Annotated in this window: 53 protein-coding genes and 1 other annotated feature (2 of these 54 only partly in view); of the genes, 13 read left to right on the forward strand and 40 right to left on the reverse strand. The window is 38.2% G+C overall.

The window, feature by feature from the left end; genetic code table 11:
- The 5 genes from ACO1DI_RS16055 to ACO1DI_RS16075 form a co-directional block, all read left to right on the forward strand.
- Window positions 1-390, forward strand: the 3' portion of a protein-coding gene (locus ACO1DI_RS16055; protein ID WP_182421376.1) for a CYTH domain-containing protein. It extends 201 nt beyond the left edge of the window; only the last 390 of its 591 coding nucleotides appear in the window; its start codon lies off the left edge, out of view; it ends in the stop codon at window positions 388-390.
- Between the two features lie 4 nt (window positions 391-394).
- Window positions 395-1,084 carry a lytic transglycosylase domain-containing protein gene (locus ACO1DI_RS16060; RefSeq protein WP_014461569.1) on the forward strand — a complete coding sequence of 230 codons (690 nt, stop codon included), beginning with the start codon at window positions 395-397 and terminating at the stop codon, window positions 1,082-1,084.
- A gap of 286 nt (window positions 1,085-1,370) precedes the next feature.
- Window positions 1,371-1,781: a hypothetical protein gene (locus ACO1DI_RS16065; RefSeq protein WP_014461570.1), complete on the forward strand. Its 411-nt coding sequence runs from the start codon at window positions 1,371-1,373 to the stop codon at window positions 1,779-1,781.
- 26 nt (window positions 1,782-1,807) lie between these two features.
- On the forward strand, window positions 1,808-2,659 hold the full coding sequence (locus ACO1DI_RS16070) for a ClpXP adapter SpxH family protein (protein ID WP_013055432.1): 852 nt from the start codon (window positions 1,808-1,810) through the stop codon (window positions 2,657-2,659).
- A gap of 294 nt (window positions 2,660-2,953) precedes the next feature.
- Window positions 2,954-3,133, forward strand: coding sequence for a hypothetical protein (locus tag ACO1DI_RS16075; protein ID WP_014461572.1), 180 nt, complete (start codon window positions 2,954-2,956; stop codon window positions 3,131-3,133).
- A 31-nt stretch (window positions 3,134-3,164) separates the two neighbouring features.
- Here the strand turns inward: ACO1DI_RS16075 and pepF are convergent, their stop codons facing one another.
- From pepF to mecA, 4 genes are all read right to left on the reverse strand, one after another.
- A complete protein-coding gene (pepF, locus tag ACO1DI_RS16080) occupies window positions 3,165-4,982 on the reverse strand; it encodes an oligoendopeptidase F (protein WP_423145466.1) in 1,818 nt (605 codons plus the stop codon).
- A gap of 163 nt (window positions 4,983-5,145) precedes the next feature.
- On the reverse strand, window positions 5,146-6,327 hold the full coding sequence (locus ACO1DI_RS16085) for a competence protein CoiA (protein WP_042992327.1): 1,182 nt from the start codon (window positions 6,325-6,327) through the stop codon (window positions 5,146-5,148).
- A gap of 119 nt (window positions 6,328-6,446) precedes the next feature.
- Window positions 6,447-7,964 carry a cardiolipin synthase gene (gene cls / locus ACO1DI_RS16090; RefSeq protein WP_423145468.1) on the reverse strand — a complete coding sequence of 506 codons (1,518 nt, stop codon included), beginning with the start codon at window positions 7,962-7,964 and terminating at the stop codon, window positions 6,447-6,449.
- A 214-nt stretch (window positions 7,965-8,178) separates the two neighbouring features.
- On the reverse strand, window positions 8,179-8,859 hold the full coding sequence (mecA, locus tag ACO1DI_RS16095; protein WP_013055427.1) for an adaptor protein MecA: 681 nt from the start codon (window positions 8,857-8,859) through the stop codon (window positions 8,179-8,181).
- A 360-nt stretch (window positions 8,860-9,219) separates the two neighbouring features.
- On the opposite strand from mecA, the gene ACO1DI_RS16100 reads away from it, so the two are divergent.
- Complete coding sequence (locus ACO1DI_RS16100; protein WP_221780425.1) at window positions 9,220-9,888, forward strand: TerC family protein; 669 nt, start codon at window positions 9,220-9,222, stop codon at window positions 9,886-9,888.
- Between the two features lie 93 nt (window positions 9,889-9,981).
- Here the strand turns inward: ACO1DI_RS16100 and madM are convergent, their stop codons facing one another.
- From madM to ACO1DI_RS16130, 6 genes are all read right to left on the reverse strand, one after another.
- Window positions 9,982-10,743, reverse strand: a complete 762-nt coding sequence (gene madM, locus ACO1DI_RS16105) for a malonate transporter subunit MadM (RefSeq protein WP_423145469.1) — start codon at window positions 10,741-10,743, stop codon at window positions 9,982-9,984.
- A complete protein-coding gene (gene madL, locus ACO1DI_RS16110) occupies window positions 10,740-11,153 on the reverse strand; it encodes a malonate transporter subunit MadL (protein ID WP_013055424.1) in 414 nt (137 codons plus the stop codon). The genes madM and madL overlap by 4 nt, the downstream gene beginning before the upstream one ends.
- Window positions 11,154-11,348: 195 nt before the next feature.
- Window positions 11,349-12,245, reverse strand: coding sequence for a LysR family transcriptional regulator (locus tag ACO1DI_RS16115; RefSeq protein WP_208732732.1), 897 nt, complete (start codon window positions 12,243-12,245; stop codon window positions 11,349-11,351).
- 201 nt (window positions 12,246-12,446) lie between these two features.
- Window positions 12,447-12,845 carry a transcriptional regulator SpxA gene (spxA, locus tag ACO1DI_RS16120; RefSeq protein WP_013055422.1) on the reverse strand — a complete coding sequence of 133 codons (399 nt, stop codon included), beginning with the start codon at window positions 12,843-12,845 and terminating at the stop codon, window positions 12,447-12,449.
- Window positions 12,846-13,262: 417 nt separating this feature from the next.
- Entirely contained in the window at window positions 13,263-14,666 is a 1,404-nt protein-coding gene (locus tag ACO1DI_RS16125) for an amino acid permease (protein ID WP_014461580.1), read from the reverse strand.
- A 511-nt stretch (window positions 14,667-15,177) separates the two neighbouring features.
- Window positions 15,178-16,542 (reverse strand): amino acid permease, encoded by a 1,365-nt coding sequence (locus ACO1DI_RS16130; RefSeq protein ID WP_014461581.1) that lies wholly within the window; start codon window positions 16,540-16,542, stop codon window positions 15,178-15,180.
- A 444-nt stretch (window positions 16,543-16,986) separates the two neighbouring features.
- On the opposite strand from ACO1DI_RS16130, the gene ACO1DI_RS16135 reads away from it, so the two are divergent.
- Window positions 16,987-17,562, forward strand: a complete 576-nt coding sequence (locus ACO1DI_RS16135; protein ID WP_013055419.1) for a GNAT family N-acetyltransferase — start codon at window positions 16,987-16,989, stop codon at window positions 17,560-17,562.
- 284 nt (window positions 17,563-17,846) lie between these two features.
- Here the strand turns inward: ACO1DI_RS16135 and ACO1DI_RS16140 are convergent, their stop codons facing one another.
- The 5 genes from ACO1DI_RS16140 to ACO1DI_RS16160 form a co-directional block, all read right to left on the reverse strand.
- Complete coding sequence (locus ACO1DI_RS16140) at window positions 17,847-18,764, reverse strand: ABC transporter ATP-binding protein (RefSeq protein ID WP_042992328.1); 918 nt, start codon at window positions 18,762-18,764, stop codon at window positions 17,847-17,849.
- Window position 18,765: 1 nt separating this feature from the next.
- Window positions 18,766-19,836, reverse strand: a complete 1,071-nt coding sequence (locus tag ACO1DI_RS16145) for an ABC transporter ATP-binding protein (RefSeq protein WP_014461584.1) — start codon at window positions 19,834-19,836, stop codon at window positions 18,766-18,768.
- Between the two features lie 14 nt (window positions 19,837-19,850).
- Window positions 19,851-20,777: an ABC transporter permease gene (locus tag ACO1DI_RS16150; RefSeq protein ID WP_014461585.1), complete on the reverse strand. Its 927-nt coding sequence runs from the start codon at window positions 20,775-20,777 to the stop codon at window positions 19,851-19,853.
- Between the two features lie 2 nt (window positions 20,778-20,779).
- On the reverse strand, window positions 20,780-21,715 hold the full coding sequence (locus ACO1DI_RS16155; protein ID WP_014461586.1) for an ABC transporter permease: 936 nt from the start codon (window positions 21,713-21,715) through the stop codon (window positions 20,780-20,782).
- A gap of 97 nt (window positions 21,716-21,812) precedes the next feature.
- Window positions 21,813-23,459: a peptide ABC transporter substrate-binding protein gene (locus tag ACO1DI_RS16160; protein ID WP_014461587.1), complete on the reverse strand. Its 1,647-nt coding sequence runs from the start codon at window positions 23,457-23,459 to the stop codon at window positions 21,813-21,815.
- 668 nt (window positions 23,460-24,127) lie between these two features.
- Window positions 24,128-24,332 (forward strand) — a binding site (T-box leader).
- A gap of 79 nt (window positions 24,333-24,411) precedes the next feature.
- Between ACO1DI_RS16160 and trpS the strand changes: the two genes are divergently transcribed.
- Window positions 24,412-25,398 (forward strand): tryptophan--tRNA ligase, encoded by a 987-nt coding sequence (trpS, locus tag ACO1DI_RS16165; RefSeq protein WP_042992329.1) that lies wholly within the window; start codon window positions 24,412-24,414, stop codon window positions 25,396-25,398.
- A 27-nt stretch (window positions 25,399-25,425) separates the two neighbouring features.
- Here trpS and ACO1DI_RS16170 read toward each other — a convergent pair whose 3' ends face one another.
- The 9 genes from ACO1DI_RS16170 to ACO1DI_RS16210 all read right to left on the reverse strand — a co-directional run bounded on the left by ACO1DI_RS16170 (window position 25,426) and on the right by ACO1DI_RS16210 (window position 35,510).
- Complete coding sequence (locus tag ACO1DI_RS16170) at window positions 25,426-26,175, reverse strand: YjbA family protein (RefSeq protein WP_014461589.1); 750 nt, start codon at window positions 26,173-26,175, stop codon at window positions 25,426-25,428.
- Window positions 26,176-26,475: 300 nt separating this feature from the next.
- Window positions 26,476-27,390 (reverse strand): oligopeptide ABC transporter permease, encoded by a 915-nt coding sequence (gene opp4C / locus ACO1DI_RS16175; protein ID WP_208732733.1) that lies wholly within the window; start codon window positions 27,388-27,390, stop codon window positions 26,476-26,478.
- Window positions 27,391-27,401: 11 nt separating this feature from the next.
- Entirely contained in the window at window positions 27,402-28,367 is a 966-nt protein-coding gene (opp4B, locus tag ACO1DI_RS16180; protein WP_014461590.1) for an oligopeptide ABC transporter permease, read from the reverse strand.
- A 28-nt stretch (window positions 28,368-28,395) separates the two neighbouring features.
- Window positions 28,396-30,135 carry an oligopeptide ABC transporter substrate-binding protein gene (gene opp4A / locus ACO1DI_RS16185; RefSeq protein WP_423145470.1) on the reverse strand — a complete coding sequence of 580 codons (1,740 nt, stop codon included), beginning with the start codon at window positions 30,133-30,135 and terminating at the stop codon, window positions 28,396-28,398.
- Between the two features lie 43 nt (window positions 30,136-30,178).
- Window positions 30,179-31,162: an ABC transporter ATP-binding protein gene (locus ACO1DI_RS16190; RefSeq protein WP_423145471.1), complete on the reverse strand. Its 984-nt coding sequence runs from the start codon at window positions 31,160-31,162 to the stop codon at window positions 30,179-30,181.
- Window positions 31,162-32,184 (reverse strand): ABC transporter ATP-binding protein, encoded by a 1,023-nt coding sequence (locus ACO1DI_RS16195; protein ID WP_208732735.1) that lies wholly within the window; start codon window positions 32,182-32,184, stop codon window positions 31,162-31,164. The genes ACO1DI_RS16190 and ACO1DI_RS16195 overlap by 1 nt, the downstream gene beginning before the upstream one ends.
- Window positions 32,185-32,410: 226 nt before the next feature.
- Complete coding sequence (locus tag ACO1DI_RS16200) at window positions 32,411-33,184, reverse strand: DUF2268 domain-containing protein (RefSeq protein ID WP_115653063.1); 774 nt, start codon at window positions 33,182-33,184, stop codon at window positions 32,411-32,413.
- Window positions 33,185-33,290: 106 nt separating this feature from the next.
- Complete coding sequence (gene fabF / locus ACO1DI_RS16205; protein ID WP_115653062.1) at window positions 33,291-34,532, reverse strand: beta-ketoacyl-ACP synthase II; 1,242 nt, start codon at window positions 34,530-34,532, stop codon at window positions 33,291-33,293.
- Between the two features lie 39 nt (window positions 34,533-34,571).
- The gene (locus ACO1DI_RS16210) at window positions 34,572-35,510 is read right to left on the reverse strand and encodes a beta-ketoacyl-ACP synthase III (RefSeq protein WP_028407464.1); all 939 of its coding nucleotides are present in this window, start codon (window positions 35,508-35,510) and stop codon (window positions 34,572-34,574) included.
- A 256-nt stretch (window positions 35,511-35,766) separates the two neighbouring features.
- Between ACO1DI_RS16210 and ACO1DI_RS16215 the strand changes: the two genes are divergently transcribed.
- Window positions 35,767-35,967, forward strand: coding sequence for a hypothetical protein (locus tag ACO1DI_RS16215; protein WP_045291919.1), 201 nt, complete (start codon window positions 35,767-35,769; stop codon window positions 35,965-35,967).
- Between the two features lie 28 nt (window positions 35,968-35,995).
- Here the strand turns inward: ACO1DI_RS16215 and ACO1DI_RS16220 are convergent, their stop codons facing one another.
- The 3 genes from ACO1DI_RS16220 to ACO1DI_RS16230 form a co-directional block, all read right to left on the reverse strand.
- The gene (locus tag ACO1DI_RS16220) at window positions 35,996-36,190 is read right to left on the reverse strand and encodes a ComZ family protein (RefSeq protein ID WP_013081746.1); all 195 of its coding nucleotides are present in this window, start codon (window positions 36,188-36,190) and stop codon (window positions 35,996-35,998) included.
- A 77-nt stretch (window positions 36,191-36,267) separates the two neighbouring features.
- The gene (locus ACO1DI_RS16225; RefSeq protein WP_014461596.1) at window positions 36,268-37,152 is read right to left on the reverse strand and encodes an NAD-dependent epimerase/dehydratase family protein; all 885 of its coding nucleotides are present in this window, start codon (window positions 37,150-37,152) and stop codon (window positions 36,268-36,270) included.
- Window positions 37,153-37,334: 182 nt separating this feature from the next.
- Window positions 37,335-38,075: a hypothetical protein gene (locus ACO1DI_RS16230; RefSeq protein ID WP_013055401.1), complete on the reverse strand. Its 741-nt coding sequence runs from the start codon at window positions 38,073-38,075 to the stop codon at window positions 37,335-37,337.
- 209 nt (window positions 38,076-38,284) lie between these two features.
- Here ACO1DI_RS16230 and ACO1DI_RS16235 point away from each other — a divergent pair, with 209 nt between their 5' ends.
- Together ACO1DI_RS16235 and ACO1DI_RS16240 are read left to right on the forward strand one after the other, a co-directional pair.
- Complete coding sequence (locus ACO1DI_RS16235; RefSeq protein WP_013055400.1) at window positions 38,285-38,473, forward strand: YjzD family protein; 189 nt, start codon at window positions 38,285-38,287, stop codon at window positions 38,471-38,473.
- A 203-nt stretch (window positions 38,474-38,676) separates the two neighbouring features.
- The gene (locus ACO1DI_RS16240) at window positions 38,677-39,561 is read left to right on the forward strand and encodes an NAD(P)-dependent oxidoreductase (protein WP_014461597.1); all 885 of its coding nucleotides are present in this window, start codon (window positions 38,677-38,679) and stop codon (window positions 39,559-39,561) included.
- 42 nt (window positions 39,562-39,603) lie between these two features.
- Here the strand turns inward: ACO1DI_RS16240 and galT are convergent, their stop codons facing one another.
- Window positions 39,604-41,127, reverse strand: coding sequence for a UDP-glucose--hexose-1-phosphate uridylyltransferase (gene galT, locus ACO1DI_RS16245; RefSeq protein WP_014461598.1), 1,524 nt, complete (start codon window positions 41,125-41,127; stop codon window positions 39,604-39,606).
- Between the two features lie 30 nt (window positions 41,128-41,157).
- Window positions 41,158-42,336 carry a galactokinase gene (locus tag ACO1DI_RS16250; protein ID WP_014461599.1) on the reverse strand — a complete coding sequence of 393 codons (1,179 nt, stop codon included), beginning with the start codon at window positions 42,334-42,336 and terminating at the stop codon, window positions 41,158-41,160.
- Window positions 42,337-42,674: 338 nt separating this feature from the next.
- Between ACO1DI_RS16250 and ACO1DI_RS16255 the strand changes: the two genes are divergently transcribed.
- Window positions 42,675-43,568 (forward strand): helix-turn-helix domain-containing protein, encoded by an 894-nt coding sequence (locus ACO1DI_RS16255; RefSeq protein ID WP_013081740.1) that lies wholly within the window; start codon window positions 42,675-42,677, stop codon window positions 43,566-43,568.
- 28 nt (window positions 43,569-43,596) lie between these two features.
- On the opposite strand, the gene ACO1DI_RS16260 is transcribed toward ACO1DI_RS16255, so the two are convergent.
- From ACO1DI_RS16260 to argC, 11 genes are all read right to left on the reverse strand, one after another.
- Window positions 43,597-43,848 (reverse strand): hypothetical protein, encoded by a 252-nt coding sequence (locus ACO1DI_RS16260; RefSeq protein WP_014461601.1) that lies wholly within the window; start codon window positions 43,846-43,848, stop codon window positions 43,597-43,599.
- Between the two features lie 199 nt (window positions 43,849-44,047).
- Complete coding sequence (gene clpB, locus ACO1DI_RS16265) at window positions 44,048-46,651, reverse strand: ATP-dependent chaperone ClpB (RefSeq protein ID WP_115653057.1); 2,604 nt, start codon at window positions 46,649-46,651, stop codon at window positions 44,048-44,050.
- A 114-nt stretch (window positions 46,652-46,765) separates the two neighbouring features.
- Complete coding sequence (locus ACO1DI_RS16270) at window positions 46,766-46,945, reverse strand: YjzC family protein (protein WP_013055394.1); 180 nt, start codon at window positions 46,943-46,945, stop codon at window positions 46,766-46,768.
- A gap of 129 nt (window positions 46,946-47,074) precedes the next feature.
- Entirely contained in the window at window positions 47,075-47,719 is a 645-nt protein-coding gene (locus ACO1DI_RS16275; RefSeq protein ID WP_014461603.1) for an SDR family oxidoreductase, read from the reverse strand.
- Between the two features lie 102 nt (window positions 47,720-47,821).
- Window positions 47,822-48,772, reverse strand: coding sequence for an ornithine carbamoyltransferase (argF, locus tag ACO1DI_RS16280; protein ID WP_014461604.1), 951 nt, complete (start codon window positions 48,770-48,772; stop codon window positions 47,822-47,824).
- Window positions 48,769-51,879, reverse strand: coding sequence for a carbamoyl phosphate synthase large subunit (locus tag ACO1DI_RS16285; protein WP_014461605.1), 3,111 nt, complete (start codon window positions 51,877-51,879; stop codon window positions 48,769-48,771). Before ACO1DI_RS16285 ends, argF begins: the two co-directional genes overlap by 4 nt.
- The gene (locus tag ACO1DI_RS16290) at window positions 51,872-52,945 is read right to left on the reverse strand and encodes a carbamoyl phosphate synthase small subunit (protein ID WP_014461606.1); all 1,074 of its coding nucleotides are present in this window, start codon (window positions 52,943-52,945) and stop codon (window positions 51,872-51,874) included. Before ACO1DI_RS16290 ends, ACO1DI_RS16285 begins: the two co-directional genes overlap by 8 nt.
- Window positions 52,946-53,015: 70 nt before the next feature.
- A complete protein-coding gene (locus tag ACO1DI_RS16295) occupies window positions 53,016-54,170 on the reverse strand; it encodes an acetylornithine transaminase (RefSeq protein WP_014461607.1) in 1,155 nt (384 codons plus the stop codon).
- Entirely contained in the window at window positions 54,136-54,960 is an 825-nt protein-coding gene (gene argB, locus ACO1DI_RS16300; protein ID WP_014461608.1) for an acetylglutamate kinase, read from the reverse strand. The genes ACO1DI_RS16295 and argB overlap by 35 nt, the downstream gene beginning before the upstream one ends.
- A 12-nt stretch (window positions 54,961-54,972) precedes the next feature.
- Window positions 54,973-56,205 (reverse strand): bifunctional ornithine acetyltransferase/N-acetylglutamate synthase, encoded by a 1,233-nt coding sequence (gene argJ, locus ACO1DI_RS16305; protein ID WP_371906089.1) that lies wholly within the window; start codon window positions 56,203-56,205, stop codon window positions 54,973-54,975.
- 48 nt (window positions 56,206-56,253) lie between these two features.
- Complete coding sequence (argC, locus tag ACO1DI_RS16310; protein WP_014461610.1) at window positions 56,254-57,297, reverse strand: N-acetyl-gamma-glutamyl-phosphate reductase; 1,044 nt, start codon at window positions 57,295-57,297, stop codon at window positions 56,254-56,256.
- 352 nt (window positions 57,298-57,649) lie between these two features.
- On the opposite strand from argC, the gene ACO1DI_RS16315 reads away from it, so the two are divergent.
- On the forward strand, window positions 57,650-57,671 hold the 5' end (the start) of the coding sequence (locus ACO1DI_RS16315) for a Crp/Fnr family transcriptional regulator (protein WP_014461611.1). It continues 677 nt past the right edge of the window; only the first 22 of its 699 coding nucleotides appear in the window; it begins with the start codon at window positions 57,650-57,652; the stop codon falls past the right edge of the window.

A 57,671-nucleotide genomic window follows, 5' to 3' on the forward strand; every position in this document is an offset into this window, starting at 1 on the left:
AAACAGCCTCATCAAGAGGGTCTTTTAGAAACACATGAAGCATTAACAAATGAACAAGCTAAAGAATTGCTAGATGGCAGCGCCAAGATTCCGCCAACAATTCAACAGCTTATTAATGATTTACAAGTCAAGAGCCATGCGCTAACTTATTTTGGCACTTTGCGTACAAGTCGAGCAGAAATTCCATATAAAAACGGGTTACTTGTACTCGATCATAGCTTTTATCTAGGTGCTGAGGATTATGAACTTGAATACGAAGTAACCGATGCCAATGAAGGAGCCAAATATTTTGAGCAATTACTTGCGGAGCTTGATATTAAAAAGAAACCAACGGAAAACAAAATTCGCCGGTTTTACAAGCGAAAGTATACGTTAATGGATGGAGAATAAATTCATGAGCATGAATATTAACAATTACATGTCTTCCGTTCAAATTCCTGGCACTCAGCCATTTTCAGTTAACAACCAGCTGCCAACAGCTAACGTGATGCTTGGTACAACTTTACTCTCTGTATTTGCTCAGCTTTTTCAAGACTACGTCAATCAAGAGCCTCAAATGAGTACTAATCTTTACTTGAAGGCAGCGCAGATGTTTCCATCTACGGCGGTTCAAATCCAGTCCGAGCCATCTGTTTCTTCCTCAGGTAAGACAGCGGCTTCAAATGCTGCTTTACCAGCACAAAAAAACGAAACCGCAAAGTCCAGTTCTCAGGATGTACAAACAATAATCACAGAAGCAGCTGCACGCTACCAGCTGGATCCTAAACTTATTCGTTCTGTTATTAAACAAGAATCAAACTTTAATCCATCTGCCAAAAGTTCTGTAGGAGCGGCTGGGCTTATGCAGCTAATGCCAGCAACGGCTAAAGCTCTTGGTGTAGGAGATCCGTACGACTCCAAGCAAAATGTATTTGGCGGAGCCAAATATCTTCGGCAAATGTTAGATAAATACAACGGAAATGTGAAATTAGCGTTGGCGGCCTATAATGCTGGACCAGGTAATGTCGATAAATACGGCGGAGTACCTCCTTTTCAAGAAACGCAAAAATATGTAAATAAAATTATGTCTTCTTATCTTGTGTAAAAGAGCCAAAGCATTGGCCACTCGAACGTGGAATGGCTATAGTTTGTCGAGGTTACACTATATAAATAGAAGGAAACGTTTGTGAAAGTATTCCTTTGTTTCTCATAATTAGTGATTCGCCACAGCAACATAGACTTTTCTTATGTAAAATTCCACTTTATCTCTTTTCCAGTAGAAGAAGTAAGCGGATAGTTTGAGTTAACGAAATGACACTGCTAAAATTAAGGAAAGTAAAAAACACCAAAGAGTTAAGACGTATATTTCTTATAACAAAGGAGTTATCAACATGAGAGAAAAAATCCACTCCCCTTACGAATTATTAGGCGGTGAACATACGATTTCAAAACTTGTTGATGCTTTTTATACACGCGTTGGACAACATCCTGAGCTCGCGCCAATTTTTCCTGATAATTTAACAGAAACAGCACGAAAGCAAAAGCAATTTCTGACACAATATTTAGGAGGGCCTTCGTTATACACTGAAGAGCATGGTCACCCTATGCTGAGAGCTAGGCATCTTCCTTTTGAAATTACACCGTCAAGAGCCAAAGCCTGGCTGACGTGCATGCATGAAGCAATGGACGAAATTAATTTAGAAGGCCCTGAGAGAGATGAACTTTATCATCGTCTTATTTTAACTGCCCAACACATGATTAATTCACCGGAACAGACAGATGAGAAAGGATTTTCACATTGAGTAATCTAAATAGCCAATACCCATCCTTGCATCAGCTTTGTCAAGGTTCAAATAAAAAGCCGCTTGAAATCTATGTATTTGTTGACCCTCTTTGCCCCGAATGCTGGGCACTCGAGCCTATTCTAAAGAAGTTACAAATAGAATATGGTCAGCTGTTATCCCTCAAGCATGTGCTTGGCGGAAACTTACAGCAATTAAATATTGGAGCACAGCAGAAATTTGAACATATTGCAAAATCGTGGGAGAAAACTGGAAGCCGCTCCGGTATGTCATGTGACGGCAATCTGTGGCTTGAAAACCCAATCGATACTCCCTACGCTGCATCAATTGCGATTAAAGCGGCCGGTCTGCAAGGAAAGAAACAGGGCATTCGCTTTTTGAGAAGACTTCAAGAAGTAGTATTTTTAGAAAAACAAAATGTTACAGAAGAATCTGTCTTAATACAATGTGCAAAACATGTGGGGCTAGATGTTAATGAATTTGTAAAAGATTTGCATTCAGATTACGCTGCGAAGGCCTTTCAATGTGATTTAAAAATCACGTCGGAAATGGATGTCGATGAGATTCCAACTCTTGTGTTCTTCAACGAAAAAGTTGAAGAAGAAGGCATTAAGATATCAGGATACTATTCGTACGAAACATATGTACACATCATTAAAGAGATGTTAGAAATTGACCCAGATCCAGCTTGTCTTCCGCCTCTTCGTTCATTTTTAAGCTATTTTCAATTTGTTGCTTCAAAAGAAGTTGCAGTTGTGTATGGTTTGTCATTAGAAGAGGCTGAAAAAGAATTGAAAAAACTTCAGCTTCAGCAAGTTGTTGAAAGAGTTCCTGTCAAATACGGAACCTTTTGGAGAAGTACTGAAAAGAGCTGTTAATCATTACATGTTGATGCTTCTCCTAAGCATCAACTAAACAAAAAAGACTTGGCTTTCGCCAAGTCTTTTCGTTTGTCTTAAGACAACAAGGGGATGGGAGAAATTTTTCACGGTCAAACAAAGGGGTATATGTTTGTTTTGTGATAAACTTCACGATTAATACTATAGCAAATTATGTCGACTTTTGGCAACCCCTTTTTTCAATTTTATTCACTTTTTTATAAAAAAACTTCATAAACAGCCAGATTCACTCATATAGTACAACCAATTATGCTTTTAATAGAGGTGTTAACTATGAAAATTGCTGGAATTACTCTAGGGGTTGTTATTCTTTTGTTTTCTTTTTTATTCTATATTTTATCTCTTATGCAGCTTGTTCCTCTCATTATCGCAGGCCCTCTCTTATTTTTAGCTATTCTTATTATTTTTACATTGCTTAACAATCACAACAAATTTCGAGGATTTAAAAAATGAAGCAGGATACAGCTCCTGCTTCATTTTAATTTTATTGATTTAATAAACGTTCCATTTCCGTTAATTTCTCTTCAAATACGGCTAGCGCTTCTTCAATAGGCTGAGATGTTGTCATATCCACTCCTGCCTTTTTCAACACTTCAATTGGATAATCAGAGCTTCCTGACTTTAAGAAACCTACATAGCGCTCAACAGCTGCATCTCCTTCTTCAAGGATTTGCTTACTTAATGCTGCTGCTGCACTGAATCCTGTAGCATATTGATAAACGTAGTAATTGTAGTAGAAATGCGGAATACGAGCCCATTCTAATCCAATCTCTTCGTCAATTACTAAATTGTCTCCAAAATACTTTTTATTTAAGTCATAATACAATTTTGTTAATAATTCAGGTGTAAGCGGCTCTCCGTTTTGAGCACGTACGTGCACATCGTGCTCAAATTCAGCAAACATCGTTTGACGGAATACAGTACCGCGGAACCCTTCTAAATAATGGTTAAGCAAGTACAAGCGCTGCTTTTCATCATCGATTGTTTTTAGTAAATAATTGTTTAGAAGCGCTTCATTACACGTGGAAGCTACTTCTGCAACGAAGATTGAATAATCTCCGTAAGGATATGGCTGCGTTTTTCTTGTGTAATAACTGTGTACAGAATGGCCAAATTCATGGGCTAGTGTAAACAAGTTATTTACGTTATCCTGCCAGTTCATTAAGATATAAGGATTGGTACCGTACGTTCCTGAAGAATAAGCACCGCTTCGCTTGCCTTTGTTCTCATGAACGTCTACCCAACGATTTTCAAATCCTTCTTTTAACACATTAAGGTAGTCTTCACCTAGTGGTTTCAGACCTTTTAAAATATAATCTTTAGCTTCTTCATAGGTTACTTCCATTTTTACGTCTTTTACTAAAGGCGTATAGAGATCATACATATGAAGCTCTTCAATTCCCAATACTTTCTTACGTAAATCAATATATCGATGCAGTAAATGCAAATTATCGTTCACTGTTTTAACTAAGTTATCGTATACTTCTTCTGGAATATTATTTGTGCTAAGAGCTGAGTGACGAGCTGAATTATAGTGACGAACGCGAGCGCTAAAATTATCTTTCTTCACGGTGCCGCTTAATGTACTTGCAAACGTATTTTTAAATTTACCGTACGTTTCGTAAACCGCTTTAAACGCTTCTTCTCGTACGCGGCGATCGCTGCTTTCTAGGAAACGAATATAGCGCCCGTGCGTAATTTCTACTTCTTCTCCATTTTCGTCTTTAATGGAAGGGAATTCTAAATCTGCGTTGTTTAGCATTCCAAACGTGTTACTTGAAGATCCTAGCACTTCAGAAGCCTGAGCAAGAAGCGCTTCTTCGCTTTCTGATAAAATGTGCGGACGCTCGCGAGTAATTTCATCTAACGCATGAGCATATAACTTTAGCTCTTTATGTTCCGCCATGTATTGTTTAATTTTTGATTCTTCAATAGACAAAATTTCTGGTGTTACATACGATAGTGCACTTGCAATTTGGGTATAAAGTGTTTTGATACGATCATTTAACCCTTGATAAAAAGAGTTAGTGGTATCTTGATCGTAGCGCATATGAGCATATGTATAAAGTTTACTAACGCGCATTGTGAGCTCGTCTTGCTCTTGAAGAGCGTCGTATAAAGTTTGAGCGGACTCTCCAAGTTTCCCTTTGAATTTCTCCATTTGCGGAATAAGAGCTTTTACTTCTTCAAATTCTTTTTCCCATGCGTCATCTGAAGCAAAAATATCTTCTAGTTTCCACGTATCTTCTACTTTTATCTCGCTTCTACTTGGTAACTTTTTTACTTTTGATTGTTCACTCATGGTCATCCCTCCATCTTTTTCTACCTGTCTATAACTGTTCGCTTTTTCTAAGGCGAATCCTTTTTATTTCTTTCGTTATTGTATGTTGTTTTAAAAGAATTAATCAAAAGTCAGTACGCTTTTGAAAAAAGGATTCTTTCTTAAGCGTACTGATTTTCAGTGATTATGTCACTTCTTTTGCTTGATTTAACCACCTTTTCATCATTTGTCCATCTTCTAAAAAAGCATCAGATGTTTGCTTTGGAATCGTGTAGTGCCTTCTGATTTTGTATACCCCAGAAGTTACATACGTTAGCATCCCTAACCGGCATAATACCTCTATATACTCAAACAGGGGCTGTTCCACAGCAACAGGGGCCATCGGCAAAGACCGAAATACAATGTGCCGCTTATGAATTCTGTAGAGCCATAGCCGGCATAACTCTTTTTCTGTAACTAAATCCCCTACTTGCTTCTGCTGCATTAAATCAAGAAGCAGCCACGTTTGCCATATAGTAGCAGACGTTTCAACCATGTATAAAGAAGGCAGCGGTATGCCTGCTTCTGCTGGAATATGGGAGGGAGGAATATTATTTTCATAAAGAGCTTGTAAAAAAGGCTGAAGCTTCTGATTAGGATAGAGGATATAATGCGTTCTCCATGCCTTCTTTTTCTTTATCCATGAAGAGAAAAATTGAGGTTGTGTATGTGTAGAAAAAAGATCATGAAAGGTATGCTCATGAGGAGAGAGCACGACAAGCTGTGCATAACAAATCTGAGACGAAAAAGGAATAAGATGTTCAAGTTTCAACAGTTGATTAGTAGAAGGTGAAAAATAAAGAAGTGTGGGCGTATAATCGTAAAGAGTAAGAAACTGCCACTCTTGAAAAGAAAGTTGATACATATAAGTGGATAAGCGCTTCATTCTTTTTGCCCCCATAATCCAAAGGGGCATATAATTTCCTTTCTCATAATGAATAGAACGTTTGGTTAGCACTGAGGAAGATAAGGAAGCACATTGAAATTCGATTGCATATTTTTGCGAGGGCGTATCTACAAGAAGATCTGGACGTTGCATAATGTCAGGAAGATAACTTTCTAACTCGACTTCAAGATGAGAACTAAACCAGTGAAACAGCTTTCGTTTTCCGTCGAGGTGATAATCTGTTTCACCTTCATGCTGAGCGACGCACGTTTTTTTCAGGTGAGCAAAATGAGGGATTTTTTTTGTACCTACCTTTAACTGTACAGGGGCTTGACAAGAGGGACAGTAGAACTGCTTTTCTTTTTTCCACAGCTTAAGCTGTTCAAGCGAAAAGCGCTGAGCTAGTGAAATGAGGCCTTCTTCTGTTCGGGCAACTAACAATCGTACATTTCTCCTTCCTATAGTAGCGAGCTATATCCTTGTATTCGACGCCTTTCTACTAAACCCTTTTCTTTCAAGAAAAAACCACATTGCAGCATACGCAATGTGGTTTTCAGGGATTATAATAGCGGTGAAAGCAAACGGGCCGTTGATTCAAATAGCCGCTGTATAAATGGCCGCTTTTCAAAGTCTTTAAAGTGAAGCTCACTCGTTTCTTCTAAATCTTGCATATATTCATATACGAGCTTTTGGGTACTAGCTGTGCGATATAAAAAAGCATTTACTTCAAAATTCAAATGAAAGCTTCTCATGTCCATGTTAGCTGTTCCAATAGAGGCAATTTCTCTATCAACAATCACAATCTTGCTGTGCATAAATCCTTTTTTATACTCGTAAATTTTCACACCTGCTTCTAGCAGCTCCGGAAAATAAGAGCGTGATGCATGAAAAACAATTTTTTTATCAGGCTTCTGAGGTACAAGAAGCCTTACATCTATACCGCTTAGAGCAGCTACTTTGAGGGAAGTAAAAATATCTTCATCAGGTATGAAGTAAGGAGAAGCAATCCAAATGGACTCTTTCGCAGACGTAATCATCGAAAAAAATAAGTGTTTGATAATTTCCCATTCACGGTCTGGTCCGCCAGCAATCATTTGAACACCGCCGCACTTTTCCATATCAATGTCAATTAAATCCGGCGATAGATACGTTTGAGTAAGCATCGTCTGACCTGTCATATAATACCAGTCTTGCAAGAAAATAAGCTGCAATGAACGGACTGCCTCACCCTTCACCATCAAATGTGTATCTCTCCAAAAGCCGAAATGCCGACTTTTCCCGAGATATTCATCACCGATGTTCAAACCTCCTACAAATCCAATTGTTCCATCAATGACTACAATTTTACGATGATTACGGAAGTTGATTTTATTATTAAGAAAGGGAAGTCTGACCGGCAAGAATGGAATCATTTCTACGCCCGCGTTTCTTAACTCGTGAATATAATGCGGTGAAAGCTGAAAACTGCCCACGGCATCATACAAGAAACGTACATAAACTCCTTCTTGTACTTTCTGAATTAAAATATCTTTAATTTGTTCTCCTAAGTGATCATGTCGTACGATGTAATACTTTAAGTGAATATGGTGCCTTGCATGCTTTAATGATTCCATAATTTCGTGAAACGTCTCTTTTCCATTCGTCAATGCGCGCGTATCTGATGAAAAAGAAATTGGACTCTTGCCAAGCCTGACGGCTAGCTTCAGCATTTGCTTTCTACTGGTACCCAACTGTTCAAAGTGATTTTCTAATATACCGGAATCTCTTTCCATCTTTAAAAGCACCTGTTCATCCAGCTTTGCTTTTTTAGCAAATAAACGCCGTTTTCGCGTATTGCGTCCAAATAACAAATAAAAAAAGAACCCTATTACCGGGAAACCGCCTAATACTACGAGCCACGTTAGCGTTTGAGTTGGATGCCGGTTTTCTAATGAAATAACAAGACCGATGAAAACAACACTAATCGTAATTAAGATACTTAGCACGCCAATAAATTTACCGTCCCAATACCCTTTTGTAAAATAAAGCAAAGCAATAATACCAACAACAAAAATTAAAAGCTGTAATCTATTTTTCAACTTGTTTTCACCTATCCTAAAACCAATCTTTCATCATTAATAACAGGTCTCTATACCGTTATTATCCTCAAACTTGTTATTTTAACACTACACTTTCCCGTGTAGGAACCAGCCGTCTGCTTTTTCCACCTATATTGTTCGACATGAGCGGAGAGCTTTTCCAAAAAAGAGGGCAAAACAAAGACCGATTTCATATACATGAAATCGGCTGCTATTATCGTAAAGGAAAATACTGCTTTACTTGTTCAAGTGCATTTTCACTGATTAATTCTTTTCCATATTCCATTAAACGATGAACTGTTACATTTGATTCATTTGCATATTCTAAAATGATACTTAAAATGTTATCAATTTCAGCTACAAAATCTTCATCATCTGTAAACTCAACGTATAAATAATATTTCCCTTCAAACACGTACATGCTGTTAATGATATCATCTAACTCTAAATGGTGACTTAAGGAAATTAAATGTTCTAAGTCTTGAAAGCGTGCGACGAACTGTAGCCCTTCGTCTTCTATAATTTCTTCTTCAAAATCAGCTTTTTTATTTTGATTTGCTTGATGATCAAGCAACGCTTCAATTTTTCCATCTACAGGGATATCGATTTTATCATTTTCACCAACAGGTACTTCGAACTTTTGACCGTCTTTTGAAACTTGTGCTCTTGTTACAATAACCTCTAGCCCCTTCTCAAGCGCATGTACTTGAATCCAAAGAGGACCTTCTGCTACAAACTCTTCTTCTTGATGAATTTCGTCCATCATCTCCCAGAATAGCTCTTCACTGCGCTCTCGGCTAAACCAAATTTCATTGCGATCAAATCCACGTTCTTCAATATCTACGTAAGTGACAAAGAATTTTACTGTGTTTTCATTAATGCGTTCGATTTCCATTATCATCTCTCCCTTCGGAAAAATCAGTGAAGGTAATCCGGCCATTTCGAACATTACCCCTAAACGATGAAGGGACTATTTTACCCCCGTGTTAAAGCAATATTACATGTACTTTCTCACTTTGTAAAGCATTCTAACTTGGGATATACAAGCATACACTATTTGAGTGAACCTTGTATATCTATTTTATGACAAAATGCGAAAGAAAGGAAATAAAAAATACTCTGACAACTCATAGCCACCTTACACCTTACTTTGTTATATACATAATCTCTTTACCCTATGAACGCTTTTTGTTAAAAATGAACACAGATAAAGCAATATGAGCTACTTATCCTTACATATTGGGAGGGAAGACTATTGGATTTAGAATTAATAACCTCCATTCTTCTTATTATCGGTATCGATATTGTATTAGGTGGAGACAACGCTATTGTTATTGCCTTAGCAAGCCGCAACTTACCTGAATATCAGCGAAATAAAGCTATTTTTTTAGGGACTGGCTTAGCTGTGATAGTTCGCATTGTACTTACTATTTTAGCTGTTTATTTACTAACTATTCCTTACTTGCAGCTCATCGGCGGTTTTTTATTAGTGATCATTGCCTTTAAGCTTCTTGTATCAGACGGTGATGATGCATCTTCAATCCGTGCAGGTGTGACATTAGGGGCCGCTGTAAGAACGATTGTATTTGCTGATATTGTAATGGGACTAGATAATGTAATAGCTGTAGCAGGCGCAGCTCATGGAAATATTATCTTGGTTGTTACCGGATTACTCGTATCCGTCCCCATTATTGTTTGGGGAAGCAAGCTCATTTTGTATTTGATGGAACGATTTCCCCTGCTTGTTTATGGTGGAGCAGCTATTTTAGCTTATACTGCTGGAAATATGATTGGTCATGAAAAGAACTTACATTCATTCTTTGCAGAGCATACATCTCTAGGAACATTTATTCCGTTTATAACAATTGCTGTTGTGCTGATAAGCGGCATGGTTGTTAATACCTTTCGTTCAACTAAACGATAAAGAAAAGGCCATACTAAACATTTTTATTTAGTATGGCCTTTTCTTTAGTTTAATGAGCACAGCAGTCTTTTATTCATAAAACACTTTGTACACTTAAAAAATAATCTCTGTGAGTAAAAAAAGAATAGATGGTACGAGTAAGCAACCCAGACCTGTATAAAATGTAGCTGTCATGGCTCCATAAGGTACAAGTTTTACATCTGTCGCGGCTAAACCAGCTGCTACACCGCTCGTCGTCCCCATAACTCCTCCATAGATCATTGCTGTACGAGGGTTGTTTAGTTTGATTTTCTTAGCAAATATCGGTGTCAAAATCATAACTGAAATGGATTTAATTAAACCTACAGCTATACTTAACGCGATAATATCAGAAGAGGCTCCAATCGCAGTTCCAGAAACCGGCCCCACAATATAGGTCACGGCTCCTCCTCCGATTGTGGTCAGAGCAATGGGATCTCTATATCCAAAACAAAGAGCAACAATTACACCTATTACAAAGGAATAGAAAACCCCAAAAAACAAGGCCGTAATCCCGCTGATTCCCGTTTTTTTGACTTCGCTAAAATTGGCGCCGAACGCCGTAGCAATAATGGCAAAATCTCGCAGCATCCCTCCGCCCATTAAACCAATTCCTGAAAATAACTGTACATCAGAAATTCCTTTCTCTCCTCCTGTGTTCACTCCACCGATATAAGCAAGGATCAATCCAAACATAATAGCAATAGCAGATCCGTGAACTCTTCCTTTTGTTAGTTTATCTGATAAAAAATAAGCAAGATACATGACAATCCCAATAATAGCAAATGCCGTAATCAGTCCGTTATTTTCTAATCCTTCTTTGATCATATTCATCATTTTATCTGCTCCTTAGGTAAAATAGAAAGCTCTATTTCTTGTTCTTTCACCTTCGCTTTCTCTCCTATTCTGCTGATAAATGGTATGGATAAAAAGCCTACAACGACTACTACCACCCCTGCAAGAAGGGCCATGCCTCCTCCATCAAGAGCAGCTACAACATTTTGCTGTGCAGACATTGCTACCACGATAGGAATATAAATACCTCCCCAAAAAGCAATGCCTTCTTCGGATTTTACTTGGAGCTTATTTTTCTTCTTTAAATAATCCACCGCTAGTACAAGAAGAAGCATGGATACCCCTACTCCTCCAACGTTGGCTTCTACTCCCATCAGCCCTCCTAATGCGTCCCCTACAATTACCCCTATCAACATGCAAATAGACAGCAGCGCTACACCGAAGATTATCATATTACTTCCTCCCCACTCCATCATTGAAAGCGTTTACTTTACAGTTTAAAAATAGTGTAAAGGAAAAAAGTTGAATAACCTATGCATTTTTAGTTATATACTTATATCAAAAATGACATAATGCAGCTTTTCTCTACGGTGCACTTTAGCTTTATTCGAAAAAGGAATAAAAATCATGACATTTAGTCATGATTTTTATATGTATTCATGAGTCGTACCAGAGGGCAAATGTTTAAAATAATCAATCACAAACTGCCTGAAGATTTGTTGTAAATCTGTCACGTAGCCTCCATTGTTCCAGGCTAAAAAGATAGTACGTTCAAATGTTTCCTCTTCCATCTTCAGCAGCTTTACATCTTTTCCTGTAGAACCTCCCCAAGTTACTTCAGGAATAAAGCCTATTCCTTGCTTCGCTCTAATCAACCCCCTCACTGTTGCTGGATCATCGCTTTCAAACGTAATTTGAGGTACAAAATTCTGTTCCTTACAAATTACATCCGTTATTTTCCTTAGCTCTTTCCCTTTCTTTAGCACAATGAATTTCTCATTTTTGAGTTCACTTAACTTTACACGTGATTGCTTGGCTAAAGGATGATCAAGAGGCACTGCAAGCAAAATCGATTCACGAAGCAAATGGGTATGTTCGATCTGACGGGTTATTAATGGAAAAGCTGAAATACATAAATCAAAATCAGGCTGTGAATTAGAATTAGTCAAATGCTGCATCAGTCGAAAACGCACCTGAGGATATTGCTCACGAAACCTGCTTAATAGCTCTGGGAGTAAATGTGAACTAGCTAATACAACAAGGCGAATTTCTTCACATGGATCGTTCGACATATCCTTTAGCTCGTGCTTTGCATCTTCCAATGTTTTTAAAGCAAGTTCTACTTTGGCACAGAATGCTTTACCATACCGATTTAATTTAATGTATTTACCGTTTCGATCAAACAAACGAATGCCTAGCTCTTTTTCTAACTGTGAAATTGTTTTGCTGAGCGCAGGCTGAGATACGTATAGTTCTTCGGCCGCTTTACTGATATGTTCTAGTCTAGCAACTACTTGGAAATATTTTAGCTGTAAAAGCTCCAATCCGTTCACCACCACTTTTATATGTTTAGTTACTCTCTTTCTTTACTAATTACATATATACTTCATTTTCCCTGCTATTTCGACAAAAAATAAGCAGCAGGGGGCCACTGGCTCCCTGCTGCTTATTTTTTATATACCAACTTCAAGCAAACGTTACTTGGTTGGTTTCTTATTTAAATCTTAAACAGACAAATATAAAAATTAACCATTCACAAGTCTTTGAGCTTCGCGAAGTTGGAAAGTACGCACTTTACGTGGTAAGAAACGACGGATCTCGTCTTCATTATAACCAACTTGTAGACGTTTTTCATCAATGATAATCGGACGGCGCAATAAGCCAGGATTTTGCTGAATTAATTCATACAAATCTTGCAAAGGCATAGCGTCTACCTGAACGTCTAGTTTTTGGAAAGTTTTCGAACGTGTTGAAATGATTTCATCTGTTCCATCTTCTGTCATACGTAAAATTTCTTTAATCTCGTCGATTGATAACGGCTCTGAAAAGATATTACGCTCTGTATATCCAATATCATTTTCCTCTAACCAAGCTTTCGCTTTACGACAAGATGTACAACTTGGTGATGTATATAATGTAACCATTTACTCCTTCACTCCTTCTATCATAATCGGTCATAACATTTAAAACATGAACTGTAAATCATGTTGTTTTATACAAACTTCAACGAGTGTAAATATTTAATGACTGATAATGAAAATCGATACTACTTTATAATTACTTTTAAAAAATAATATCTATTTGCATTATACTATAAACTTCATCGGAATGATATACTTTTTGAAGTGAACTAGTACATTAGTTCGTTCCTTCACTGTCATTATTTTCATTGCCGATTTTCTTCATTATTTATTTACCACACTACTATTACGAATAAACCTGTAGATTAGTTTCATTTTTTTATTATTTTTTCTTTCACAAATTCCTCAACTTTTTCAGTCACTAAAAAAGCCTTGCAGAAGAACTGACTTTTCTGCAAAGCTTTTGAGATAACCTCTTATTTATTTCATAGCTGATGTGCTTTTTCCTCGTCTCATTAAGATAGGATACAGTAACAGTCCGATTACAAATAAGCCAATACCTAAGAAAAATGTTTTTAAATCAGCTGTACCTGTCTTAATCACCCAAAGCGAATAAATAAGTGCTAACGAGGCAATGATTCCGTCTTTTACTCGCGATCCTTTAATCGTGTCGTACGTCTCCCCCGTCACAATAAGCTTTAATTGATAAACTGTCGTCACGAAATAAGGAACTAAATAAGCGAGAGTAGCTACAACGATAGCGAAATTATAGGCTTGCGAAACTGTACCTGAAATAGTCGCGAACAAAAACAACTGTGTTAAGCCATTTGTTAATGTTAGTGAGCGGGCTGGACTATTATTCTGATTCGTTTTAGCAAACCACTGTGGAAACAACCCTGATTTTGCTGCTTGATAAGGAACTTCTGCACTAACAACAATCCATCCAACAGTAGAACCTAATAAAGAAATAAGTGCTAAAATGGCCATTACGTAAGCACCTTTATGTCCAATCACCATTTCTAACGTATCTACCAAAGGTTTTTGAGACTGCTGAAGCTGAGCTGTTGAAAGAATCCCCATAGCTAAAAGCGTAATCCCCACATAGATAACCATTGAGATCAATAATCCAAGCAGCGTTGCTTTCTTCACTACTTTTTGTGATTTTGCACGGTTAGATAACAGTACAGCCGATTCAATTCCGATAAACGCCCACAGCGTAGCAATGGCTGCCCCATTGACCTGACTTCCCAATCCTACATTTATACCCTTTGAATTAACAAATTCTGTACTGACCAGATTGGATGCGCTAAATAGCGATAGCGCCACAACAATAAATAAACCGAATCCAATAATTTTAGCTGCCGTTGTGATAAAGTTAATATTACCGGCGCTATTAATATCTCGCTGCAAAATAGCTTGAATTCCCCATAGGACAATAGAACATACTAAAAACGTAATGAATTTTCCAGCTTCTAATTGAAAATTTCCGACTGAAAATAAAATATCCTTACTCTCCATTACTGGAAAGAACGTTGTTAAATATCCCGCAAACGATATGATGACAGATGCTGTTGCAGCCCAGTTAGCTGCCCAATAGCCCCAAGCCATGCTATACCCTGCTACTTTACCCGCTTTAGGTGATGAAAAAAGATTCGCTGCATAACTTTGAGGCCCTCCTTTTAATTCGGGCTTTCTCATGACTAAATTCCCGAATACAAGAGCAATCATGAACACGCCAAGACCTGTTGCAATCCAAGCAAGTGTTGAACCGATTGGACTTGATACGTTTGCTAAATTAGAAGGAAGCATAAATACTCCGCCGCCTACCATGTTACCAACTACAAAGGCTGTTAAAAACCAAAGGCCCCATTTTTTATCTTTCATTTGCTGTGTCTCCTTTTGCTTTCTAAGAGCTTAAACTTTTGACATAGAAAGCGCGATGCTAATCTATTAACACGTAAAAATTATTTGTTTTTTCATTCATCTCTTCATTTGTTTAACAATATAATATATTAGCACACTAAAGCAAAAAGTGAAATAATAAATCCTTCATTTTCTTTTGGAAAAAAATGCGGCTGAGACATAACTACATTAATCTATAGATGAACAAACGGGATATATGAGCTCGTATGGATTGCGCTTGTTACACCGCTGTTGATTTCCGTGCAAGACTTCGCTCTCCGAGGGCGGTGAGCTTCCTCGTTGCTTCCGCTCCTGCAGGGTCTCACTTTTCCCCAGGAGTCTTCGCCTTACCCTCCAATCAATAGCTAGAAGCCCTACATACAGTAACCCTATGTTCACCATAAAAAAATGCGAACGAGTTGGATTCTTAATCAAGAATTCAACTCGTTCGCATTTTCCTTCAACGAAACTACTTTTGTCTCAGCTTCATTTTTTATCTTTTATGAAAACCTTTTGAGTAGTAGACAACAACCAATAAAACAAACCATACCGGACCTACAATAAGGGCTATTCTTGTATCAGAGGAAAAACTCATCACCACTACTACTCCCGCTAAGAAAGCAAGAGCGAGATACGACGTATACGGGAAAAACGGAAGCTTATATTTTAAATCACTTACCTGCTGATCGCTTAATCCCTTGCGGAAGCGAATTTGGGAAAGTAAAATAATTCCCCATGTCCAAATCGCTCCAATAGTAGCAATACTTGTTACCCACGTGAACACCTTATCAGGAACAACATAGTTTAAGCCAACTCCGAGTAGCAGTACAACAGCTGAAGCAATAACTGCTGCACCAGGCACGCCGCCTTTTGTTAAGTTGGCATAGCGTTTTGGAGCTTCCCCGTGCTGAGCTAAATTAAATAACATACGGCCTGTACTAAAAATTCCACTGTTACAAGAAGATAAAGCCGCTGTTAACACTACAAAGTTTATAATCCCTGCTGCAGCGGGAATTCCAGCTTTATCAAAGGTTAAAACAAATGGGCTTCCTTGTGTTCCGATCTCTGGCCAAGGATAAATAGACATAATAACAAACAAAGCTCCGATGTAAAAAATCAAAATTCTCCACAGTACATTATCAATTGCTTTTGTTAATGTCTTTTCTGGATTTTTCACCTCTCCTGCGGTTACCCCAATCATTTCAATACCAAGGTAAGCAAACATAACCATTTGAAGTGATAAAAGAACACCTTTCATACCATTCGGGAAAAAGCCCCCGTGATTCCATAAATTACTGATCCCTGTTGCTATACCGCCATTTCCAATTCCAAAGATAATCATGCCTAGTCCAAGCACAATCATAAGGATAATCGTTACTACTTTAATAAGAGAAAACCAAAACTCTAGTTCGCCATATGCTTTTACAGCTAAAAAGTTAACCCCTGTCATGATAACGAGCGCTGCAAGTGCCCATATCCACTGAGGTACACCCGGGAACCAAAACTCCATATATACTCCAACAGCTGTAATTTCAGCCATACATGTAATAATCCACATAAACCAGTAGTTCCAGCCTGTTAAATAACCAGCAAGTGGCCCTAAATAGTCGTTAGCATACTTACTAAAAGAACCGGCAACTGGATTTTGTACTGCCATTTCACCTAGCGCTCTCATAATAAAAAACATAATAAGACCACTGATTCCATACATGATAAGAATACCAGGACCCGCTAACCGAATAGCGGATGCAGAACCTAGAAACAGTCCAACTCCGATAGCTGCACCTAAAGACATTAAGCTAATATGTCTTTCCTCAAGTCCACGGCTTAATTCTTTTTCTTGCGTGTTCCCTTGCATAATTCTCTCTCCTAACATGTCCATTTCATTTAATAGCGGCTAATTGTGTAGCATTACGTTATTTTTCAGCTAAATAATTCCAGAGATTGTATGTACTAAAAATCTGATGCTGCAAGTTCCAAACCTGCACTTTTACCGCTATTACATCTATAAAATACAATATTAAAAAAACTTCACTTTGTTCATTTTATCAAAAATCACAAAAAATGCGATAGTTTTTTGTGATTTTCACAAATAAACTTACGATTTAAATATAATTAAACTCATTTTTACCATTATATGTTCTTATACCACTATAATTATTTAATTATTTTGAATAATCTATCTTTTTTGGTCTATATTTTCAATTATAGATGCTTACTTTTCCCTAAAAAGGGTAAAGATAAGATAACTGTTTAAACACTATTATGAACATCATCATGAAAAGATCAGTAGGAGGGTGCTATGAATTGGTACGAAAAACTCAGTCAATATTTTCCCATTGAAGAAATGAAATCAAAGAAGCATATCGAAACGCTTTTACAAGAACGCAGCGATATTTATCATAAAAATGAAGGACCTCATCACGTATTAATGTACGTGGAAACAGACCAATTTATCTTTATTGATTACCTCTTTGTTTCAAAAGACGCTCGAGGTCAAGGGCTTGGCGGTAAATTAATTGATGAGTTAAAACAGCATAACAAACCAATTATCTTAGAAGTAGAGCCTGTAGACTATAAAGATTCAGACTCAGCAAAACGACTGCATTTTTATAAACGTGCAGACTTTAAGCATGCTCAAACAATTGGCTATAACCGCCGCTCATTAGCTACAAATGAAATTAACCAGATGGAAATTCTATATTGGTCTCCTACCTCTGAAACAGAGGAAAGCATTTTAAATAAAATGAAAAAAACGTACGAGTTGATTCATACGTACAAAGACAAAGAAATATACGGTGCGTCTTATCAGCCGGCAGATCAAGTGTTAAAAATTGACAAAAACCGTAAAGACGGCGACATTTTAGCAGATTTATAAAAAAAGAAGGTAGACAGATGTCTACCTTCTTTTTTTATTTTTTGAATTATTATTCAATATAAAACATTATTAATCACTTATATTCCTTTAGTTATAAGGTTTGTATATAGATATTTTGTCTTAAATATAAAATTCTGAAAATTTTTAATAGTATTTTTCAACCCTTTACTGTATAATACCTGTAAAGCGCTAATGTTACTTGTTCTTACATGTTTTTTGCAACTTGAAGCTTAGTGTTCTTTGATAACTAAATAAAAAACGACCTCGTTGTGAGATCGTTTTTGTTATGTTGTATATGTGGCAAACTCTGCTTGAGAACAAGACACATAGTGACCTGGAGATACTTCTCTAAGCTCTGGTTCTTCACCGTTATAGTCGTGAATACTTGGATCATAAATTTTGCGCTGACGCGTTTTTTCACTATCAGGATCGGGAAGCGGGATAGCTGAAAGCAACGCTTTTGTATATGGATGAAGAGGGTTACGATAAAGTTCATCACTTGGTGCAAGCTCTACAATTTTCCCTCTATACATAACGCCGATGCGATCGCTGATGTATTTCACCATTGACAAATCATGGGCGATAAACAAATATGTTAGTCCACGTTCACGCTGTAACTTCTTCATTAAGTTAACAACCTGAGCTTGTATAGATACGTCCAAAGCTGAAATTGGCTCATCTGCGATGATAAAATCAGGTTCTACTGCAAGTGCTCTTGCGATACCGATACGTTGACGCTGTCCGCCACTAAACTCATGTGGGTAGCGATTTGCATGTTCTTTGTTAAGACCTACTGTTTCAAGAAGCTCATGAACCTTTGCCATACGCTCCTTTTTGGTTTTGGCTAAGCCGTGAATATCAATGCCTTCTGCAATGATATCTGCTACGGTCATACGAGGATTAAGCGACGCATATGGATCTTGGAAAATCATTTGCATTTTACGATTGAATTTTTTAAGCTCTGAGCGAGATTTACGACCATGTACATTTTCGCCATTGAACAGCACCTCACCGCTAGTAGCATTGTATAAACGAATAATCGTTCTGCCTGTTGTTGACTTTCCGCAACCAGATTCACCTACAAGCCCTAATGTCTCTCCGCGGAAGATGTCAAACGTCAGACCATCAACTGCTTTAATTGTCCCTTTGTTTGTGAAAAAATGTTGCTTTAATCCTTTAATCTCTAATAATTTATCTGTCATGTTATTCACCATCCTTCGCTACAAGTACGGGTGTGCTGTATACATTATCAACTTTACGCATGCGGCGTTGAACTGAAGCAGGCGGCTCTACTTTTGGTGCATCCGGATGTAACAGCCATGTTTTCGCATAGTGCGTATCAGATATTTTGAACATTGGAGGTTCTTGCTCAAAATCAATTTTCATTGCGTATGGATTTCGCGCTGCAAATGCATCTCCCTTTGGAGGATTCGTTAAGTCAGGCGGCGTTCCAGGAATAGCAGCCAGTTCTTCTTCTGCCTCGTTATCTAAACTCGGCATAGAGGCTAACAGTCCCCACGTATACGGATGTTTTGGATCGTAAAATACTTCATCCACTGTGCCCATTTCAACAATTTGACCAGCGTACATAACGGCTACTCGATCGGCTACGTTCGCTACTACACCAAGATCATGGGTAATAAAGATAATAGACGTATCCGTTTTTTTCTGAATGTCTTTCATCAACTCTAAAATTTGAGCTTGAATTGTCACATCAAGCGCCGTTGTTGGTTCATCAGCGATTAGTAACTTCGGATTAGAAGCAAGAGCCATCGCAATGACAACACGCTGTCTCATCCCGCCGCTGAATTCATGGGGATATTGATTCACACGCTGTTCTGGAAAAGGAATCCCTACAAGCGTTAATAACTCGACTGCACGTTTTTTCGCTTCCGCTTTAGATACTTTAGAATGCTTGATTACGACTTCACCAATTTGAGCCCCAACTTTCATCGTTGGATTTAAAGAAGTCATTGGATCTTGGAAGATCATACCGATATCTTTACCGCGAATAGCTTCCATTTCTTTATCCGTTTTCTTTGCTAAATCAATGCCGTCAAACAGCATTTCACCACTTTTAATTTGGCCAGGAGGCATCGGAATAAGGCGCATGATCGTTTGTGAAGTTACACTTTTACCAGATCCTGATTCACCAACAATTGCTAGTGTTTCACCTTTATTTAAGTGGAAGTTAACGCCGCGAACAGCCTGAACTTCTCCGCCATATGTTTTAAAGGATACAGCTAAATTCTTTACTTCTAATAAACGTGACATATGAGTTCACTTCCTTACTTACGTAGTTTTGGATCTAACGCATCTCGTAATCCATCACCAATTACGTTGAACGCTAAGATTGTTAAACAGATAAACAAACCTGGGAAAAATAAGCGCCAAGGATAGTATTCCAAAGCAGGTAAGCCCTCTGAAGCCATTGTTCCCCAGCTTGCAAGCGGCGCTGGAACACCTAGTCCCAAGTAGCTTAAAAACGCTTCTGTAAAGATTGCTGAAGGAATCGTTAGTGTCATTGTTACTAAAATTGGACCTGTTGCATTAGGAATAAGATGTTTAAATAAAATACGTTTTGTTGTTGCTCCTAATGTTTGTGAAGCCATTACGTATTCTTGGTTTTTCAATTGTAAAACTTGTCCACGCACAATACGTGCCATGTTAATCCAGCCGGTAATGGTCATTGCCAAAATCATTGTACCCAATCCCTGGCCAAGCATAACCATTAAAATGATAACAAGTAAAAGGTAAGGAACACCGTATAAGATATCCGCAACACGCATCATTGTTTCATCTGTACGTCCACCGCGGTATCCAGAGATGCTTCCCCAAACTACGCCGATGAATAAATCAATTAAAGCTGCTGCTAACCCGATAAATAATGAAATACGAGCGCCTTCCCACGTACGAGCAAACACATCGCGCCCTAATTCATCTGTGCCGAACCAGTGCTCAGAAGATGGTGCCTGATTAGCATTCAATAAATCATTGGTTGCATAATCGTATTTCACCATCAATGGACCAAATATAGCCATAAAAACAAGGAGAACCATTAGTACTACCCCAAACATAGCAAGCTTATTTTTGCGAAAACGAATAAAAACATCTTGCCAGAACGAAAGACTCGGTTTTTCAATCTTTTCTGCTTGAGCATGGTCAATCCCTGCTGTTTCAAACATTTCTTTAGGAATTTTCGGAAGTTGCTGCATAGTTACTCTCCTTTCTTAGCACCTGTAAGTTTAATTCGAGGATCAATAAAGCCGTATGCAATATCTACAAGCAGGATACATACAAGTAGTAAAATACTGTAGAACACTGTTACGCCCATAATCGTTGTATAATCTCGGTTTGAGATACTGAGTACGAAGTGTGAGCCTAATCCAGGGATACCAAATATTTTTTCAATAACAAAGCTTCCTGTTAAAATCCCTGCTACTAAAGGTCCCATATAGGATACGACTGGAAGCATCGCATTTCGCATGGCGTGCTTAACTGTAATAACGCCTCTGCTTAAACCTTTTGCTTTCGCCGTACGAATATAATCATTACTTAATACTTCAAGCATACTTGAACGAGTTAATCGTGCGATAAACGCCATAGGGGTCGAAGCAAGTGCAAGAGCCGGCAACACCGTATGCGCCCATGATTCCCAGCGCGCAACAGGAAAAATTTGCAGCTTCATAGCCAGAACGTATTGTAATACCGCTGCCATGATAAAACTCGGTACTGAAATTCCTAGAACCGCAATAACCATCGCCGTGTAATCTTGCCACTTATTATGCTTTAAAGCTGCAATAACACCTAGCAGTACACCAATAGCAATCGCTATTAAAATAGCTTCCATCCCTAACATGAATGAAACAGGGAATCCGCCGTTGATCAAATCATTTACCGTTTGGCCTTTATATTTGAAAGATGGACCAAAATCCCACTTTAAAATTGATGTTAAATAATCAAAGTATTGATGGTACCAAGGCTGGTCTAAACCGTAATACTGATTTAGATTTTTTTGAATTTCAGGGGGAAGCTGCTTTTCTGATGTGAATGGACCTCCCGGAACAGCACGCATTAAGAAAAAGGTCGCTGTTACGATCAGCCATAATGATAGAAACATATAAACAAGTCGTTTTCCTATATATTTGAACACCCTGACACACCTCCATATTTTTACAAAATTCGCGCACAAGAAAGAAAAGTATATGGAGCACCAGGCCCCATATACCCTTTGTCATAATTGATGTTACTTACTCAAAATGAGCCCATTTAATCTGAATGTCTCCAAGACCAGACATCACAACATCTTTCAGCTGCTTGTCTTGTACCCAAGCATTTGTGTAGAAGTAGATTGGTGCCACTGGCATTTCATCCATGAAGATACCTTCTGCTTTTTTCAACATTGCCTGACGTTTTTTAGGATCTGTTTCTTTTTGAGAGTCAATTAATAACTTTTTATATTCTGGATTTTCCCAGTTTGTATCATTGTTTCCGCCTTTTTTGTCACGGAATAATTCTAGGAAGTTGATTGGATCGTTAAAGTCTCCTAACCAGCCCATACGCCCAACTTGATAATCTCCTTGGTGTAACTTTTCAATGTAAACAGCCCACTCAGAGTTGTCTAACTGTACTTTAATACCAAGGTTTTTCTTCCACATATCTTGAACAGCTTGTGCAATTTTTGCATGTTTTTCATCGGTGTTGTATGAAACCTTAATTGCTGGTAGTTCTGAAGCATCTTTAAGGCCCATTTCTTTCAAGCCTTTTTCTAAATATTCTTTTGCTTTTTTCACATCATTGTCTTTGAAGTAGCCTTTTTTGTTATCTTCAAACATTGTTGGTGGTACAGCCGCCATCGCTGGAACTGAACCGTCTTTTGTAATTTGCTCTGTAATACCTTTACGATCAATTGCATAAGCTAATGCTTTACGAATGTTCACGTTGTCTAAAGGTTTTTGTTCTGTATTAAACTTGTACCAGTAAGTACCTGCAATCTCTTGAATGTTTAATGAACCGTCTTTCTTTAATTCAGGAAGTGCATCAGCTGGTAATTGACCAGTAGGCATACCCGCCCAGTCTAATTCACCGTTTTTGAACATTGAAAGTTCAGTGTTGTTATCATTGATCATGTACATTTCAACTTTTTTAAGTTTTACAGCATCTTTATCCCAATAGTTTTCATTAGGAACTAACTCGATTTTGTCATTATGTTTCCAAGTTTTTAGCTTGAAAGGACCGTTTGACGTATAGTTTTCGCCTGCATTTGTGTACCATTTTTCATTTGATTCAGCAATTTTCGTATTCACTGGGAAGTACGTATAGAAAGCTGTTAATTCTAAGAAATATGGCGTTGGGTTTTCTAATGTTACTTCAAGCGTTTTATCATCTGTTGCTTTAACTGCAACATCATCTAATGAACCTTTTCCTTCATTAGCAGCTTGTGCATTTTTAACATAGTATAATTGATATGCATATTGAGATTCGTTTTTAGGATCTAACGCCCATTTCCATGCATATTCGAAATCTTTTGCTGTTACAGGGTCACCATTTGACCATTTTGCATCGTCGCGAATAGTAAACGTATATTTAGTTTGATCATCGCTGACCTTCACATCTTTCGCCATTGCATTTTCAGGTTTTCCATCTTTACCGATACGAGTTAAACCCTCAAATGTTTGTAATAATACGTTTGATGACGTTGAATCATTAGCTAAGCCTGGGTTCAGTGAAAAAGGCTCAGTTTTAATGTTTACGCGAAGCTCTTGCTCTTTCTTCTTGTCGCCGCCATCACTGCTAGCATTTTCACTGCCACCAGATTCTTTGTTAAATCCACATGCAGCTAAAAACAAGCTCATGACAAGCAGCAAACTGAAAAGAATCGACAACCTTTTCTTCATTGCGTGTTACCCCCTATTAAATTTTGTTTGTGTGGCAACCATATTTTTTTGATATGCACTAATTTCTTAATCCTCTTTCAATACAAAATAATCAGTTATTTTTTCACATAGTAGAGTGCTAAAGACCTCACTGCAAAATTATTCTTCTACCCTATGAAACTGTCATCAATTGTTTACATGCTGTAAATCCAATGTATGCGCTTAATATGTAGAAGACTCATTCATTACAAAATTCGCTAATTGAAACAAAACATTGTCTATTTTGTGTTTTCTGAAAAATTAAGAAATTGTAATACCTTTGTAAAAAATATGTTTGTTACGCCTATTATAAATATTTTAAAAATTTATTGCAATACTATTATTTAATGGTATTTTTTTGTCATAAGGGAAAAAACCTTATCTTATAAGGATTGTGCCTACTTGTCAGACGTCTAAAATCTTTTTTGTAGTATAGGTATTACAATAGTATTACAAAGTCATTAGAAATACTAAACGAGCGATTTTTACCAAATCCTCCACCAAATTTTCATCAAGAAATGCTTTAATTAAAAGGTTCTTGTCTTTTTTTGCCGCAGAAAAATTCCAGTAAATTGTCTTATAAAACTTTTTAGTGATAAGATGTTTAAATTCCTGCTTTTTCGCGTTATAATAACGAATAACTATATATGATTAAAGCTGTGAAAAAGAGTAGTATGCAGAATTTTCATTTTTAGAGAGTTTGTGGCTGGTGGGAACAAACATTGAAACCTGCAGAATGGACTTTGGAGCTTTCAAGTGCAAAGCTTGAACGTTGACCTCAACGTTACATGAATAAAGATAGTTCACAGTTATGTGTGCTAATTAGGGTGGCAACGCGGTTCATTCGCCCCTAGCTTATGCTAGGAGCGGATGGGCCTTTTTATGTTGTATCCGTAAATTAGCATCATATATGTGCAGATGAAAGGAAGATTTGATGAAAACAATTTTTTCAGGTATTCAACCAAGCGGTACCATTACTTTAGGTAACTACATTGGAGCGATGAAGCAATTTGTTGAACTTCAAAATGACTATAACTGTCATTTTTGTATTGTAGATCAGCATGCGATTACAACGCCTCAAGATCGTTTAGCACTTCGTAAAAACATTCGCAGCCTTGCTGCTCTGTATGTAGCAGTAGGAATTGATCCAGCAAAATCGACTTTATTTATTCAATCAGAAGTGCCCGCCCACACAGAAGCGGGATGGATGTTACAGTGTGTAGCGTATATCGGTGAACTTGAACGTATGACTCAGTTTAAAGATAAGTCCGCTGGAAAAGAAGCAGTATCAGCAGGATTACTAACTTATCCTCCATTAATGGCAGCTGATATTCTTTTATACAACACCGATTTGGTTCCAGTTGGTGAAGATCAAAAGCAGCATTTAGAATTAACGCGTGACTTAGCTGAGCGCTTTAACAAAAAATACAATGATATTTTCACTATTCCTGAAGTACGTATTCCAAAAGTGGGCGCACGCGTCATGTCTCTTCAAGATCCTACGAAAAAAATGAGCAAGTCCGATCCAAACCAAAAAGCTTTTATTACGCTCTTGGATGACGCTAAAACAATTGAAAAGAAAATCAAAAGTGCCGTAACGGATTCAGAAGGTATTGTTCGCTACGATAAAGAAAATAAGCCAGGTATTTCAAACTTATTAAGTATTTATTCAATCCTAGCAAATAAATCAATCGAAGACATTGAAGCAATGTACGAAGGCAAAGGTTATGGTGACTTTAAAGCTGACACAGCTAAAGTAGTAGCTGAAGCACTTGCTCCAATTCAAGAAAGATATTATGAATTAGTTGATTCTAGCGAGCTAGATGATATTTTAGATCAAGGTGCCGATAAAGCAAATGCAACGGCTAATAAAATGCTTCGCAAAATGCGAAACGCAATGGGAATTGGCCGTAAACGTTAAAAAAACGACTGCTATGCAGTCGTTTTTTTAATTCACTTTTGGCTCTTGTTCAATTTCCCAAAGTTTTTCAAAGAAAGGTTGTCCTTTTACCAAGCGTTCGCATAATAATTTATGTTTCGGTGACCACCCTGACTTCGTTTCATCGTATAGCTGATTCCATACGTCTTGAAACGGCATCTCTTGAATGTCTTCGTATTTCGTTGGATTCCACTCTGTGTACCAGTAGCGGATTTGAGCTGTATTTTTTGTTGTATGTAGCTGATCAAGTGCCATAAATAACAGCTGTTTTAGCTGACGTTCTTTACGTGTTAGCCCTCTCATCGTTTCAGGAGACGGCGAAAGAATATGATGCTCTTTTTTATTTAGCTCGTCTTCACTGAACTTATATTCTAGCTCTTCTTGATCCGCAATCATCTCATAGACTAACTGTTCTTGTCTTGGAATTAAGCGGCTTTTTCGAATCGGAATATGATATCCCATCGTATCAATTGCTAAAATATTCGTTCCATCTGTAACGATAAAACAATATTCAACCTGCGTGCGTTCATGATTTTTCCGAATGTATGCTTTCTGATAGACATCTTGTAGTAGTTGTTGAGGTAGCTCGGAAAGATCATTTTCAATGTAATGAAATAAAAGCGGATTTACTTTTAATAACGGTGCTTGATCGAGCAGTTCTACACAATCGTCTTTTCTCCACTCATGGAAATGACACACATTATAACCGTTTTCTTCGCCTTCAAACCAATTAACCCATACATCATGAAGATATAGCATAATTTACCCCTCACTTACTATCTGTTTGTTATCCATCAGTATAGGCAGAGAAAGGAATTTTTATTCCAAATCATGTTATTTTTCTAAAAATTAATTGTAAAATACCTTCGTTTTTGGCTATTATTCAAATGTACTTATTTCGAAGCCCAGACATAACGCCAGTGCTAATGATTATTAAACGCTTTATGAGCTATATCCACCCCTATAAGCAACAAAAAAGCCGAGTTTCTTCTATAGTAATAGGTTTGTCAGGAGGTCTGACAAACCTAGAAAAATCTATCACACTTTTGTGATAGATTTTTAACGAAGAGATTTTGGATTCAACGCATCTTTTAATCCTTCACCAATGAAGTTGATAGCTAGGATCGTAAATGTAATAGCTAAACCTGGCGGAACCCACATCCAAGGCTTATTCTGCAGCACATCTGATTCCCTTGCTTCTGTCAGCATATTCCCCCAGCTTGGCGTATCAGCCGGCACGCCAAAACCGATAAAGCTAATCGCTGACTCAAACACAATAAGGATGGCCATCTGCAAACTGGCTTGAACCACAATCGTTGAAAACACATTTGGCAGCAAATGTTTAAAGATGATTTTAAACGGGCTGCACCCAATGGAAACAGCTGAAAGCACATATTCGTTTTCTTTTTCAGCCAAGACTTTACTTCGAACCAGCCGGGCCGTACTTCCCCAGCTTAAGAAACTAACAACTAGAATTAAGGTCCAAACGCCTGAAATTTTTCCAATTAGGATTGTATTTAACACTACAACAAAAACAATGAGCGGAAAGTTTAACACAAAGTCTGTAAAACGCATTAAGAATTGATCTATCTTTCCTCCGTAATAACCAGCAATTGAACCGATAAGAGTTCCGATTAAAATAACGAGTGTTGTACAAGCAATCCCAATCAGTAACGAAGTCCTTCCTCCATACAGCGTACGTGCAAATACGTCTCGCCCATTAGTATCCGTTCCAAACCAATGCTCACTAGAAGGCGCTGCATTCATCGCCATATAGTCGATACGCGTAATATCTGCTTTTGTAAGCAGCGGTGCAAAAATAGCCAGAAGCGTAATCACAATCATGAAAGCTAAACTGATCATGGCTAGTTTATTTTTAACAAACTTCTTTCGCGCAATCGCCCATGGAGAAAGGTTTTTAGGAGCTTTCATATTCACTTCTGGCTGCACATCTTTTTTCGTTACAATTTCCATACTTTCTCCTCCTAATCCAAACGAATACGCGGATCTGCTACGCCGTATAACAAATCAGCAACCAGATTCCCAACCAGTGTTAAAATTGAAAACAACATTGTAAGCGACATCATAACTGAGTAGTCACGAGTTGCTACAGAGTCAACAAACAACTTTCCGATTCCTGGATACGTAAAGATCGTTTCTGTAATGATAGAACCGCTAATGATTGTTACAAGATCAAACCCTAAAAACGTAATAAGCGGAATCATTGAGTTGCGTAAGATATGAACATTATAAATTTTAGATTCTTTTGTTCCTTTTGCTCTAGCTGTGCGTACAAAATCTTTGCGACTGTTTTCAATAATATCATTGCGCAAAAATTGGGTATACTGCGCGGTCGACATCAAGCCAAGAATCAGCGCGGGTAATATAACGTGATGAATTCTACTTTGAATAAAGTCCCATGATCCCTCTTTCAATCCTACTTCAACAGAACCGCTAAATGGAAACCAACCTAACTGAAAGGAAAATAAATAAATGCCTACGATTCCTGCGATAAACGATGGAACCGCTAATGCAAAGTAATTATATCCTGCAATAAAGTTATCTGCTAAGGTATACGGTTTTCTTCCTGCATACATACCTAAAATAAATGCAAACACATACGTAATCAAAAGCGAAGTCAAAGCTAAAAAGATAGTATTAGGCATACGCTCTAAAATAATATCTAATGTCGGTAGCTTATGAGTTGTTGACTTTCCTAAATCTCCTTGTGCCACTCCCTTTACCCAGTTCCAATATTGAACGTAGATAGGATCGTTATATCCTAGCTTATCACGCATTTCCTCAATGTATTTTGGATCTGTATTACTAGGGTTGATTTCTCCCCCAAAAGGGTCCCCTGGCATCATTTTTGCCAGGGAAAACACAACAAAGGAGATCAGAATCAACATTGGAATCATCCCTAAAATACGTCTTAGTGAGTACTGCAGCATCGTTGACTCTCCTTTACATGTAAAATACTTATTCCGTTACAGACCATTTCTCAGGATCTACAACTACCGTTGATGGATCTAAAGTTACATTTTTCACACGCTTATTCACAGCATAAATATTGATATTTTCCCATAAAGGAAGTGCTGGCAGCTGCTCATTAAAGAATTTTTGCCATTTTACATATACATCTTTACGGTATTTATCATCAAATGATTTTTCACTCAAACCGTCTTTAAGCATTTCATCAGATTCCTTATTTACCCAACGGCCATAGTTCCATTCAGCATCAGAGCTCCATAATCCTGTAGGATCTGGATCTGAACCAGTGTCCCAAGAACCAAAGAACGCTTCTAACGCCTTATCGTCGTTATCTTTCATTTCATTGTACAAGTTAAATTCAACAAGTGAACCCGTTGCTAATTTTGTTTTAATACCAATATCATTCCATGCTTGCATAATAGCCTTCGCACGACCCTCGAAGTTGGCTGGACCAGCATAGTGACCGAATGAGATCGTAAATGGTTTTCCGTTTGGATCTTCTACAAAACCGTCATTATTCTTGTCTTTATAACCAGCTTCAGCTAATAATTTTTTAGCTTTTTCAGGACTATACTTGTACTTTGTTAAATCTTTTTGGTCAGCAGCAATCCAGAATACAGACGGAATAACTGTGTTAGAAACAACCGCTTTGTCGTTCATAAATGCTTTTACCATTGCTTTTCTATCTATTGCATAAAGCAATGCTTGACGAAGTTTTAGATCTTTGAACTTTTCGTAATCATCTACGTTTTTACCAGCTTTTTGATCACGATGTCCAAATCGTAGACCAATATACGAATAACTAGTTGATTTCCCTTCCAAAAAGTCTAAGTTTTCTGCTTTTTCAACTTGCCCTAGATCAGCTGGGCGAACATCCATAATGTCGACATCACCTTTTTTCAATGCTCCAGCGGAAACAGATGGATCCAGTACTTTTACAACAACGCCATCAAGATGAGGCTTACCTTTCCAATAGTCATCATTGCGTTCCATCTGAACATATTCACTTGCTACCACTTTTTTCACTTTAAATGGCCCAACGCCGATTGGCTCTTTACGAACTTGTTTGGATTCTGCAAGATCTTTTACAGCAATTCCTTCATAGTACTTTTTCGGCATCGGATACGGCCATAGATTGTCTAAGTTATTTACACGAACTTCTTTAAACGTTACTTTAAATGTTTGCGGATCTACCACTTCAACTCCGGAAATAGAATCCGCTTTGCCATCGTGATATTCTTGAACGCCTTTAATATGCTCAACGTTTACATAGCGTGGACCTGTATAGTCTTTATCGGCAATCGTTTCATACGTATATTTAAAATCATCTGCAGTTAATGGATTTCCGTTATGCCACTTAATGCCCTTCTTTAATTTAAACGTGTAAGTTAGTTTATCTCCACTCACGTCCCAAGTAGCTAAGTCAGATTTAATCTTTAATTTCTTATCATAAGTAAAGAGACCTTCATTGATAAATTCTAAGATTTGGCTATCATATGCACTACCATACAACGCATACTCAAAAAGGCCTTCTGGCGCTCCGTCAATTCCATACGTAATCGTTCCGCCATCTTTTGGCTTGTCTGTTTTTGCACCTTCAGTTTTTGTTTCTCCGCCTTCTTTATTACTAGAAGATGAAGAACTGCTTCCACCGCTGCATGCCGCTAGAAAAAGCGATAGCACAAGCAAAATGGAAACAAGTGATAAAAACGATTTCTTTTTCATCATGACGTTCCCCCTATTTAACTAATAATCTGTTCGTATGTAGCTTTTACGAGTTATATAAATGACAAGCTACTTGATGGCCAGGTTTCACCTCCTTTAAGGCAGGTTTTGTTTGGCTGCACTCTGCCATTGCATGTATACAGCGAGGATGAAACGCACAGCCTTTTGGCGGATCAATTGGGCTTGGCACATCTCCCTGTAAAATAATACGCTGTTTTTTCTTTCGGGGATCGGGTTCAGGTATAGCCGATACCAGCGCTTGCGTATAAGGGTGCAGCGGCTCTGCATATAGACTTTTCTTGTCAGCAATTTCTACTAAACCGCCTAGATACATAACACCGATACGGTCACTCATATGTTTAACAACACTCAAATCATGGGCAATAAATAAAAAGGTTAGGTCGAATTCTTGTTGAAGTTCTTTAAGAAGGTTTAAAACTTGTGATTGGACAGAAACGTCAAGTGCTGACACCGGTTCATCAGCGATGATAAGTTTTGGACGAAGTGCAAGTGCACGTGCAATTCCAATACGCTGTCGCTGTCCACCAGAAAATTCGTGAGGATATTTATAGTATGCATCTTCTGGTAACCCTACTTTTGTAAGTAGATTCATAACTTCTGATTTTAATTCATTAGTTGATTTTCCTGTAAAATTCCGAATTGGTTCAGAAATAACATCTCCAACCATTTGCATTGGATTAAGGGAAGCATAGGGGTCTTGAAAAACCATTTGGAAATCTTGTCTGATTTTACGGAGAGAAGTCCCTTTTACTTCTGTGATATCTTTACCATCAAAAATAATTTTGCCACTAGTTGGTTCCAACAGCCTTAGAATCGTTCTTCCAGCTGTGGATTTTCCACATCCAGATTCTCCTACCAGACCGAGCGTTTCTCCTTTTCGAATCGCAAAGGAAATACCGTCAACTGCTTTTACATCACCAATTTTCTTTCGGAAAAATCCGCCGTGAATAGGATAGTAGGTTTTTAAATGTTGAACTTCTAGCAATACATCTTTCACCGCTTTAGTCATTAGCTTGACTTCACTCCTTTTGACGGATAGCTATTTTCATACAGCAGACATGCGACATCATGCCCCTGTGAATCGGGGTGAAGAACAGGTGTAACGGAACTGCAGTCTTCCATTGCATGAGGACATCGGTTAACGAAACGACAGCCTGTCCGCGGCATGTTTACAAGAGAAGGCACAATTCCTTTAATCGTATTTAATACTTCTACATCATCTTCCATGCGTGGAATTGAGTGAAGAAGCGCTTTCGTGTACGGATGTTTTGGGGCATAAAATAACGTATCAACATCTGTATGCTCAACAATTTTCCCGCCATACATGACGATCACTTCATCACACATCTCAGCAACTACTCCCAAATCATGTGTAATCATAATAATAGACATGTCATTGCTTTCTTGAATTTCTTTTAACAACTCTAAAATTTGAGCTTGAACCGTAACGTCTAAGGCGGTTGTCGGCTCATCAGCAATTAAAAGCTTAGGCTGACAAGCTACCGCCATGGCAATCATGACACGCTGCCTCATTCCTCCAGACAGCTGATGCGGATATTCATCGATGAGCTTTTCGGATCTCGAAATACCAACGCTTTTTAAAAGCGCAATGCTTTTTTCACGCGCTTCCGCTTTCGATATATTCATGTGGTTAAACAGTACTTCCTGCAGCTGATATCCAATGGTTAACACAGGATTGAGAGAGGTCATCGGTTCTTGGAAAATCATTGAAATGTCTTTTCCACGAACGTCATTCATCTCATCTTCTGATAAGTGTGTAAGATTCTTTCCGTTAAATACAACGCTTCCGCTTCTAATTTGACTATTTACTTTAGGTAATAATCCAATAACGGATAAAGACAATACGCTTTTTCCACATCCAGATTCTCCTACAACTCCTACAATTCGCTTTCGTCCGACTTGAAACGACACGTCGTCCACAGCATTATGCCAGGAATCATTAATGGAAAAAGCAGTTTGTAAATTCTTCACTTCTAGTAAAGGTGTCGATTCGACGGGCTTTTTATCCATTTATAGTGCACACCTCTTTTTTCTAAAAATTGTTATATTTGAATAAGATATTATTACAATTTCATTACAAAATCAATATATTTTGAAAATTAATTATATTTTTTATTTTTAAAATAATGATTTTTGAATATCTCTTCAGCACTTTAACGCATAAACCTCCTAATTTTTTGTTGAAAACAGGATAAAATTTACTATTTTTTGTTTTAGGTATATAGAACTTGTTTTTTTACAGTTGGAACGCAGATTTTTTTAAGATAGTATTGGTACTAAGAGGAAGCAGCTGGGTAGTAGTTAAAGTGTGAGGCTTCATACTTGAAGTAACAAGATGATAACCAATATTGTAGCCCATCATTTCTGGATACCAATTTTGGCCGAATAACAGTTGATCATATTTTTTTTCGTCAGCGCGCAGATTGTAATAAGGTTTAACATGCTTTTCCCACATTTTTTTAGCTTCTTCAATGGTATAATAATTTGTCCAAGGAGCTAAATATTTTTTACCACAATATTCCTCTACAGCTCTTTCAGCTAACCCTTCCATCATCATAGCGTCTAACAAAGTAATCGTTTCATCAGATTTGTTAATGGCTTTTAGCCTGCAAACGTGATGGTACTCATGGGTAAGTACCGCTAACATTTCTTCATCAGATGTATGACTTGTCATAAACACAAATAATTTATCGGTAAAGGCGACACCTGCTCTTCCGTTAAATTCACGCTGCATTTTTCGATTTCTAGGATTGCTTGGAAGCACTAGCACCGCTACATCCGGCCCATTCCATGCTTTTTTAAGCTTTTCGTAATGTGCTTTAACTTTCTTCCACACCTGCCTTTTCTTCATTTCTTCTAATTCTTTTATAAACATTAAAGAAGGCGGACACATTCCATAGTTAAAAAGTAATTCCATATATTCTTTTTCTTTTAATTTCTTAAAATAGCGCTCAAGATAACGGCTTATTTCTTTCGGCTCCGTCCAACTAGAAGTTGAAACAATCGGCATGTTTTCCCCTCTCTTTCTTCATCCTTTTGTTTCATGATATGTTCACAGCTACTCTTTTGGTTATTAAAAATAAAAAAAATTCTAGGCATCCGCCTAGAATTTTTCATTATGCTTCGTATTTTTTAAAGATGATTGTTGCATTGTGACCGCCAAATCCAAGTGAGTTGCTTAGCACCGCTTTTACTTCTTGCTTACGCGCTTTGTTTGGAATGTAGTCTAAATCGCACTCTTCATCAGGTGTTTGATAGTTAATTGTTGGAGGAAGAATACCGTCTTGAATTGCTTTCACACTAAAAATAGCTTCTACTCCACCAGCAGCTCCTAGAAGGTGGCCAGTCATTGACTTTGTTGAACTAATTGCTACTTTTTGAGCGTGGTCACCAAATACTTCTTTAATAGCCATTGTTTCAAATTTATCATTGTATCCTGTACTTGTACCGTGAGCATTGATGTAATCAATATCACTTGGCTGTAGGCCTGCATCTTCAATCGCATGACGCATTGCACGAACGCCGCCTTCTCCTCCTGGAGCTGGTGCTGTGATATGATGAGCATCTCCAGTTGAACCATAGCCCACAATTTCAGCATAAATACGTGCGCCGCGTGCTAGTGCATGTTCAAGCTCTTCAAGTACAATAACACCCGCACCTTCTCCCATAACGAAGCCGTCGCGGTCTTTATCAAACGGACGAGATGCCGTTGCAGGATCTGGATTTGTAGAAAGTGCTTTATTTGCACAGAAACCAGCAATAGATAAACGCGTGATTGGTGCTTCCGTCCCGCCTGTAATCATCACATCTGCATCTCCGCGTTGAATGACTTTAAACGCATCACCAATAGAGTTTGTACCCGTTGCACATGCTGTTACCGTACAAGAGTTCACGCCTTTCGCTCCTAAAGCAATGGAAACTTGTCCTGTTGCCATATCAGGAATCATCATCGGGATGAAGAATGGACTTACACGGCGAGCACCTTTTTCTAATAACGTTGAATATTGATTTTCAAACGTTTCCATACCGCCGATTCCAGAACCAATCCAAACGCCGACGTTTGGAGCAATTTCTTCTGTAATAGTCAAATCAGCATCTTTAACAGCAGCCAGTGCAGCTACCATTGCATATTGAGTAAAGCGGTCCATCTTACGAGCCTCTTTGCGATCAATAAAATCTTCCACGTTAAAATCTTTTACTTCAGCCGCTACTTTAGCCGGGAATTCATCTGCATCTAGTCTTGTTAAAGGACCAACCCCAGATACGCCTGCTACTGCGTTTTTCCAAGCTGTTTCTACGTCGTTTCCAATTGGTGTAAGTCCACCAAGTCCTGTTACAACTACACGTTTTTTATTCATCGTACATTCATCTCCTTCAGTTGCTTTAAAAATGTAGTGTTATTTTCCCCATCTAATAGCAATAGCTCCCCATGTTAAGCCGCCTCCGAAGCCAACCATTACAATTAAATCATCATCTTGAATTTTCCCTGCTTCAAGCTCATGAACAATTGAAATTGGAATCGATGCTGCTGATGTATTGCCGTAGTATTGGATTGTTTTAGACATTTTTTCTTCAGGCAAGTCTAATCGCTGTCTTGCAGCTTCCATAATACGAATATTCGCTTGATGAGGTACAAGAAAATCAACATCTTCTTTTGTTAAACCTGCTTTTTCAATTACATTAACAGCAGATTCCCCCATTTGTCGAACAGCAAACTTAAATACTTCACGTCCGTTCATGACAATATGATCAAGCTCGTTTTGATACAAGTGCTTGCCTCCCGTACCGTCGGATCCTAATTCAAAGGATAAAATGCCTCGTCCTTCTGATACTGGTCCCATTACAACTGCACCTGCACCGTCTCCGAATAAAACAGCCGTGTTACGGTCGTCCCAATCTGTAATCTTAGAAAGCTTTTCTACACCCACCACTAGTATATGCTTGTAAGCATTAGTTTCAATAAATTGCTTAGCTGTAATCATGCCATACATAAATCCTGCACATGCTGCACTCACATCGTAAGAAGCTGCTTTTTTTGCTCCCAATTTTTCTTGTAGCATACATGATACTGTAGGAAACGGTTGATCTGGCGTTACCGTAGCAACAATGATCATGTCAATATCTTCTGCTTTGACGTTAGCTTTATGTAAAGCTTCAACTGCTGCTTTATAAGCTAAATCAGATGTGTCCTCGTTATCGGCTGCGATTCGGCGCTCTTGAATACCTGTGCGCGTACGAATCCACTCATCTGATGTATCCATTACTTTTTCAAGATCTAAATTTGTTACAACTTTCTCTGGTACATAACGTCCAATTCCTAGAACACCAGCGTTCATATCAACCTCTCCTTTAAATAAAAGGCTTATATTCCTATAAAACCTATATCCGTCATTTCATTTATCGATTATATAATCAATTATTATGAGTTGGTACTAATTTTACTTCATTTTTTATTTTTTGTCTATATAGGTGTTCGTCCTACTCAGGTATCTATCATGCTACATATAGTAATCATACGGGTCCCTCTTACTCTAGTATGGGACATTAGGTAAGAACTTACCCACCATTAAAATAGTGAAAGGAATGAGTATCATGGCAAGAAGACAAAGAAATGAAGCTTTTTCTGATTTTATGTTTGGCGCTGGGCGCAGAAAATCAAGAGAAGAAAGAGAGCGAGAGGAGTGGGAAAGATTATTTAAACAAATCGATGAAATTGTACTCGCCGTCGAAGAACTAGCTCCTCTTCTTAAACAGTTTGCCCCTTTAGTCGATTTATTTTCCAAACAAAAATAACAGCTCGGATTCTACCGAGCTGTTTTCTTTAGTTGTTTTCATTTTCAGCTAATGCATCTTGCTTGCCAAGCTCATAAGCGTCGTTCATTACTTTTGTTAGTAATGTCAATACCGGCTGTACGTGTTCCATTGATAACTCAACGCCTGTTTCATCTAAGATCTGCTTTGCTTCTGGCAGGTACTTCATTGCAATTTGCATGAATTGCATATTTTGCTCTTCCATAGTGAAATCTCCTTTATTAAAAACATTTATTCCTCCTTATATTAGCGAATCTATTCTATAAGTACAACTTTCTCCTTTTAATGAAGAGGTAAAAAGAATGTTCTCATATGTTTTTTTTGCAGATAAATGCCTTCTTTAGCCGTTACTTTGGAAGAAAAATGCAGCAGTTCTTTCGCTTTCTTGCTGATTTCATATTTTTCTTGAGCCGCTTCTTCCTTCACCTCCATATGAGTAATGTTTGCTCCTGCGCTCCAAGGCTGTAACTTTTCTTCAACTAAATGAACCACTTCATATGAATATGCAGAAGTTTTACAGCGTCTAAGTGCACTGACGGCGTCTTCAATATAAATAATAAAATCCGTGCCTTCCATAATGGTAAAAGCTTCTTCGTACCCGGCAATATTTTTGGAATAGCACATTGACAAAGGCTGCCAAGGTCCGTAAAGAGTCGGCGTTCTGACAATCATAATGGGCCATCCATCATCTTTATATTTTTCTATCATTCGCTCAAAATGAACGTATAGCCTTCCTTCACTACTGTCCGGTTCTGGAATCGTTGTTTCTTCAATCTTTCGCTGCTGGTCTCCAAATACGCGCATGGTAGAAACAAACACAAATCGAATGTTGAATTGACGGCATTTATTAAGTGCTTGAATGAGTACTTGCTGCGCTTTTTGCATTTCTTGTCTTAAAAAATCTGGATGATAAAAATCTCCTCCATCGAAATACGTGAAGTAGACAATATCCGTTTCTGAGGTAATCATATCTAATGAATCGCCTACTTCAGTCGATATATAATTAGCGTTTCGCCCTAAGAAAAATTTCATCTCTTCCTGCAAGTCATCTTCTTCTTTATGAGCAGAATGTGTATACCCTTTTACTTCTGTACCTTCGTCTAAAAAAGCCATACATAAATGAAAACCAATAAAGCGGTTTGCCCCTATTACTACTACATTTCCCATATCGCTTCCTCCAATTCTTCATTCATCATTTATTCAACAAAAAGCTTAAAGCCCTATAGTTATAGAGAGTAATCATTCCTTATTTCAAAGAAGTTCATCCGTAAAAGCATCATGAACTCTCTTTTTCCTTTTATCTCTTATACAAAAAGCCCCTATGATATGTATAATCATAGAAGCTTTGCTTATAACACTTTTTCATGCTGTTTATAAAATTGGAGAAGGGACCGTTCAAATAAATAGTTTTTTTCCGGCAAATAAAGTGAAAGCATAATCGGAGAGTGAAGTTCTTCACGATGTAGTTCATATTTTTTACTGTGTGCAATTGGATAATGAGTAGAGGCATTAGGCGCGGTCCATATCTTCACGGGCAGCGTTGATTTTAATTCTGTAACGGAAGGGTACTCCTTAATTAGCTTTGATACTTGCTTCCGCTCCACTTTATAAGCTTGAGTCAAGTCCTTCGTGAATTGTTTATAAAAGAATTTATTGTTTTTTTCATGTTCTGCATGCGTATGAAGATCAATACATGGATTTAGTAAACCAGCTGATCGAATGAACGTATTCCCGTCATTTTCCATTAGCTGCAGCGCTAACAGAGCCCCCATTCCTTCAGCTAAAATATGAATTCGTTTATTTAAAATTTCTTGTTTCATTACTAAATGATAAAGTTGTTTTGCAAGGTGATATGCTTCAGGAGACCCCCAATGCCGGCCATATAAATTGGAATAAAATACTGTGTATCCTTCATCTTGTAAACATTGCAACAGCTGTGACCTTCCGCCGTGCTGAATCCATAAGCTAGTTGAACTTTCAACAAAATGATCTTTATCACCCAATACTAACACACCGAAACCATTCGGTCGTTCAGGGACATGTACGACATTCCATTGCGTATCTAAGCTAAAAAAGCGTCGATGTATCATAGCTCTTCCTCCGTAACTTACTAGTTGTTCCATACAGTGTATGATAGAACCATCAAAAAGCGCACTAGAATAATGCCTATTTCTGACTTATTGCTCTTTTGTTTCTAGATGGGAACACGCCCCTTATTTATTCATAAAAAATTCAATTTCTTATTTGACTGCTATATGCTAAAATGAAATCAAACTGTACTGTAAACGAGGTGAATAGAATGCGTGTCGTAATGGCTTTTGTTTGGGGCTTTTTACTAATGAATATGGCAGTGTACGTAATCTCTGCAATGACGGGCGGTACTTACAGTTTCGCAACCGCTTCCATCCTTGGAGTAGTTTTCACCCTAGTTGTAATTTTGATTGGAGAACTGGGTGTACCGAATAAACCAGCAAATAATCACCACTAAAAAGTGTTGGCTGTAAAGCCAGCGCTTTTTTTATCTTTTGGCATAGGCTCTTCTCAGTACTGCCTTTCCTTACCTCGTATTCAAGACACAGAACTGAGAGTACTTTTCTAGATTTATATATAGTCGGAATCATTGATTATCCCAACCTTTAACTATATAATTTTAGAATAATCAAACTATTAACTTTAGGAGTGAATACTGCTGTGACTAAAGAAAAAATTGGTTTTATCGGAACAGGCGTTATGGGTCAAAGCATGGCCGGGCATTTAATTGACGCAGGATATGAAGTCGTTGTTTATACACGAACAAAAACTCGTGCTCAAGCACTACTTGAAAAAGGGGCCAAATGGAAAGAAACCGTTCAAGAAGTGGCCGAACAATCTGATGTTATTATCACCATGGTAGGCTATCCCCACGATGTAAAAGAGATTTATTTAGGAAAAGACGGCATTATACATAATGCAAAGAAAGGCTGCTATACAATTGATATGACGACATCGAGCCCTATACTTGCTCGTGAGATTTATCAAGCAGCAAAAGAGAAGCACATTCATGCGCTTGACGCTCCTGTTTCAGGAGGAGATATTGGGGCTCAGAAAGCAACCTTAGCCATTATGGTAGGAGGCGATTCTGAAGCATTCTCTGCCGTTACGCCTATACTTAAAAAAATGGGAACAAACATCGTTCTTCAAGGAAGCGCTGGTGCTGGTCAACATACAAAAATGTGCAATCAAATTGCTATCGCCTCTAATATGATGGGTGTCTGCGAAGCGATACTTTATGCTGAAAAAGCCGGATTAGATCCGAATACCGTTCTAAAAAGTATTGAAACAGGCGCAGCGGGAAGCTGGTCGTTAAGCAATTTAGCTCCTCGCATGATTAAAGGAGACTTCGAACCAGGTTTTTATATTAAACACTTCATTAAAGATATGAAGATCGCCATTGAATCAGCTGAAGAAATGGAGCTGTATACACCAGGATTAAAATTAGCCAAATCTCTTTATGAACAGCTCGAAAAACAAGGCGATGACAATAAAGGAACACAGGCTCTATATACCCTGTTAAAACAGCATGCATTAACTGTATAAAAACAGGCAGCTCGTTATGAGCTGCCTGTTTTTATTAATGATTTACTCTTCATTTAATGAATTCATAAAACGACTGAACGCAAGCTGCCCTTCAGCAGTTTGTTTAAACACACCTGCATGTTCTAAAATAGTCGCAAAGACCAAACCGAGCTCTTGTTGAAGAATGCTTTGGACATTTTCCGCTTCAATATGCGGATACTTTTTCTTGATTTTTTCGGCCCACTTCACGTGTTTTTTCACTTGATCATGTCTGCTGGCTACTTCGCTCAGGTTATTCTGAACTAACCCTTTGGCCACTAGACTCATTTCATCTTTCAAACGACCGGGTAAAACCGCAAGTCCCATTACCTCGATTAAACCTATGTTTTCTTTTTTTATATGATGAACTTCTGCATGCGGATGGTAAATACCATCTGGGTGCTTGCTGTTTGTTCGATTGTTTCGCAGTACTAAATCTAATTCGTACAAATCTCCTCTTTTCCTAGCAATAGGCGTGACCGTGTTGTGAGGAGTTTGATCTGTAAAAGCTAAAATACCGGCGCTTTGATCACTATATGATTTCCATTTCTTCAAAATAAAATCCGCTGCTTCCACTAATGATGCATGGTGCGAACTTTGAAGACGAACGACTGACATTGGCCAATGAACAATTCCAGCTTTCACGTCTGGATGCGCTTCAAGAGAGAACAATTTATTTATTCTTGCTTTAGCCATAGGAAACTCATGATAGCCTCCTTGAAAGTGATCATGCGTTAAAATAGATCCTCCCACGATGGGTAAATCTGCATTTGACCCTAAAAAATAATGTGGGAATTGTTCAACGAAGGCAAGCAGCCGCTTAAACGTTTGCTTTGAAATATGCATAGGTGTATGCTCACTCGCAAAAACAATAGCATGCTCATTATAATAAACATAAGGTGAAAACTGCATGTACCACAGCTCTTCCTGCAATTCCACAGGAATAATCCGGTGATTTTGGCGAGCTGGGTGATTGATTCGACCTGCATAACCAGCATTTTCTTTACAGAGAAGGCATAGCGGATAGTTGCTTTCCTTCAGTGATTTGCTTGCTGCAATTGCTTTTGGATCTTTTTCCGGCTTTGATAAGTTGATGGTAATTTCAAGTTCTCCAAAGTCAGTGTTTGTTACCCATCTTTCGTTTTTAGCAATTCGATCTCTGCGAATATAGTGAATGTCTTTTGACAGCTTGTAATAATAGCTTGTGGCTTTTTGGGGGCTTTGCTGATAGTGATCATAAAATGTCCGATTAACCTCTGAAGGCATGCTTGTAAAGCATCCCATTATTTTGGTATCGAATAAATCTCTATACGTGATAGAATTCTCGGCGATTCGATTATTTTTGGCAGCCCAATCAAGCATGTTGTCTAAAATAGCAGCTGGGTGTTCCAGATTCTCTTCTTTGACTTCTACCATGATACATTCATCGAGCTCTAACACTTCCAGCAGTTTATTTCTCACCACATCTATATCCCATTTTGTTAATAGATTCTTTTGTAAACCATATTGAATAAGTCGGGTGATTTCTTCATGAATGTTGACTGACATACACTCGTTCCTTTCTCTATCTGTTTTCTCTTATACTGCTTCTAATGTGAGTTCACGCGCTCCTTCTCCAACCGTAACCACATAAAACTCAGCTTCTAAACTCGTTTTCTCATAATAGGTATTCCTTACTTGTTCAATAAACCTATCAACCTGTGCTTTTTGTACAATGCTGATTGTACAGCCGCCAAAGCCTGCACCCGTCATGCGTGATCCAATCACACCATCTTGCAGCCAAGCTGCTTCTACAAGAGCATCTAGTTCTTTTCCACTTACTTCATAATCATCTCGCAGCGAACAGTGCGACTCATTCATCAATTGGCCAAACCCTTTTAAATCACCGTTTTGCAATTTAGCAACCGCTTCTTTTGTGCGTTCATTTTCATATACCGCATGTTTAGCGCGCTTACAATCTACTTCGTTTTGTATTAAAGATTTGTGCTTTTCAAATTGCTCTTTCGTTAAATCACCAAGCGAATCAATGGAAAGTGAAGTTTGCAAATCTGACAGCGCTCTTTCACACTCCATGCGGCGTTCATTGTATTTAGAATCTGCCAGCCCTCTTCGTTTGTTTGTATTAGAAATAACGAGCACAGCATCTGTTAATTGCAGGGGGCTATACTGGTATTCAAGAGTTTGACAGTTTAACAATACGGCTTGATTTTCCTTTCCCATTCCAATGGCAAACTGATCCATAATCCCGCAGCTTACGCCGATAAATTCATTTTCAGCTTGCTGCGCCATTTTCACAAGATCCATCATATCAATATTCAATTCAAGAATTTTATTTAAAAGTACGCATGTGACTAACTCAATTGATGCCGACGATGAAAGCCCTGCTCCGTTAGGAATGTTGCCGAAGAACAAGATATCAAAACCAAAAGGAAGATCATATCCGTGCTTTTTAAAGGTGTCCATTACTCCTTTTGGATAATTAGCCCAATCATCCTCGGTTTTGTACGTTAATTGCTCTAAAGAGGATTCAATAACGCCTGCTTCAGAGAAGTTTTTAGAGTACATACGTATTTTTAGATCATGACGTTTTTGTACTACCGCATACGTTCCTATACTCAATGAACAAGGAAAAACATGCCCTCCATTATAATCAGTATGTTCTCCAATTAAATTGACACGTCCTGGCGCAAAAAAGCAGCGAATAGCTTCTGACGAATGAAATATTTGTTTGAACTCTTCGATTAATTTTCCCAGCATTTATTATCACCTATTTTAAGTAGTTTTTTGGAAACGGATTCATATGTACATTGTAAAGTCCAATTTTCCTTGCCTCAATGGTAAAATTACTATCGATAATCGGTACTTTTTTGCTTATCACTTTAAAAATGATTCTTTTGAATTGACGATGAACTACTCTTACCCAAAAAAGGTGTTATCTTTATGTGAGCCTTGACTTGCAAATTATAAGAAAATAATAGATTTAGAGACATTCCCTAAAAATAATCACGATATTTTCAAAAAATTATAGAAAAATGAAAGCGATTACGTTAAAGTAAGAATTAAGTACGACTTTATTTCAAAAAGAAGGTGAAAATTTGCTCTCACATTTCCAAGCTCAAGAATATTCAACGTACGCATACAGGTTTTTAGAATCCCGCACAAATGAAGTTGCGCAGCTATGGTCGGTTGGGTGGGATGAAGTTTTCTCTCCCCTTTATAACTGGAGCGGAAATCAGCGAAAAGACGTAGGGAAATATATTTTTCAATACACGGTTTCTGGGTACGGGATGATTGAAATAGATGGACAAGAATATAAAGTGGATGCTGGGAAAGCATTCATCGTCAATATACCTGGAAATTACCGCTATTACTTACCAAAGGAAAGTGAAAACTGGGAGTTTATTTTTCTTACATTATACGGAGATGAAGTACAAAAATGCTGGGATTATATTCAGTCAACCCACTCCCCTGTAATTAGGTTTCATCCTGAATCAGCACCTGTTCAGCTGCTTGCTCAAATATATAAGCGGGCAAGTGAAAAACATATAGCAGATCCATTTCATGCCTCAAGCTTATCTTACCGCTTTGTAATGGAGCTGTACCAATATATTAAAAGCATGGACAGTTTTACAGAAGATTGGCCTGAAAGTATCATTAGCTCTATTTTATTTGCCCGTAACCATTATCATGAAGAAATCGGTCCGGATGAAATGGCAGATGCAGCTCATTTATCTCGCTATCATTTTAGCCGGTTATTCAAACAAACAACTGGGATTACGCCTATTCAATATTTAACGAAGCTTCGCATTCAAAAAGCGGCCGAGCTATTGCATCAAACCAAGTATTCAATCGAGGAAATTGCTGAAAACGTCGGCTATGCAAATGCCAATTATTTAACAAAAGTATTTCGCAAAACAACCAATATGACACCGGGGCAGTATCGAAAAAGTGATGCATCCATTGATGAGCACTTTGCATTGCCAAAATAAAAACGACTTCCATAAAAGGAAGTCGTTTTTATTTTTTATCGGGAATTTCTACTACCACAGAACCTTTTTCGTAAATAAAAGTCAATTTTTTACCCGGGATAATCATATTTTCTAAAATATCTCGTGCAGCTTGAAGTGCAAACTCTGTCCGTTCTGCCTTTTCCTGCACTTCTTCATTTTCAGCTTGAAGATCATTTTTATCCAGCGCTCTTATTTTAGTTAATGCCTGATCTATAAAATCATATGCTTCGTCATATATAAGCTCTATACGGTCCTTCATGTGCTCATTCATGCTCCTTTGCCCATTTTGTATTATCATAAATGAATTAGATATATTCTACAACCTAAAACTGAATAAGTTTTTACGCTTAGCTCTCACGTATTTTCTTTCATTTCTTTTTATTTATTTTAAAAGGAGAACTGCTTTTAATAGCAAAAAAAGACCATTCAATTTATCATGAATGGCCTTTTTAGAAAACTTATACGCTGACAACAAACTCATCATCTTTTACATCCACTGTCACTTGACTATAATCTTCAATTTGCCCTGCAATTAACTCTCTGGCAATTTTTGTTTCAATATATTTTTGAATAAACCTTTTTAAAGGGCGAGCTCCGTATACCGGATCAAACCCCGAGGCTGCAATATAATTTTTTGCTTCTTCTGTTAACGTTAACGAAATATGACGATCGGATAAGCGCTTTTCAAGCTGAAGCAATAGCTTATCGATAATCCCTTTTACTTCATGAACAGTTAGCGGTTTGAATAAAATCGTGTCGTCTACTCGATTTAAGAATTCTGGACGAAAATGCTGTCTTAATTGAGCCATTACTTGCTCTCTCGCTTTTTCAGTAATCTCGCCTTCACTTGTTAAACCGTCTAATAAAAATTGAGAACCGATATTCGACGTCATAATAATGACTGTATTTTTAAAATCAATGACTTTTCCTTTTGAATCTGTTGCTCTTCCATCATCTAGTATTTGAAGGAGCACATTAAATACTTCGGGATGAGCTTTTTCAATTTCATCCAACAAAACGACTGAATAAGGCTTGCGTCTCACCGCTTCCGTTAGCTGGCCGCCTTCTTCGTATCCTACATAGCCAGGAGGCGCTCCTATAAGCCTAGAGACCGCATGCTTTTCCATATACTCAGACATATCAATACGAACCATTTGTTCTTCACTGTCAAATAAAGAATGGGCCAACGTTTTGGCTAGCTCCGTTTTTCCTACTCCGGTAGGTCCTAGGAAAATAAATGATCCAATCGGACGGTTCGGGTCTTTAATACCTGCCCGTGCGCGAATTACGGCATCCGTCACTAAGGATACGGCTTCGTCTTGTCCAATCACACGCTGCTGTAAAATTGACTCAAGCTTCAACAGCTTTTCTCTTTCCCCTTCAACTAGTTTTGATACCGGAATTCCCGTCCATCTTCCTACAATTTCAGCAATTTCTTCTTCTGTTACTTCTTCTCTTAACAAACGATTTTCCTGTGCTTTTTGAGCAGCTGTTTCTTCCAGCTGTTTTAGTTCTTTTTCAAGAGCTGGAATGCGTCCGTGGCGAAGTTCAGCTGCTTTATTTAAATCATATTTCCCTTCAGCTTCTTCTAGGTCTCGCTTCGCTTTCTCAAGCTGCTCCCGGACATCTTGCACCGTTTGAATCGACTGCTTTTCTTTTTCCCACTGCAGCTTCATTGTATCTGCACGTTCTTTTAAATCAGAGACTTCTTTTCGAATTGCCTCTAACCTTGTGATGCTTGCTTGATCTGTTTCTTTACTTAATGCCGCTTCTTCAATTTCAAGCTGCATGACACGTCGTGTTACTTCATCTAATTCTGATGGCATCGAATCAATTTCTGTTCGAATGGTTGCGCATGCTTCATCAATTAAATCAATTGCTTTATCAGGTAAAAAGCGATCTGAGATATAACGATCAGACATAACCGCTGCTGAAACAATCGCTCGGTCATGAATGTTTACACCGTGATGAATTTCAAATCGTTCTTTTAAACCGCGTAAAATAGAGATTGTATCTTCTACGGAAGGCTCATCGACAAGCACCTGTTGAAAGCGTCTTTCAAGCGCTGGATCTTTTTCAATATACTGACGGTACTCATCAAGAGTTGTAGCTCCTATACAGTGAAGTTCTCCTCTAGCAAGCATTGGTTTTAAAATATTCCCTGCATCCATCGCTCCATCCGTACGACCTGCTCCAACGATTGTATGAAGCTCGTCAATGAATAAAAGAATTTGGCCGTTGCTTTTCTTAACTTCTTGAAGAACAGCTTTTAAACGCTCTTCAAATTCTCCCCTGAATTTCGCTCCTGCTACTAAAGCTCCCATATCTAATGAAAAGATGGTTTTATCTTTTAATCCTTCAGGCACATCTCGGCGAACAATACGCTGTGCTAGACCTTCAACAATTGCTGTTTTACCCACGCCAGGTTCTCCGATCAAAACTGGATTGTTTTTTGTTTTTCGCGATAAAATGCGGATAACGCGGCGAATTTCTCCGTCTCGTCCAATGACTGGATCAATGTTCCCTGCTCGTACTTCTGCCACTAAGTCTCTTCCATATTTCGCTAAGGCTTCATATGTGACTTCCGGGTTTTGACTTGTAATTCGCTGATTTCCTCGAAGGCTGGTAAGAACATCTTGCAGAGCTTTTTTTGTTATACCGTGACTTGAAAATAACTTGCCATATTCATTAGAAGATGGTTCCTGTGCTAACGCTAAAAAGATGTGTTCAACTGAAACATAATCATCTTGCAGACGAGATGCTTCTTCTTGAGCTTTCACAAACAGCTGCTGAAGTTTATTTGTAATATAAACCTTCCCTGCTTCAGCACCACTTCCTGTAACGGCTGGTTTTTTCGCAAGCAATTGATTTACCTGCTGCTGAAAAGATTGATGATCTATATGTAAATGATCTAATATGCGAGGAGCAATACCATCTTGTTGATGAATGAGCGTATAAAGCAAATGAGCAATATCCACTTCCTGCTGATTTCGTTTAATAGCTTCGGACTGCGCTTCCATCACGCCTTCTTGCAATTTTTGGGTCATTTTATTTATATCCATTGAACATCCTCCTTCGATACATTTGACCTTTATTGACCTTTATTTCATTATACCCAGCAATAGGAAAACAAGTAAAGCCATTCAATTTAGAATGGCTTCTTTATTTTTTACTATTTAAGGCTTACGCATGTACGTCCAGTGGCGATCATCGTTGGCCGTCTCTGGAAAACGCTCTCCTGCTTTTAATTTAACCTTTTGAGGATTATTTACGTTGCTTCCTGTTTCACCAATTTCAATATACACTCCGTTATTAGGAGCTTTTTGACCCGGTGTGAAATGACGATTTTGTCCCATTGTCCTGCCTCCTCATTCCTGAAATGAAATGTTCTCCTATACTATTCCCTTAAGATTTCTGTTTCATAATGGAGATGTTTTCATATTAGGAAGAGAAAAAGAGCAGACCTTTAGATCCGCCCTTTTGTATCAATGAGTAAATTTGATAGCTTGTTCGATTTCAGTTTCTCCAGCTAGCATTTCAAACGTTTTTCCTATTGTAGCTTCTTCGTTTAGACATTCTACAAGCACAGTTGCTACATCTGCTCGGGGAATCGTCTGAGATTTATCTTCAATATCATTATTGATATCAATTTTCCCAGTAGCTTGATCATTCGACAAAGTTCCTGGTCTTACAATTGTATACTGTAGATTAGACTGCTTTAGGTATTCATCCGCTATCGCTTTCGCACGCAAGTAAAGCTGTAAGCCTTCTGGTCCTTGTTCAGGTGCGTCTGTTCCCATTGAACTTAACATAACAAAGCGCTTTACACCTTGATTTTTTGCTTCATCAATGATATTTTTAGCACCGTTTTGATCTACAGCGATTGTTTTTTCGTCTCCGGTATGCCCTCCAGAACCTGCTGCAAATATGACAGCGTCCATACCTCTTAAAGCATCTGAAACATCTTGCTCCAAGTCAGCAAGCACAACGTTGGCACCTAGCTTCTTTAACGCGTCTGCTTGCTTTTCGTCGCGAATCATCGCATAAGCTTCGTGCTGATTGCTGTTTGCAACTTTTTCTACCACTTGTTTTCCCGTTGTTCCGTTTGCTCCAACAACTAATACTTTCATCATAAATCACCTTTCGTTCTGTTTAGTATACAATTGGTGTTCCCTCAATTAATTCCCTTTAAACAAAAAAACCTTTCTGATATTCTCAGAAAGGTTTCTTTCTTAGCCTAAAATGGCTTGAAGCAAGGCTTTTTGTACATGCATACGATTTCCAGCCTGCTGAAAGACAACAGAATTTGGTCCGTCAATAATGCTTGCTGTCACTTCTTCTTCACGATGGGCAGGCAAACAGTGTAGAAATAAATAATCTGACTTAGCATAGGCAGCTAGTTCTTCGTTCACTTGATAAGGAGCAAATATTTTCAAGCGCTGCTGTGCTTCTTCTTCCTGTCCCATACTTGTCCATACGTCTGCATAAATAGCATCGGCATTTTTTACAGCCTCTACAGGATCTTTTGTAATCGTAACTTTTGCACCCGTTTTAGCAGCTACTTCATTAACATATCCTGTTACAAAGTCTTTTGGCTCATATCCATCAGGGCAGCCAATTGAAATATCTATACCCATTTTTGCACATGCAATCATTAACGAATGCGCTACATTATTTCCGTCTCCAACATAAGCTACTTTTAGACCTTCAAATGATTTCTTGTGCTCGTAAATCGTTAATAAATCAGCTAGCGCCTGACAAGGATGATAATCATCTGTCAAACCATTAATGACGGGAATGGATGCGTAGTCTGCAAGCTCTTCAATCTTAGCATGTTCAAACGTACGAATCATGATAGCATCGATAAATTCAGATAGTACGCGAGCTGTATCAGCAATCGTTTCTCCGCGTCCAATCTGTAAATCCTGGCTGCTTAGAAAGAGAGCGTTCCCTCCAAGCTGCATCATTCCCGCTTCAAATGAGACTCTTGTTCTTGTTGAAGATTTTTCAAAAATGAGCCCCAGCGTTTTTCCTTTTAACGATGTTACGATTTCACCATTTTTATGCTTTTCTTTCAGCTCAATGGCGCTTTCCAAAAGTGACATAATATCGTCTGATGATAAATCTTTAAGCGTAAGCAAATCTTTTCCTTTTAAATTGGTATTTACCGATAATGTACTCATGATACTGTCACTTCCTTTTTAGTTTTTTGAAACCATTCTTGTAGTGATGAAACGTGATATTCATCCACTTGGAACGATTGGAAAAATAGCGAAGCCGTTTCAGCCTCCGTCATGACCTTCAAACCGTGTTTTAATGCTGCCATGCGGCTTTCTTTATCTTCAGGCTGCAAGCTTACGTATAATAAAGCTTCCTTTGTCTTCACCCATTCGCTAACTTCTTTATCTTTAACAAGGGTTAAGCCGGCGCTTTGCACAAGTTCTTCAAGACCCTGTGCTTCTCCGTTGATATATACTTCCGTAGCACCTTTTTTGCTTAACACATACTGATGGAACACTTTTTTGGCCGCTTCTTCAATCGTTGAAGAAATCGCAATTCCTTCACCAGTTGACTTCATTTCCGGTCCAACAAGTGGATCAACTCCTGATAATTTACTTGTCGAAAATACCGGAAACTTAATAGTTGTGTAAGCCGGATCTGGCAATAAACCTAGCTTTTCACTAATTTCCGACAATGATTTCCCAAGCAATATTTGAGTTGATAGCGAAACAAGCGGCGTGTTGCACACTTTGCTTACTACAGGCACTGTACGGCTGGCACGCGGATTAACTTCCAGCATGTAGACTTCATCGTTGTAAATAACATATTGGATATTCATAATCCCTTTATATTGAAGTTTATTTACAATTTTTTGAGCGTAGCTCACCATTTTTTCTTTATGTGATGCTTCTACTGTTTTTGCTGGTAAAAGCGCATAGCTGTCTCCTGAATGAACGCCCGCTTTTTCAATATGTTCAACGATTGTCGGAATCAACACATCTTTTCCGTCTGCTACAACATCAATTTCTGCTTCTTTTCCGGGGAAGTAAGCATCAATAAGCATTGGGAAATGAGACGCTTTAATAGCCGGTAAACAAGCCTGCAGCTCCGTTTCGTTTTGAATTGTCAGCATTCCTTTTCCGCCAATCACGTAAGAAGGACGAATAAGTAATGGGAAGCCCATATTTTTTGCTTTTTGTACAAGTTCTTGCTCATCTTTCGCCATTTCACCTGGGATGTGCGGAATATCGCAGTCATCCAAAAGCTTATAGAACAGGTCACGATCTTCAAGTGCATCAATGACATCATTTGTAATCCCTAATAAATTAACGCCAGCTTCTTCTAGACCTTTAACAAGCGAAATAGCCGTTTGACCTCCGTATTGAACAATTACATCCGTCACGTTTTCAGCATCAAGAACGTTTAGCACATCTTCTACTGTTACAGGTTCAAAATATAAGCGGTCTGCTACTTCAAAATCCGTACTTACCGTTTCTGGGTTGTTGTTAATTAAAATTGTTTCGTATCCTTCTTTTTCAAGAGCTAACACACCGTGTACAGAGCTGTAGTCGAATTCTACTCCTTGGCCGATACGAATTGGTCCAGAACCGATAATCGCAACTTTTTTATTCGTTGATGGTTCAATTTCGCTCTCCCCATAATAACTAGAGTAGAAATAAGCCGTAGAAGATTCGAACTCTGCTGCACATGTATCCACCATTTTGTAGCTTGGCGTAATATGTAGTGCTTTACGTTTCGCTCTTACGTCAAGCTCTGGCACGTTCCATACGTTTGCTAGATACGCATCTGTAAAACCATGCTCCTTCACTTGTTTGAAGTGTTCAGCTGTAATCGAATCAAAACGCACTTCCTTTAAAGAGGCTTCCATCTTAATCAGCTGTGTAAAATGTGTTAAATAGAAATAATCAATTTGCGTTACTTCATGGATATACTCAGGCGTTGTGCCGCGGCGTAAAAGCTCAAGGATAACAAAAATACGCTCATCACTTTGTTCGCCAAGCTTGCTTTTTAATTCATCCGTTGAAAGTTCTTGCAGTTCTTCTACTTCTAATCCCTGTAAGTCAATTTCTAAAGAAGACAATGCTTTTTGGAAGCTGCGTGTAAAGTTACGGTCAATAGCCATTACTTCTCCAGTTGCTTTCATTTGCGTGCCAAGCGTTCTCTCAGCGTAGAAAAACTTGTCAAACGGCCATCTTGGAAATTTCACTACTACATAGTCAAGAGCAGGTTCGAAGCTTGCATATGTGTCTCCTGTTACAGGATTTAATAACTCATGAAGCGTGTAGCCTACCGATAGCTTTGCAGCAATTTTAGCAATCGGATAGCCCGTTGCTTTTGATGCAAGAGCAGACGAACGGCTCACACGCGGATTTACTTCAATTAGATAATACTGCTTACTTTTTGGATCAAGTGCAAACTGAATGTTGCATCCCCCAATAATGCCAAGCGATGAAATAATTTTAACTGAAGCAGAGCGAAGCATTTGATATTCCACGTCTGTTAGTGTTTGAGAAGGAGCAACGACTACCGAATCTCCAGTATGAACGCCTACGGGATCAATATTTTCCATGTTACAAATTGTAATGCACGTATTGTTCACGTCACGCATAACCTCGTACTCAACTTCTTTGAATCCAGCGATACTTTTTTCAATCAAGCATTGAGTAATAGCACTTTCACGTAAGCCTGACGCTGAAAGTTTTTCAAGCTCTTCCATAGAATGAGCAATTCCTCCACCCGTTCCGCCTAACGTATAAGCAGGACGTACAATAACAGGAAAACCAATTTTCTCGGCAAAAGCCAATGCTTCTTCTACTTTTGTGACAACTTCACTTTCCGGCACCGGTTCATTCAGTTCATTCATTAATGCACGGAACTCTTCACGGCTTTCACCTTTTTTGATTGATTCAATCGGTGTTCCTAAAAGTTTCACATCGTATTTTGGCAAAATGTTTTGTTCATGAAGCTCAAGGGCTAAGTTTAAACCCGTCTGTCCGCCTAATGTGGCTAGCAAACCATCCGGCTTTTCTTTTGCAATAATTTTCTCTACGCAGTCTACTGTTAATGGTTCAAAATAGATTCGATCTGCTACGTGAGTGTCCGTCATAATTGTAGCTGGATTATTATTGATTAAGATAACTTCATAACCTTCTTCTTTTAATGACAAGCATGCCTGAGTTCCTGAATAATCAAATTCTGCTGCTTGCCCGATTACGATTGGTCCTGATCCGATTACTAAAATCTTTTTTAACGTTTGGTCTTTAGGCATATACTTTTCCGCTCCCTACTTGCTGTACTTTCGTCATAAATTCATCAAAGATATACGTGCTGTCACTTGGTCCAGGGTGTGCTTCTGGATGATATTGCACCGATATAACAGGAAGGTCTTTATGCATTAAACCTTCAACCGATCCGTCATTTACATTTTTAAATCGAACGTTTAATGGCGTAGACATAATCGTCTGTTCGTCTACTACATAGCTATGATTTTGAGAAGTCATACACACTTTGTTAGTCGTTAAATCAATTACAGGCTGATTAGCTCCTCGGTGACCGAACGCCAGCTTTTTGGTTTGTGCTCCAAAAGCGAGCCCAATTAACTGATGCCCAAAACAAATTCCCAAGGTTGGGTACGATGAAATAATTTCTTTTAATTCATCCAGCTGACTGCTCACTTGAGTTGGATCTCCAGGTCCGTTTGATAAGACAATGCCATCCGGCTGCAGCTCTTTTACTTTTGAAGAACTTGTAGAATAAGGAACAACTGTTACTTTGCACTCTCGATTTAACAGCTCTTGTAAAATTGATTTTTTATAGCCAAAGTCCATTAATACAACGTGTTTTTCACCGTTCCCATAAGTAACAGGTTCTTTTGTTGATACTTCTTTTACTACATATCCATCGCATTCAGCAGTAAATGCTGGCGGTTCAGCAGATGTCGAAAAGGCAGATTGCATCGTACCTTCTTTTCGAATTCGTTTTACGACCGCTCTCGTATCCACATGTGTAATAAGCGGAATGTTCCATTTCTTTAAATATTGTTTGAAGCTGTACATTGCTTCGTAATGGAACCCTTCATCTGAACATTCGTATACGACAACGCCTGCTACGTGAGGCTTTTTGCTTTCATAGTCTTTTTCATTGATACCATAGTTCCCAATTAAAGGGTACGTAAAAACGATAATTTGATCTTTGTAAGATGGATCAGTCACAACTTCTTGATAACCAGTCATTCCAGTAAAGAAAACAATTTCTCCTTCTGCCTGGTGCGTTGCTGTATGTTCAATGTGTCCGGCGAACGAATCGCCGTTTGCTAAGTGTAAATATCCGTTCATTGTGCATCCCTCTTCGAATAATTATTTATAAAACAGAATTTTTATACAAACATATTCAAAAAAATTTGTATTATGAAGTAATTTTTGTTTGGCTAAACGCTTCTTCAATGATATGAATCGCTTGGTCCAACTCTTCTTTTGTTACAGTTAAAGGCGGCAGCAATCGTACCACATGCGGTCCTGCTCCCAGTGCTAACAAACCTTTTTCACGCATTTCTGCAAGCAATGCCGACTGATGTTCCCCGCATTCAATTCCAATCATAAAACCTTTTCCACGAACATCGGTAACAAATGAATAATCTGCTACGCTCTTTTTCAAAGCGTTAGTAAAATAAAGGCTTTTTTCTGCAACCTCTGCTAAAAATGCTTCATTAAAAATAATGTTTAAAGTTGCTTTAGCTGAAGCTAGTGCAATTGGGTTTCCTCCAAAGGTTGTTCCGTGAGTACCAGGTCCAAATGCTTCTTTGAGATATCCTTTTCCAATCATCGCACCAACCGGCATTCCGCTTCCTAATCCTTTAGCTGCTGTAATAATATCTGGTGAAACGTTAAAATGCTGATAAGCAAATGGTTTTCCAGTTCTGCCAATTCCAGTTTGCACTTCATCGACTATAAACAGCGCTTCATGCTTTTGGCAAAGCTCTTGAATGGTTAATAAAAATGCTTCGGTTCCTGGAACCACTCCGCCTTCTCCTTGAATGACTTCAACCATAATTGCTGCCACGCTATCATTCATCTCTTGTTTTAATGCTTCTTCATCATTGTATGGCACGTAAACAAACTCATTAACAAGAGGACCAAACCCATCATGAATTTTTGCCTGCCCTGTAGCTGTCATTGTAGCAAATGTACGTCCATGAAATGATTTTGTAAACGTAATGATTTTATGTTTTTGCGTGTACTTGCGGGCTAATTTAATCGCCGCTTCGTTGGCTTCTGCACCGCTGTTACAGAAAAATACTGCATCACCGTTTGAGTGTTCCACAAGCTTACCTGCTACGTCTTCTTGAATCGATTGATGAAATAAATTTGACACGTGCCACACTTTATTTAACTGCTCTTCGACCGCTTTTTGAACATCAGGATGACGATGACCTACGTTACAAACAGCGATACCTGAAATAAAATCTAAATACTCATTTCCTTTGTTATCTATTAATTTTGTTCCTTGCGCCTCTTCTACATGGATATCAAACCGTTGATATGTTGGAAACAATGAACTCATCGCTATCTTCTCCACCTTTTCCACTATATTTAATTGCTGTACCAATCAGCTTTCCTTCCTTATCTAAAAATCCATCAGTTCCGCTAATAATATGAACTTCTTCAAGTAAAGGAGATAACGCATTTACCGCTGATGTTACTTTTGGAATCATTCCGCCGTAAATTACTTTTTCTTCAATAAGTGCATCAATCTCTGACTGTGTAAGTTCAGGAAGCAATGTTCCATCCTTTAGCACTCCTTTTACATCCGTTACAAACATCAGCTTTTCAGCATTTACTGCTTGTGCAACGGCTCCGGCTGCCACGTCAGCGTTAATATTATAGCTATTGCCTTCTTCATCTGCTCCAATGGAAGAAATAACTGGAATATACTGACTGTCAGTTAGTTGTTTTAATAATGTATCGTTTACGCCTTTTACTTCTCCAACGTAACCTAGACGTTCTACATCAATAGCCTCTGCTTTAAGCAATAATCCATCAATTCCTGATAGTCCTACCGCTTTTAAATTCGCTTGTTGTAGATCTTTTACAAGCTGCTTATTAACCTTGCCTGCTAATACCATCGTCACAACTTCTAATGCTTCTTTGGACGTTTTTCGAAGCCCATCTACAAATTCCGTTTCAATGTGAAGTTTGGTAAGCGTATCTTGAATATCAGGCCCGCCTCCGTGCACAACGATGATCTGATATCCACTCGCTTTTAACTGCTGAATACTTTCAAAAAAAGCGCTTGTTAACTGATTGACAATGCTGCCTCCGCATTTTACAACGACGATTTTTTCACTGCTCATTTCACTCTCTCCTTACGTTCGATAACTGGCGTTGATTTTGACATAATCGTAAGTCAAATCGCAGCCCCACGCCTTGCCAATTCCATTTCCCTGCTGCAAGTCAACATAGACTTCAACCATATCATTTTCTAGATAAGCCTTTGCTTCTTCTTCACTAAATGAAACAGGCTGACTGTTTTCTAACATCTGGATATCACCTAACGAAACATTCACTGTTTCTGGATTAAGTGCTACTCCGCTGTACCCGACTGAACAAATAATTCGTCCCCAATTAGCATCGGCTCCATACATGGCCGTTTTCACTAGGTTCGAGCCCACAATTTGTTTAGCAATCACATTTGCTTCTTCGTTTGTATGAGCCCCAGATACGTTTACTTCAATTAGTTTTGTTGCTCCTTCACCGTCGCGTGCAATTTGTTTGGCTAAATCTTCACACGTCAAACGCAGTGCTTCATAAAACGAATTCCATTCAGGATGATCTGGTGTAAGCGACTGGTGATCAGCGTTTCCATTTGCTAAAACAACAACCATATCATTCGTTGATGTGTCACCATCCACTGTAATTTGATTAAAGCTTTTATTTGTAATAGAACCTAGCGCATCTTGTAACACTGAAGCTTCAACCTTAGCATCCGTTGTGATAAAGCTAAGCATCGTAGCCATATTTGGGTGAATCATTCCTGATCCTTTCGCTGTGCCGCCAATGGTAACTACTTTGCCATCAATTTTTGTTTCATAGCAAGCTGACTTCATTACGGTATCTGTTGTTAAAATAGCCGTTTGAAATTCTTCTGCTTTTTCTTTGTTCGATGAAGGACTTAATAACCCAATGCCCTTCACGATTTTTTCCATATCTAGAAGCTCTCCAATTACCCCTGTAGAAGCTACCGCTACATGATGAGGTAGGATATTAAGCTTTTGGGCACATGTATTTCGCATTTGGTATGCATCTTTTAATCCTTGTTCTCCAGTACATGCATTTGCACATGCGCTGTTCACAACGATTGCTTGCAGCTTCTGCTCCACTGCTACACTTTCTTTTGTAACAGCTAAAGGCGCTGCTTGGAAGGCATTAAGCGTGTAAACAGCTGCGCAATTAGCTGGCACATCGCTTACAATAACTCCTAAATCTTTTTTAGCATAACGTAAACCAGCGTGAACGCCATCTGCTGAAAAACCTAGCGGCGTTACAATTGTACCGTTCTCTATTTTCTTTATCTTTTCTTTCGTTTGTTTAACCGTAATCACTATACGTTCCCTCCTGCTTTTATCGTGATTAGTGATGCTTTGCTTTTATGGGAAGACAGGCAGTAGTCCAATACCCGTTTGCTGTTCAAATCCCATCATAATATTGGCATTTTGAATGGCCTGACCGGCTGCCCCTTTAACTAAGTTATCAATGACAGAAACAATCGTGACACGCTTTGTTCGTTCGTCAAATGCAATACCAATATCGCAATAATTTGATGCACTTACTTCTTTAGTAGACGGAAATTCACCAGCTTTTCGAACGCGTACGAACGGGGAGTTTTGATATGTATCTACATATAGCTGATGAAGCTCTTGTACTGAGCTCTCTTCAGAAAGTTCAGCGTATATCGTACTCATAATCCCTCGAGTCATTGGAACTAAGTGCGTACTGAACGTAACATGGCCAATTTCCTCATCCCACTTTTCTAAAATAGATTCGATTTCTGGGATATGTTGATGTTGATTAACTTTGTATATTTTCATATTTTCATTGATTTCAGCATAATGAGCCATTTGCGAAAGACCGCGTCCTGCTCCTGAGATTCCGGACTTTGCATCAATGATAATAGAGTTTGATTTTACCATTTGTTTACTAACGAGAGGAGCTAGCCCAAGCAGTGTAGCTGTTGGATAACAACCCGGGTTCGCAACAAACGTACTGCTTTCGACTTCGTCTGCAAACCATTCTGATAATCCATACACAGACTGTTGTAAAAACGCTTCGGCTGCAGCAGGCTTTTTGTACCATTTTTCATAAAGCGCTTCTGTTTTTAATCTAAAATCTCCAGATAGATCTACCACTTTTATTCCTTCTTCTATTAATTGAGGTACAAGTTTGCTAGAAACACCGGACGGAGTTGCTGTAAACACTAAATCTAATTCTTCAGCCATATTCTTAGGGTTTATATCTTGCAGCGTATATACAGTATTAGAAAGGTGAGGATAAACTTCTGCTAGTTCCATCCCATCCTGAGAAGATGAATAAACTGCATAAACATGAAAATGTGGATGATTCGCTAACAAACGAATCAGTTCTACTCCTCCATACCCTGTTGCTCCAACAATTCCTACCTTGTATTCTTTCATTTTAAAACTCCTTTTTCCACGTATCTATTTGAATTATTTATCATTATAATACCGTATAAAAATAAAATCAAATGAATATTTAAAAAATACAACACTTTATTCTATATTTTTAAACATTTTTATTTATTCATAAGTTTTTATTTTTATAACTATCTTTCTATTTTTGTTTAGAAATTGTTCACAGATAGTTTTGGAAAACACTGGTTGTTTTTGTGTATAATAAGAATATCGATAAAAATCATCCGTATGACATTTTTTCATACGGCTAGTGGACGTACAGCATATACAGACTGTTCTAACTTAATAGATTAATAAGTAACAGTCGCAAAAATTTTAATTAAAAGGTGATAACATGATGAACATCACAACGGATT

It is taken from the genome of Priestia sp. 40 (assembly GCF_049368575.1).
In the GTDB taxonomy this organism is placed as follows: domain Bacteria; phylum Bacillota; class Bacilli; order Bacillales; family Bacillaceae_H; genus Priestia; species Priestia zanthoxyli.

What these genes read in the sequence shown, in the direction of transcription:
- ACO1DI_RS16060 (WP_014461569.1), top strand. Translation starts at nt 395, where the DNA reads ATGAGCATGAATATTAACAATTACATGTCTTCCGTTCAAATTCCTGGC.
- ACO1DI_RS16065 (WP_014461570.1), top strand. Translation starts at nt 1,371, where the DNA reads ATGAGAGAAAAAATCCACTCCCCTTACGAATTATTAGGCGGTGAACAT.
- ACO1DI_RS16075 (WP_014461572.1), top strand. Translation starts at nt 2,954, where the DNA reads ATGAAAATTGCTGGAATTACTCTAGGGGTTGTTATTCTTTTGTTTTCT.
- pepF (WP_423145466.1), bottom strand. Translation starts at nt 4,982, where the DNA reads ATGAGTGAACAATCAAAAGTAAAAAAGTTACCAAGTAGAAGCGAGATA.
- mecA (WP_013055427.1), bottom strand. Translation starts at nt 8,859, where the DNA reads ATGGAAATCGAACGCATTAATGAAAACACAGTAAAATTCTTTGTCACT.
- madM (WP_423145469.1), bottom strand. Translation starts at nt 10,743, where the DNA reads ATGATGAATATGATCAAAGAAGGATTAGAAAATAACGGACTGATTACG.
- madL (WP_013055424.1), bottom strand. Translation starts at nt 11,153, where the DNA reads ATGATAATCTTCGGTGTAGCGCTGCTGTCTATTTGCATGTTGATAGGG.
- spxA (WP_013055422.1), bottom strand. Translation starts at nt 12,845, where the DNA reads ATGGTTACATTATATACATCACCAAGTTGTACATCTTGTCGTAAAGCG.
- ACO1DI_RS16125 (WP_014461580.1), bottom strand. Translation starts at nt 14,666, where the DNA reads ATGAAAGATAAAAAATGGGGCCTTTGGTTTTTAACAGCCTTTGTAGTT.
- ACO1DI_RS16130 (WP_014461581.1), bottom strand. Translation starts at nt 16,542, where the DNA reads ATGCAAGGGAACACGCAAGAAAAAGAATTAAGCCGTGGACTTGAGGAA.
- ACO1DI_RS16135 (WP_013055419.1), top strand. Translation starts at nt 16,987, where the DNA reads ATGAATTGGTACGAAAAACTCAGTCAATATTTTCCCATTGAAGAAATG.
- ACO1DI_RS16140 (WP_042992328.1), bottom strand. Translation starts at nt 18,764, where the DNA reads ATGACAGATAAATTATTAGAGATTAAAGGATTAAAGCAACATTTTTTC.
- ACO1DI_RS16145 (WP_014461584.1), bottom strand. Translation starts at nt 19,836, where the DNA reads ATGTCACGTTTATTAGAAGTAAAGAATTTAGCTGTATCCTTTAAAACA.
- ACO1DI_RS16150 (WP_014461585.1), bottom strand. Translation starts at nt 20,777, where the DNA reads ATGCAGCAACTTCCGAAAATTCCTAAAGAAATGTTTGAAACAGCAGGG.
- ACO1DI_RS16160 (WP_014461587.1), bottom strand. Translation starts at nt 23,459, where the DNA reads ATGAAGAAAAGGTTGTCGATTCTTTTCAGTTTGCTGCTTGTCATGAGC.
- trpS (WP_042992329.1), top strand. Translation starts at nt 24,412, where the DNA reads ATGAAAACAATTTTTTCAGGTATTCAACCAAGCGGTACCATTACTTTA.
- ACO1DI_RS16170 (WP_014461589.1), bottom strand. Translation starts at nt 26,175, where the DNA reads ATGCTATATCTTCATGATGTATGGGTTAATTGGTTTGAAGGCGAAGAA.
- opp4C (WP_208732733.1), bottom strand. Translation starts at nt 27,390, where the DNA reads ATGGAAATTGTAACGAAAAAAGATGTGCAGCCAGAAGTGAATATGAAA.
- opp4B (WP_014461590.1), bottom strand. Translation starts at nt 28,367, where the DNA reads ATGCTGCAGTACTCACTAAGACGTATTTTAGGGATGATTCCAATGTTG.
- opp4A (WP_423145470.1), bottom strand. Translation starts at nt 30,135, where the DNA reads ATGATGAAAAAGAAATCGTTTTTATCACTTGTTTCCATTTTGCTTGTG.
- ACO1DI_RS16190 (WP_423145471.1), bottom strand. Translation starts at nt 31,162, where the DNA reads ATGACTAAAGCGGTGAAAGATGTATTGCTAGAAGTTCAACATTTAAAA.
- ACO1DI_RS16195 (WP_208732735.1), bottom strand. Translation starts at nt 32,184, where the DNA reads ATGGATAAAAAGCCCGTCGAATCGACACCTTTACTAGAAGTGAAGAAT.
- ACO1DI_RS16200 (WP_115653063.1), bottom strand. Translation starts at nt 33,184, where the DNA reads ATGCCGATTGTTTCAACTTCTAGTTGGACGGAGCCGAAAGAAATAAGC.
- fabF (WP_115653062.1), bottom strand. Translation starts at nt 34,532, where the DNA reads ATGAATAAAAAACGTGTAGTTGTAACAGGACTTGGTGGACTTACACCA.
- ACO1DI_RS16210 (WP_028407464.1), bottom strand. Translation starts at nt 35,510, where the DNA reads ATGAACGCTGGTGTTCTAGGAATTGGACGTTATGTACCAGAGAAAGTT.
- ACO1DI_RS16215 (WP_045291919.1), top strand. Translation starts at nt 35,767, where the DNA reads ATGGCAAGAAGACAAAGAAATGAAGCTTTTTCTGATTTTATGTTTGGC.
- ACO1DI_RS16220 (WP_013081746.1), bottom strand. Translation starts at nt 36,190, where the DNA reads ATGGAAGAGCAAAATATGCAATTCATGCAAATTGCAATGAAGTACCTG.
- ACO1DI_RS16225 (WP_014461596.1), bottom strand. Translation starts at nt 37,152, where the DNA reads ATGGGAAATGTAGTAGTAATAGGGGCAAACCGCTTTATTGGTTTTCAT.
- ACO1DI_RS16230 (WP_013055401.1), bottom strand. Translation starts at nt 38,075, where the DNA reads ATGATACATCGACGCTTTTTTAGCTTAGATACGCAATGGAATGTCGTA.
- ACO1DI_RS16235 (WP_013055400.1), top strand. Translation starts at nt 38,285, where the DNA reads ATGCGTGTCGTAATGGCTTTTGTTTGGGGCTTTTTACTAATGAATATG.
- galT (WP_014461598.1), bottom strand. Translation starts at nt 41,127, where the DNA reads ATGTCAGTCAACATTCATGAAGAAATCACCCGACTTATTCAATATGGT.
- ACO1DI_RS16250 (WP_014461599.1), bottom strand. Translation starts at nt 42,336, where the DNA reads ATGCTGGGAAAATTAATCGAAGAGTTCAAACAAATATTTCATTCGTCA.
- ACO1DI_RS16260 (WP_014461601.1), bottom strand. Translation starts at nt 43,848, where the DNA reads ATGAAGGACCGTATAGAGCTTATATATGACGAAGCATATGATTTTATA.
- clpB (WP_115653057.1), bottom strand. Translation starts at nt 46,651, where the DNA reads ATGGATATAAATAAAATGACCCAAAAATTGCAAGAAGGCGTGATGGAA.
- ACO1DI_RS16270 (WP_013055394.1), bottom strand. Translation starts at nt 46,945, where the DNA reads ATGGGACAAAATCGTCATTTCACACCGGGTCAAAAAGCTCCTAATAAC.
- ACO1DI_RS16275 (WP_014461603.1), bottom strand. Translation starts at nt 47,719, where the DNA reads ATGAAAGTATTAGTTGTTGGAGCAAACGGAACAACGGGAAAACAAGTG.
- argF (WP_014461604.1), bottom strand. Translation starts at nt 48,772, where the DNA reads ATGAGTACATTATCGGTAAATACCAATTTAAAAGGAAAAGATTTGCTT.
- ACO1DI_RS16285 (WP_014461605.1), bottom strand. Translation starts at nt 51,879, where the DNA reads ATGCCTAAAGACCAAACGTTAAAAAAGATTTTAGTAATCGGATCAGGA.
- ACO1DI_RS16290 (WP_014461606.1), bottom strand. Translation starts at nt 52,945, where the DNA reads ATGAACGGATATTTACACTTAGCAAACGGCGATTCGTTCGCCGGACAC.
- ACO1DI_RS16295 (WP_014461607.1), bottom strand. Translation starts at nt 54,170, where the DNA reads ATGAGTTCATTGTTTCCAACATATCAACGGTTTGATATCCATGTAGAA.
- argB (WP_014461608.1), bottom strand. Translation starts at nt 54,960, where the DNA reads ATGAGCAGTGAAAAAATCGTCGTTGTAAAATGCGGAGGCAGCATTGTC.
- argC (WP_014461610.1), bottom strand. Translation starts at nt 57,297, where the DNA reads ATGAAAGAATACAAGGTAGGAATTGTTGGAGCAACAGGGTATGGAGGA.